The following is a 54,933-nucleotide window of genomic DNA, read 5'->3' as shown; positions in this document are numbered from 1 at the left end:
ACATTGGTACATGAACTCCAGCACATGCTGGTACCTGGCCGCGTCGGGGATCATGTTGTTCATGACGGTAAAGAATTTTTCGCCACCCCACGTCTCCTCATGAAACTGACTGAGCAGTGAGCGTGCACTCCAAGTGGAGGACTTGCCCCAGGTAGTGCTCATGACTACCTCATCCAACAGCAGGCACAGGCTGTAGGAGTAGGCCTTGAGCATGCCAGCGTCGTAGTCGCGCTGACTGACTTCTTCCATGATCGTGGTGATCTGGTTGCTGACGCTTTGGTACAGCGCGGGTACATTGTCGTGATGGTCCAAACGGCGCAGGCGGATGACCAGCCCGATCAGAGGCGTAGCCGCATCACACAGTGGGTTCCAAGCCAGGCCGCGCATGTCGAACTCAGGGTCGGCAAGCAAGGGGAGAGGGCTGGTGTCTGTGGCTTCCGGCTCATGACAGGGCTCGGGCGAAGCAACGGTTTTTGTGTGGTGGGCTGTGTTCGATGGGGCGTCACTCATCGTGTCGTCTACACTCTTGCGGGTTAAGAGGTGCAACGTGAGTTCTGCTTGTTCGTTGCTGGCGTCACTCTAGGCCGACAAGATTTGGCGACTCAATAGCGCGTGGGAGATCAAGAGTGGTCCTACAATTGGGGCGTAAAAGGCTGTCGGTTTTGGCTGTATTTTGTGGGCGAGCGCGCAACGCCTTGCCCCGTGTTGCGTCCGAATGCCTAGAAATGATCCATCGCGTCGCACATGGACAGCTTTCCCGATGGCAACTCGAACGCGCAACTGCGGGACAGGGACGCGCGCACCTGGCCACAGCCGCTGAGGAGTACCAGGAACAGGGCGGGAATTACACGTAAAGTGCTATGGCTGGCGGCAGTTCTGGCTGACCGACAGATGCGGCGCGGGCTCATGGCTGACCATCTGCAAGCCATCGGCGCCCTGGAAGATAAAATACGTGCTGCGACAATCCCTGGACGTCTGCGAATAACCCTCAGCCCGGAATCCCTGCTCTCCATCCATGAGTTGTGAAGGGTTGGTCAGCGCAACGGCGGAAAAGTGCAACATTCATATCTGGCAATGTGACATTGCCCGCAAATCATGGGATTTGCAGGCAACGGCTCACGGCTTGCCCGGATGCGGCTCCGGGTACTCGCTCGTCACTTCCAGTGCCTTTGCATAGGGCCCGTCCCACAGCTGTTCGTGTAAATCTCCCACACGCTTGGCCATCGCTGCACTGCGCATCACCACTTCCAGGTTGCGCGAGTTATCGAAATAGCCGCCCAGCCAGTTACTGGTCCCCACCCAGGCCACTTGCCCATCGATCTCCATGGTCTTGCTATGGATCACCCGCGCATAGGGAATGAATCCCTGCTTGGCCTCAGGCAGCGTCACGATCTTGACCTCGACATTCGGCAGCACCGCCAGGCTTTTCAGGTACGGTAACTCCAGCGCCTCGGTGTTCCAGTTGGACACCATCAACTTGATCGACACCCCGCGCGCCGCCGCTGCACGTACTGCATTGTCGATCACCGCATAGTAAGGTCGGGTTCTGTCAGGTCCATAGGACAGCGGCGCGTAGTCCAGCAGCTGTACACGCACTTCCTTTTTCGCCTCGCCCAGCAGGCGCGGCAGTTCCAGTTGGGAGTCGCCGACACCTGGCGGGTTATAACGCTGGGGACTGGCCACCAGGTAGTTGCCGGTGCGCGCCGGTGTGGCGCCTGTCGCGGGCAGGGCGACTGGCTGGTTGTCGGCCAACGCTGCCTGGGCCTGCCAGTCCTGTTCAAAAATGGCCTGGGTCTGGGCCACGACACTTGCATCACTGATCAACAGCCCGGTTTCGTGGATATGCTCCAGCGAACGCCAGTCGAAGTTCTGGCTACCGATAAACGCCTGCTTGCCGTCCACCACCAGGTATTTCGCGTGGATGATCCCGCCACTCAGCTTGCCGTAGGGCAGGATGCGGAAGGTCAGGTTGGGAATGGCTTTCAGGCGGTCCAGGGTGGAAGCTTCCGACAGTCGCACGCCTTTTTCCTCCAGCAGGAAGCGAATCTTCACCCCGCGTTTGCCGGCGGCTTCCAGGTGTTCAATCACCTTGTCCATCACCGAGCCGGGATGGTCCGCCGCGTAGAACTGGCCGATGTCGATGCGGTTCTTCGCGCCGTCGAACAATTCGATCCACACCGGACCGGGCTGGCGCAGATCGGCGGTGCCAAGTTGGGTATCCACCGGCACGGTGTGCACCAACTCAAACCCTGGAATTGAAAAGTCCGCCTGGGCAAGCGGACTGAGGAGCAGGCCTGCAAGGCCGGCGATACGTAGCTTCAACGATATGGACATAGGCGTCTCATCGGGCAAAAAGAAAGGGCGGGCGCATGAGGCGCCCGCCCCGGGAAGGTCACGCAGTGCGGGTATGCAGCGGTGTCGGCACCAGGTGCGGCACTTCACCCTGTACGCGGGCACCGGTCGCCGCGCGGATCAGCAGGATTTTCAGCTGGTCGTTGATGCGCTCCAGGCTGTCCTGGAAGAAGTTGTGGAACACCACGCAGAACAGCGCGATGGCGATACCCAAACCTGTGGCGAACAGGGCCGTACCGATACCACCGGAAATCTGGCCCGGGTCGGACACGCCGGCAGTGGCCAGTGCCTTGAAGGTGTCGATGATGCCCAGAATGGTGCCCAGCAGGCCGAGCAGCGGCGCGGCGGTGGTGATGGTTTCGATGATCCACAGGCTGCGGGACAGCGGCGCGCGGGTCTTGAGGTACTGGGTTTCGATCTCGTCGTCCAGGTCCTTGCGTGAACCATGGGAAGCCTTCTGCGCCAGGATCGGCAGCACCATACTCAGCGGCAGGCTGTCACGGCGGGTCAGGTTTTCCGGCAGGTCGCGCTCGCTGTGCACATTGGCGCCCAGCACGTCAGTCAACGCACGGGCCTGGCGGCGCACGTAGGCGAAGTAGATGCCACGTTCGATGGTGATGAAGATCGCAATCGCCAGGGCGGCATACATCACATAAAAGGTGATTTGGTGAAGCAGGTTCATGTCCATGATGCTGAGCCTCGCAGTTAGAAATTGGCTTCCAGGGAAACGGTGACGGTACGGTCAAGCCCAACGATGTAGGCCGGGTCGCCGTCGCGGAAACCGCTGTAGCTCGCCGAGTTGGTCTTGGTGGTGTACACGCCGTCCAGGTACTTCTTGTCGAACAGGTTGTCGACGTTCAGGCGCAGGGTTGCGTCCTTGACGACTTTCTTGTCCACCGGCAGGTAGATACCGGCGCCGAGGTTGAAAACGGTGCGGGCGGAGATGGCTTCGTCGTTGGTCAGGTCGCCGTAGAGCTTGCTGGTGAACTTGCCGCCGAAGGTGCCGTAGAAGCGCCCGTCGTCATAGCCGACGTTGGCTGCCAGCATGTTCGTCGGCACGTTGGCGAACTGCTTGCCGCTGGTGGGCAGCACGATCGGCTTGCCGCCGCTGTAGACGGTCAGGTCATCCTGCTGCTTGGAGCTGGTGTAGGTGTAGGAGGTGTAGTAGTTGAAGTTGTGCGGCAGCTTGCCGCTCCACTCCAGTTCCAGGCCTTTGTTGATGACGGTGCCGGCGTTGATGTCGGCGGAATCACCGTTGCTGTCGTTGGAGGTGAGTTGGCGATTCTTGAACTGCATGTAGAACAAGGTGGCGGCGAGGGTGCTGTCTTCGCCGGTGTAGCGCCAGCCCAGTTCCTGGTTCCAGCTGAGTTCCGGCTTGGAGTCGAGGGAGCCGATGCCTTTGTCGTACAGCACGTAGTTCTGCGGAATCCGCATGTTGCGCGACAGGCTGTAGAACAACTGGTCACGCTCGTCGATCTGGTATTTCAGGCCGGCGTTGGGCAGCAATTTGTTGTAGGTCTGGCTGGCCTTGCCCGGTTGCTCGGTGAGGCTGCCGTGGTTGGTGCCGTCACGCTCGACGTTCATGTAGGCGATACCGGCGATCAGTGTCCAGTCCGAGTTGATGTACCAGGTGTCCTGGGTCCAGACCTTCTGCGCCGGGGTCACGGTGTAGCGGTCGCGACCCTGCACGGTGTTGCCGTTGGCGTCGACCACGGAGTTGCCGTCGGGCCAGGTGTCACTCGGCTTGCCGTTGTTCTTCAGGGCAATGAACGGCTGGGTCTGGCTTTGGCGGGCGCGTTCGTACCAGTAGCCGAATTGCAGGCTGTGATCGCCCAGGTCCCAGTTCAGCTTGGTGGTAATGCCCGGGCGCCAGGTCTGGGTGCGCGAAGGGCGGTAGTAGACGCCGGTGGTCGCGGAACCGTCGGCGTTGTATTGAGCCTGTGTCGGCAGGTTGCCGAGGTCGAAAACGCCGCCCTTGTTCGAGCCACTGTTCAGCGCATAGGCCGAGGAGCCCACGCCGCTGCCGTTGCCGTAGTAGTAATACGGGATCACCGAGAGGGACAGGTTGTCGCTCAGTTTGTACTGGGTGTTGAGCACGGCGGTGAAGGTCTGGAACGGGTTCTGCGCCAGGTCGTAGTAGCTGCTGATCTTGCCGTTGGCGCCCACCGCCGGCGTCGCCGGGTACGGGTCGTACTTGCGGCCGTACTGCTGGAACTGTGACTTGGTCAGTTGGCTGTAGCTGTTGTTGTTCTGCTCGTGGTACTTGAGGATCAGGTTGGCGGTGTTACCGTTGCCGGCGTCGAAGAAGCTGTTCCACTCCACCTTGTCCGCGCGCACGGCACCCGAGCCGCGCCACATCTGGCCTTCGGTGTGGGAGGCCGACAGCCAGTTGCTCAGGCCGTTGACTTCGCCGGTGTTGAGGCGGGCGAAGGTCTTCATGGTGCCGTTGCCGCCCACCACTTGCTTGACGAAGGCCCCGGTTTCCTTGGTGGGGCGAATGGTCACGATGCCGATGTTGCCGCCGCTGGAACCGATGTGCGGGCCGTCGGCTTCCGACGAGCCCTGGGTGACGAAGATCTGGTCGATGTTTTCCGGGTCGCCCAACAGGTTGGAGTACAACGCGTAGTTGCCGGAGTCGTTGATCGGCATGCCGTCCACCGACATGCCCACCTGGTCGGAGTTCATGCCGCGCATGGTGAAGCGGAAACCCGAGAGCCCGGTGTTGTCTTCACTGGAGATGTTCAGGCCCGGGGTGTACTTGAGCTTGTCGATGGCATTGCCGGTGGCCGTCTGTTTGTCCAGCGCTTCCTTGGTGATGGTCGAACGGCCCTTGGCGCTCTCTTCCTGGACCATGTAACCGCCCCCCGCGGTTGCCTTGCCCTGTACCCCAATGGTCCCGACGTCACTGTCGCTGGTGTCTGCCATGACCACTCCATGGGTCATGCTCGTCGCGGCAACGAGTGCCAGATGAATCCGGGTGAACTTCATCACTGTCGTCCTGGTGGTGTGTGCTTATTGCACGCTGTAGTTGAAGGTGGCGGTGAAGCGCTGCTCGTTACGTCCACCGAAGGCTTGTTCGGGGAACGGTTTCACCTGCTTGATACGGCGCAGGCTGTTGGTGGCGGCCCGATTGAGCAGCATGCTCGGCGCCGGGGTCTGGATCCCGGCGTCGAGGACGCGGCCTTGGCGGTCCACCATTAACCAGACCACCACCTCGCCACTGGGGCGTTCGAGGGACGCCTGGCGCCCGGTGGGGTATTGCTTGTAGGTGTCCAGCTCGTTGCGCAAACCCTTGAGGTAGCCGCCCTCCAGCGCCTGGCCGTCGACTTTCGGCGGCGCCGGTGGCGCGGCGGGTGCTGGCGTGGGAGCGGGAGCGGCTTGCACCGGCTTGGCGGCAACCGGAGCTGGCGCAGGCACCGGCGTTGGTTTGGCGACCACCGGCTTGGGCACGGGTTTTGGCTTGGGCTCAGGTTTTGGCAGGGGCTTGGGCACCGGTTTGGGTGGCGGAGGCGGCGGGGCGGGTTCGGCCTCTTCGTCTTCGATCACCGGCGGCGGTGGCTCTTGCTCCACCACGGGCTCGGGGACCACTTCCGGCTCGGGCTCCACCAGGGCAAGTTCAACCGCCGACTCGTCGTACTGCGGCTGGATCTTCAGGGGTTGGGACTGGATACCCAGTGCAATCAGCACCAGGGCGATCAGGGCCGGGACACTGCCCAGCAGCCGACGCGCACGAAACAAGGCATACATGATCAGGACTTTTTCGTGGCGATGGAGACAGAGGTAAAGCCACCCACGCGCAGGGTGTCCATCACCTCCACCAGGCGCGACACTTCCACGCCTTTGTCGCTGTTGACGATGATCGTCGACTTGGTGTCAGGCTTCTCGGCGGCCTTGAGCGCAGGCACCAGTGCCTCGACGCTCATGTCCTTGCCATCGAGCTGCAGATGGCCTTCCAGACCCAGGGTCAAGATGAATTTGTTTTGCGGTTTGAGCTGTTGTGAACTGCTGGCGCTCGGCAACTGAGTCTTCATGCCCAGGGCCGGAATCACGTTCAAACTCACCAGTACAAAAAACACCAACAGGAACATCATCACGTCGATCATCGGGATCAGTTCGATGTGTGCCTTGCGCTTTTTGGGTTCATCCCAAGTTCTCATTCCGCTACCCCGCCGTTGATTAGGGGCGACACGCTAGCAACCAAAAATGACCGAATGGTTAACTTTAATTTAAGCTTTTAAGGCTCTAGGACGGGTCTTACAGAAGACTCGTGGGTGTATTTATCTACGTAATGAAACTGACACGACGCGGGTACATTCTTGGAGAATTTATTTCGCGAGCCCCTCTGCATGAGCATTGCACTGCCCCATTTATCCACTGCGCGCCTGCTGTTGAAGCCTCTGCAAAAGGAGCAGGCCGAGACGGTGTCGGTGCTGGCCAACGATCCCGATATTGCGAACAACACGGCTGCGATTCCGTCGCCTTACACCTTGGAAACCGCACATGTCTTTATTGATGGCCAGGCAGAGAATTACCGCTCGGGGCATTCACTGGGGCTGGGTATTCATCTGCGGGAAACCGGCGAATTGATCGGCGTGATCAGCCTCAGGTTGTCTGCGGCTCATAGGAGTGGACACCTCGGGTATTGGGTGGCCGCGCATCGTCGACGTCAGGGTTATGCCGCCGAAGCAGCGACTCAGATCATGGCGTTTGGGTTTAGCGAATTGGCGCTGCAACGTGTGGGCAGCCAGTGCTTTGCCCGTAACAAAGGGTCCGCTCGGGTCATGGAAAAAATCGGCTTGGCTTACGAAGGGTGCATGAAGGGCGCCTTCCTCAAGAACGGGGTCCACGAGGACATGTTGTTGTACGGCCTGGTGCGTGCCGACTGGACGGAGCGCGGTTGATGAGCGTCGATCACGACCGCCGTCGCGTACTGGGCGGGCTTGCAGTTGCCACCGCGTTTTCGATCCTCAGTCCTTTTGCCCGCAGTGCAGGCATCGACTATCCCTTCACCCTCGGCGTGGCTTCGGGCGATCCATTGCCCGATGGTTTCGTGATCTGGACGCGCCTCGCGCCGTTGTTCAAGGCCGCAGACGGTCGCGGCGGATTGAACCGAGCAGTGCCGGTGCGCTGGAGGGTGGCCAGTGATGCGGCGATGACGCGGGTTGTGCGCCAGGGCGAGGTGATGGCCAGCGAGTGTTTCGCCCATTCGGTGCATGTGGAAGTCGCCGGGCTGGAAGCGGGTCGACCGTACTGGTACCAGTTCGAAGGCCTCGGCGCGCAAAGCCCGGTGGGGCAGTCGCGTACGGCTCCGGCGGTGCATGCCATGGCATCGGCGCAGTTGGGTTTTGTTTCCTGCTCCCATTGGGAGCGAGGCTACTTCAGCGCCTATCGTCACTTGGCGGCCGAGCAGCCTGACCTGGTGTTTTTCCTCGGTGATTACATCTATGACAGTTCCTACGCGGCGGACTCCGGCAAGATCATTCGCCCCCACGGCAGCGGCAATGCGCTGAACCTGGTGGATTACCGCAACCGTTACGCCCTGTACAAGACCGATCCGGATTTGCAGGCACTGCATGCCGCGGCGCCCAGTGTGGTCACCTGGGACGATCACGAAGTGCAAAATGACTATGCCAGTCAGTGGTCCCAGGACCCGAACATCCCGGTGGCGAGTTTTCTCAAGCAGCGGGCGGCGGCCTACCAGGCGTTCTACGAGCATATGCCGCTGCGGGCCAGCAGCCTGCCGCGCGGGCCGGACATGCGCATTTATCGGCGTTTGGACTACGGCCGACTGGCGCGTTTCCATGTGCTGGATGGGCGTCAGTACCGCTCCGAGCAGCCGTGCATCCTGGCCAATGGCAGCCACAAGGGGCATGTGGCCGCGAATACCTGTGCCGACCTGCGCGATCCCCGTCGCACCATGCTCGGCTGGGAGCAGGAAGCGTGGCTGGATCAAGGTTTCGCCGAGTCCCGGGCGCAATGGAATGTGATCGCCCAGGACCTGTTGGTCGCGCCGCTCACACAACGAGACCTGACCAATCACAAGCCTGGCCGCTGGACCGATGGCTGGGATGGTTACATGGCCAACCGTGAGCGGATGCTTGCGTCGATGGTGCGCAGGAAGGTGAATAACCCGGTGTTCTGGGGCGGTGATATCCACTCGTTCTGGGCGACGGACCTGCATGCTGACGCAGGGAACCTGGATTCGCCGGTGGTCGCTACCGAGTTTGTCGGCACGTCGGTGACGTCTGACGGGCCGCCGTTTGAGGCGTTCAGTGCGATCCTGCCGCTCAATCCCCATGTGAAGTTTTTCGACAGCCGCCAGCGCGGCTATGTGTCGGTGGCGCTTGAGGAGCAGAGCATGCTGACGCACTTCCGGGTGATTTCCGATCCCAAGGATCCGAATGCCAGTGTCTCGACCCTCAAGTCGTTTGTGGTGGAGCCGGGCAGGGCGGGGGCGATTGCGGTTTAGTCAGTCCAGGGTATAGCGCACTGACAACGCACCCTTTTTCTCGGAGAGGGTCAGGATTGTCACTTGGCCCACGTCACCCAATGCCTGCACATGCGTACCGCCGCAGGCATAGGCCGGCAGCTCGCCAAAACCCACTTCCCGCGTGCCTTCATCCAGTGCCGTATGGCGCGGCAGGTTGGCGGCGATCCATTGGTCGACTTGCCGCTGAATCGCCTCGGCGTCCATGGGGTGAGCCGAAGTGCCGCGAATAAAGGTGATCTTGCCTTCGCCCGGCCAGTGATGGGCCTTGATCGGCATCCAGCCCAGGGTTTCGCCGGCATTGCCGATCAGATGCCCGGCTGAATGCAGGCGCGTGTGCAGGTTACGGCGGTCTTCATCGACGCGTGCCTGTATCGCGCCGGGTGCTACGGGGCGGTCGACGTAATGCACGACATGATCACCTTCCTGCACCACCTTCAACACTTGGCTGTCCCCTAGCCAGCCGGTGTCGGAAGGCTGGCCGCCACCTTGAGGATGGAAGATCGTTGACTGCAGGGTCACTGCAAATTGGTTATCAAAAGGCGTGCATCCCAGCACTTCAAGTTCGGCATTCAGGTGGTCATGGGTAAAAAACAGGCGCTGGGTCATCATCTACATCCGCATCAGGGTTTCTATCCGGCAGTATAAGAAGTGCGCCAATGGGTGATAATCCGTTCAAATCTCAATGGACTTGTGCGTCATGAGCATCAATCTTCCCTTGCCACTGCTCGGCGAAATGGCGATTTTCGTCAAGGTGGTGGAAACCGGCAGCTTTTCCGAGGCCGCACGGCAATTGGGGGCATCGCCGTCATCCGTGAGCCGCAGCATCTCGCGCCTGGAAAAAGCCCTGGCAACTCGCCTGCTGCAACGCACCACGCGCAAGTTGCGCCTCAGCGAAGGGGGCGAAGAGGTGTTCAAGCGCTGCCAGGAGATGGTCAGCGCCGCGCGTTCTGTAATGGAAATCAGCGGGCAGTACACCCATGAAGCCGAAGGGTTGGTGCGGGTCAGCGTGCCCAAGGCGGTGGGGCGTTTTGTGGTGCATCCCCATATGCCGGAATTTCTGCGGCGTTATCCCAAGGTCGATGTGCAATTGATCCTTGAGGACCGGCATGTTGACCTGATTGATGACAATGTCGACCTGAGCATCCGCATCACCGACAGCCCGCCACCGGGCTTGGTGGGGCGCCAATTGCTGCCTATCGAACACTTGATCTGCGCCACGCCGCATTACCTGGCGGAGCACGGTACGCCGCAGCATCCCCATGATTTGCTGGAACACAGTTGCATCTACCTGGGCGAGACACCTGGGGATGCGCGCTGGAAGTTTCGCCAGGGCAGCAAGGCGGTGACGGTCGGGGTGCGCGGGCGGTATGCGGCGAATCACACCGGGGTGCGACTGGATGCGGTGTTGCAGCATGTGGGAATTGGCAGCTTGCCGTATTTCACGGCGCGGCATGCGCTGGAAGCGGGGGAGGTGGTGCAGGTGTTGCCGGGTTGGGATTTTATTGCGTCGTACCACGGGGATGCCTGGCTACTGCATTCGCCGACGCGGTACCTGCCGCCGAAGTTGCGGGTGTTTATTGATTATCTGGTGGCGTGCATGGCTAAAGAGCCGACGCTGAATAAGCGGTAGGAATAAGGTTTAAATGTGGGAGCGGGCTTGCTCGCGAATGCGGTGTGTCAGTCAATATTTAGGTGACTGAACCACCGCATTCGCGAGCAAGTCGAACCGTCGCACCACCGCTCCCACATTGGATTTTCGTTAGCCCTGAAATCAGTGCTTGGGCTGGTCATTGGACATGGCCAACAACTGCTTTTCCTGGTTCCAGTCGAACGGTTCGTCATTCTGTTCAGCTTCGAAGCGACGTTCTTCCAGGGCCTGGTACAGGTCCAGTTCGTCGTCGGGCATGAAGTGCAGGCAGTCGCCACCGAAGAACCACAGCAGGTCGCGCGGCACCAGGTGGGCAATTTGCGGGTAGCGCAGGATGACCTGGCTCATCATGTCCTGGCCCAGGTACTGGCTTTCGATCGGGTCGATGGGCAGCAAGGCACGCAGTTCATCGAAGCGCTCCAGGAACAGGAGGTGGCTTTCCTCGGGCACCTGTTCGGCTTCGCCGACGGCAACCAGGATGCTGCGCAGGTGGTCGAGCAAGACGAGATGATCGGCAACGACATTGGACACGAGATAAGTCCTCAAGAGCAAAACGGGCGCGAGAGTATATAGCTCAAGCGCCCGTTTTTATATGACCGCTGGGATCAGCGGACTTTTCCCTCAGCCTGGCTCAGCTCTTCCTTGCTGAAATCATCCACGTCGATCACCTTGCGTCGCGCTGCTTCGGCGTCACGCAGGGTTTGCGCCTCGGCCGGTTGCAGCACGCCGGCATGCAGCGCGGCGTCGATGGCGTGTTCGCCGGCGGTCGGTTTGACCTGGCCGCTCTTGAGGCCTTCGTGGAGTTTTTTCTGCAACGGATGGCTGTCGGCCAAGAGATCGTAGGCATGTTGCAAGGCACCCACCGGATCTTCGGCGGACTGTGGGCGATAGCAGCCTGCCAGCACCGCTTCCAGGGTCGGGTCACCCTTGGCGCGACCAAGCACTGCGGCCACCTCGGCATCCAGGGCATCGGACGGGCCTTTATGACGGCGGCCGAACGGGAACACGATCACCCGCAACAGACAGCCCAGCACCTTGCTCGGGAAGTTGGTCAGCAATTCATCCAGTGCCCGCTCGGAGTGGCCAAGGCTTTCTTCCATGGCCCAGGCGAACAGCGGTTCCAAATGGTCTGGCGAATCCAGGTCGTGATAACGCTTGAGCGCTGCCGACGCCAGGTACATATGGCTCAGCACATCACCGAGACGTGCCGACAGGCGTTCGCGACGTTTCAACTCGCCGCCCAACAGCATCATGCTCAGGTCCGCCAGCATCGCAAACGCAGCAGCCTGACGGTTGAGTGCGCGGAAGTAGCCTTGGCTCAAGCGGTTGCCCGGAGCCTTTTCGAAGTGGCCGAAACCGAGGTTCAACACCAGGGTGCTGGCGGCGTTGCTCACGGCGAACCCAATGTGTTGCAGCAGCAGGCCGTCGAACTCCTTCAGGGCCTGGTCATGGTCTTCACGGCCGGCCAGGGCCATTTCCTTGAGTACGAACGGATGGCAGCGGATGGCGCCCTGGCCGAAGATCATCAGGTTGCGCGACAGAATGTTTGCGCCTTCCACGGTGATGAAGATCGGCGCGCCTTGCCAGCTGCGGCCCAGGTAATTGTTGGGCCCCATGATGATGCCCTTGCCGCCGTGCACGTCCATCGCATGGCTGATGCACTCGCGGCCGCGTTCGGTCAGGTGATACTTGAGGATCGCCGACAGCACCGAGGGTTTTTCCCCCAGGTCGACGGCGTTGGCGGTGAGCATTCGCGCGCTGTCCATCAGCCACGCGTTGCCGCCGATGCGGGCCAGGGCTTCCTGGATACCTTCAAAGGCCGCCAACGGCACGTTGAACTGCTCGCGCACCTGGGCGTATTGGCCGGTCACCAGGCTGGTGAACTTGGCCGCGCCGGTGCCGACCGCAGGCAGGGAAATCGAACGGCCCACCGACAGGCAGTTCATCAGCATCATCCAGCCCTTGCCGAGCATCTCCTGGCCACCGATCAGGAAGTCCAGAGGAATGAACACGTCCTTGCCGGAGTTGGGGCCGTTCATGAACGCGGCACCCAGTGGCAGGTGACGGCGGCCGATTTCAACGCCCGGTGTGTCGGTGGGGATCAGCGCGAGGCTGATGCCGAGGTCTTCTTTATCGCCCAGCAGATGGTCCGGGTCGTGGGCCTTGAAGGCCAGGCCAAGCAGGGTCGCCACCGGGCCGAGGGTGATGTAGCGTTTTTCCCAGTTCAGGCGCAGGCCGAGGGTTTCCTTGCCTTCCCATTCGCCTTTGCAGATCACCCCGGTGTCGGGCATGGAGCCGGCATCGGAGCCCGCCAGCGGGCCGGTCAGGGCAAAACACGGGATATCGTCGCCACGGGCCAGGCGGGGCAGGTAATGGTTGCGTTGTTCATCGGTGCCATAGTGCAGCAGCAATTCGGCCGGGCCCAGGGAGTTGGGCACCATGACCGTAGAGGCGAGGTCGCCGCTGCGGGTTGCCAGCTTCATCGCGACCTGGGAGTGGGCGTAGGCGGAGAAGCCTTTGCCACCGAATTCCTTGGGGATGATCAGGGCAAAAAAGCCATGCTGCTTGATGTGTTCCCAGGCGGCGGGCGGCAGGTCCATGGCCTGGCCGATTTCCCAGTCGGTGACCATGGCGCACAGTTCTTCGGTGGGGCCGTCGATGAAGGCTTGTTCTTCTTCGGTCAGTTGCGCCTTGGGATAGGCCAGCAACTTGTCCCAGTCGGGGCGGCCGCTGAACAGCTCGCCGTCCCACCACACGGTACCGGCGTCGATGGCGTCGCGCTCGGTCTCGGACATCGGCGGCAGGACTTTCTGGAACCAGTTGAACAGCGGCGCGGTGAAGTACTTGCGGCGCAGGTCCGGCAGCAGCAGCGGGGCGGCCACCACGGCAATCAGCACCCAGAAGATCAGCAGCAACCAGCCTGGAGCATGGCTGAAGGCGCCCATCGCCAACAGGTAGACGGCGACCACGCCGATGGCGGGCAGGGGCGCGATGCGCCGGTGCGCCAGGTAGGCAATGCCCACCACCAGAACCAGTATCCACAACAACAGCATATTCAATCCTCCGTGAAACCAGGTGCGAAATCACCTCTGAGCTTAGTCGGCATCCGAAAAAGCGCGGTGACGAGGGTGTTACGTGGTGTGCCGGCAAAGATCAGCACCAAGCGCCGACATTTGGCCGAATCGTCGTTATCCCAGGTGCAGGCCTGTGGTTAGACTCAAGGCTTGCCTCGGAGATTAACCTCATGAATGCGTACTTGAATCCCGGCCGCTTCATCGATAGTGACCACCCTGCGGTGGTGGAGTTCGCCGAAAAACATCGCGGTCCGAGTGCTGCACTCCGTGACCAGGCAGTCAGTCTTTACTACGCGGTGCGCGAGGCGGTGCGCTACAACCCCTACACCTTCAGCCGCGACCCGCAAACCCTCAGCGGCAGCTTCGCCCTGGCGGCCGGCGAGAGTTATTGCGTACCCAAGGCGACGCTATTGGCGGCGTGCGCAAGGCACTGCGGGATTCCGGCACGCATCGGCCTGGCCGACGTGCGCAACCACCTGTCGACGCCCCGTTTGATCGAACTGCTCAGAAGTGACGTATTTGCCATGCACGGCTACACCGAGCTGTATCTGGATGGCCGTTGGGTGAAAGCCACGCCCGCATTCAACCAGCAACTGTGTGAACTGTTCGACGTGCCACCCCTGGATTTCGACGGCATTCACGACAGTGTTTTCCACGCTTTCAACCGCAAGGGCCAGCGTTCCATGGAGTACGTGGTGGACCATGGGCAATTTGCCGAGGTGCCCGAGGAATTCTTCTTCGCTCACATTCAGAAATGTTACCCGCACCTGTTTGGCGAGCAGATGCCGATTCTTTTGGGGGACATGCAGAGTGATTTAAGCCGGACGTGATCCGGCGTATGCTGCCTCGGCATTCATCCAACCATCTTTTTCAAAATCGGGGCGGTCATGCTGAAAATCTGGGGTCGTAAAAATTCGTCAAACGTCAGGAAAGCACTGTGGTGCGCCGAGGAGCTCGGCCTGGACTATGAGGCAATTGATGCGGGCGGGGCTTTTGGTGTGGTCGACACGCCGCAATACCGTGCGCTGAACCCTAATGGCCGCGTGCCGATGATTGAAGATGGCGACTTTGTGCTGTGGGAATCCAACACCATCGTGCGTTACCTGGCCGCCAGGCATGCGCCGGATTCGAACTGGTACCCAAGCGACCTGCAAGCCCGCGCCAACGCCGAAAAGTGGATGGACTGGACCACCTCGACCCTCGCCGACCCTTTCAGGACCGTGTTCTGGGGCGTCCTTCGCACCCCTGCCGAAAAGCAGAACTGGGACACCATCAACGCCGGTCGCCAGGCTTGCATCGACGTATTGCAGACGGTGGATCAGGCCTTGGCGACGCAACCTTACCTGTCCGGCCGCGAGATCGGCATGGGTGATATTCCCTTGGGCTGTTTCATCTATGCCTGGTTCGAGATGCCTATCGAACGCCCGTCGATGCCGAACCTGGAGGCCTGGTACCAGCGCCTGCGCCAGCGTCCGGCCTATCAAAAAGCGGTCATGACCGCGTTGACCTGATACCCACTATTAATACGGGTGACTGTACTTGTGCGGCGCGGACAAGCACCATGCTTGTCACGCGCAGCCGTTGTATTCCGTGCGGTCCGCCCTCATGTAACAATTCTATTCCTCTTCTTTGGTGCGTAATCCGATATGAGTTCCGCTCTGTCCATCCGGCAGCTAACCAAAACCTACGGCAACGGTTTCCAGGCCCTGAGTGGTATCGATCTGGACGTCGCCGAAGGTGATTTCTTCGCCTTGCTCGGCCCTAACGGCGCCGGCAAATCCACCACCATCGGCATTCTCTCGACCCTGGTCAACAAGACCACTGGTACGGTGAACATCTTTGGCCACGACCTGGACAAATCCCCGGCGGCGCTCAAGCGCAGCATCGGCGTGGTGCCCCAGGAGTTCAACTTCAACCAGTTTGAAAAGACCTTCGACATCGTCGTGACCCAGGCCGGCTACTACGGCATCCCGCCGAAGATCGCCAAGGAGCGCGCCGAGCAATACCTCACCCAACTGGGGTTGTGGGACAAGCGCGACGTGCCTTCGCGCTCCCTGTCCGGCGGCATGAAGCGCCGCCTGATGATCGCTCGCGCCCTGGTTCACGAACCGCGCCTGCTGATCCTCGACGAACCGACGGCGGGCGTGGACATCGAACTGCGTCGCTCGATGTGGACATTCCTCACAGAGCTGAACCAGAAAGGCATCACCATCATCCTCACCACCCACTACCTGGAAGAGGCTGAGCAGCTGTGTCGCAACATCGGCATCATCGACCACGGCACCATCGTCGAAAACACCAGCATGCGTAACTTGCTGAGCCAGTTGCACGTCGAGACCTTCCTGCTCGACCTGAAAAACGACATGACGGTTGCGCCCCAGTTGATCGGTTACCCGAATCGCCTGGTGGACAGCCACACCCTGGAAGTCCAGGTGGATAAAGCCGTGGGCATCACCGCGTTGTTCGGCCAGTTGGCCACCCAGAACATCGAAGTGTTGAGCCTGCGTAACAAAACCAATCGCCTTGAGGAGTTGTTCGTGTCCCTGGTGGAGAAAAATCTGGCGAAGGTGGCGGTATGAGTTCGGAACTGCAACCCAACCTTGTCGCGCTGCAGACCATCGTCTACCGCGAAGTGAAACGCTTCACCCGGATCTGGCCGCAAACCCTGCTGCCCCCGGCGATCACCATGGTTTTGTACTTCGTGATCTTCGGCAACCTGATCGGTCGGCAGATTGGTGATATGGGTGGTTTCACCTATATGGAGTACATCGTGCCGGGGCTGATCATGATGTCGGTGATCACCAACTCCTACGGCAACGTGGTGTCGAGTTTCTTTGGCAGCAAGTTCCAGCGGTCCATCGAGGAATTGATGGTGTCGCCGGTGTCGCCCCATACGATTCTGATCGGCTACACCCTGGGTGGTGTGTTGCGCGGGTTGATGGTTGGGGTGATCGTGACGCTGCTGTCGTTGTTCTTTACCCATTTACAGGTGCATCACCTGGGGATCACCTTGCTGGTGGTGGTGCTGACGGCGACGATCTTTTCGTTGCTGGGGTTCATCAACGCGGTGTTTGCGCGCAACTTTGATGACATTTCGATTATTCCGACCTTTGTGCTGACGCCGTTGACGTACCTGGGTGGGGTGTTTTATTCGATCACCTTGCTGCCGCCGTTCTGGCAGACGGTGTCGTTGGCTAACCCGGTTTTGCACATGGTTAACGCGTTTCGCTATGGGATCTTGGGTGTTTCGGATATCAAGATCAGTGTGGCGATCACGTTTATGTTGGTGGCGACGGTGGTGTTGTATGTGGGGTGTGCGCGGTTGCTGGTGAGTGGGCGTGGGATGCGCACCTAAGCGTTTAGATGTAATGAGAAACGGCCTCCAGATGAGGCCGTTTTTTTTGGATTTTTTTTGGGGGGGTACATATCCGTTATTTAGGTAACGGCTACTTAGGGTTCCGCTCTTACAGCGGGTCACTTTGCAAAAGCGGCAAAGTAACCAAAGCGCTCTGCCCCGCCTGTCGGCACCTCGCTAGGGCTCGGTGTTCCCTCACTCCGGCGATGCTCCGCGGGCCGCCGCGATGGGCCATCCTTGGCCCAGCGCGGCTAAACCGGCGTCCTGCCGGTTTACCCGCTCCGCACCACCTGCGTTCGGCCTCGGGCTTATTGGGGCAGTCAGATCAAAATCAAAAGCAAGAGCACAGCGGCCTACCGGCCGGCTTGAGTGTTAAAAGCAAAAGCAAAGACCAGAGCGAAAGCAAAGCTGAAGCTGATGCAGCTCTGCTTTTCCTGTGGGAGCTGGCTTGCCTGCGATGCAGACACCTCGGTGCATCAGGCACACCCAGTTGATGCCATCGCAGGCAAGCCAGCTCCCACATTTGACCGTGCCCGCTTTGGCTTTTGATTTTGCTCTTCAACACTCAAGCCGGCCGGGAGGCCGCTGTGCTCTTGCTTTTGATCTTGATCTTGATTTTGATCTTAGGCACACCGAGCCTGGGCGAGGTGCCGAGTGGTGGGGCAAGAGCGTTTTGCTTACTTTTGCGCTGTTCAAAAGTGAGCCGCTGTAAGAGCGGAACCGATATCAGCCATCACCTAAATAACGGATATACACCCAAACCCACAAACCCCGCTCACCCCCGCAAAGCCAACTCAATCAACTCATGCAGCTCTTCAACCGGCAACGGCGCAGTAGAAAACAGACTACGAAACACAGTGGGCGCGACGATCAGATTAATCAGCCTATCCACGCTGGGCACAGTTCCCGCTTCAATGGAGTAACGATCCAGGATCGTCTCCAACTGCCCGGTGAGAATCCCCACGCAATACCCCGGCGCCTGACTGCATTGCACATCGCGCATCATCTCCCGGCCAAGATCCGAGCTCATTTCATCGCGATACTGCTCACCCCAGGCCCGCAGGTCGCCACGCAGGCTGCCAGTGTTAGCCGGCTCACTGTCCGGTCGCAGCCGAGCCATGGCGACATCAGCCAGCAGCGCAGCAAGGTCACCCCAACGGCGGTAGATAGTCGAAGGCGTGACCCCGGCGCGCGTCGCTATCTGCGGCACGGTCACGCTGGAGCGGTCCTGCTCTTCGAGCAATTCACGCACCGCCGAATGCACTGATTCCTGAACCCGGGCACTACGGCCCCCCGGGCGGAGGCCTTCTTTTATCGCCATGCGTAAAACCTTAACACAAAGAATTTGCTTTAAGCGCCATCCAGTAGCACACTCCGCAAAAGCAAAATATTAGCTTTAGCGGAGCGTGCCCATGTCCAGCGTTACTTCCCATCGTTCCAGCCTGGTGTTCCTCGCGATCACTTTGCTCACGTTCCTCGCCGCCTCCAGCGCGCCGACGCCGTTGTACCACCTCTATCAGGAAGGCCTGCATTTTTCGGCAGCAATGCTGACCCTGGTATTCGGCATCTACGCCTTGAGCCTGCTGGCTGCCCTGCTGACCGTGGGTTCTCTGTCGGACCATCTGGGGCGCAAGCCGGTGATTTTTGCCGCGCTGCTCCTCGATATGCTGGCGATGCTGCTGTTTATCAATGCCGACAGCGTCGGCTGGCTGATTGCCGCCCGCACGGTACAAGGCTTTGCCACCGGCATGGCCACCGCCGTGTTGGGCGCCGCGCTGCTCGACACTGACCGCCAGCAAGGTCCGTTGATCAACAGCGTAGCGCCTTTGTTGGGCATGGCCTGTGGCGCCATGGGTTGCAGCCTGCTGGTGGAGTTCGCGCCGATGCCGACCACGTTGATTTACTGGACCCTGCTCGTGTTGATGATCCTCCAGGCGTTGTACGTCTGGCGCCTGCCGGAAACAGTCAGCCGGATGCCTGGCGCGCTGGCCTCGCTGTGGCCTACCTTGCATGTGCCACCCCAGGCGCGTCGTGCGTTGTGGATCTCATTGCCGGTGGATGTAGCGGTGTGGGCCATGGGCGGCTTTTACCTGTCCCTGGCGCCCTCGCTGGTACGAGCGGCCACCGGGTCCACCTCGAACCTGATTGGCGGCGGGCTGGTCGCGGTGTTGACGCTGAGCGGTGCGGTGATGATTTTCAGCCTGCGCAACCGCCCGGCGGACAAGGTCCTGCGGTTGGGCGCCGTGCTGCTGACGGTGGGTGTCGCGCTGATCCTCACGGCCGTCCACAGCGCCAGCCTGCCGCTGTTTTTCATTGCCACGCTGATCGCCGGCGGCGGCTTCGGCTCGGGGTTTCTCGGCGCACTGCGCAGCGTTTTACCGTTGGCCTTGCCCCATGAGCGAGCGGGTTTGATGTCAGCGTTCTATGTGCTGAGTTACCTGGCGTTCTGCGTGCCGTCGCTGTTGGCGGGCAACTTGACGCGCAGCTTCGGTTTGATCGCCACCACCGACGGTTATGGCGTGGTGCTGATTGTATTGGCGCTCGGCGCGCTGGTGGCGTTGCTATTGCAGGATTTGGCGCGGAGCAGGGCGACGGCGGGTAATTGATTCGGTAATAATTCGCCACCCGTACGCCTTGGGATTCACACATGAAGATCATCCGCAGCAAGGACTTCACCGGCAGCCGCGCCTGGGAGGCGCTGGACATCGCGAACATGAACGGCATCACCACCCGGTTGCACTGGACCGACCAGCCGTATCGCTGGCACGTGAATGACGGGGAAGAGGTGTTCGTGGTGCTCGACGGCCAGGTGCAGATGCACTATCGCGAGAACGGCACCGAGCAGATCGTCTTGCTGCACGTCGGTGACATCTTCTACGCCAGCGTCGGCACCGAGCATGTGGCCCATCCACAGGGCCCGGCACGGATCCTGGTGATTGAATCCGAAGGCAGCGTTTGACTGTATATCTACAAAACAGATAACAGTTAGAGATATTACCCGTTATATAGATATTCGATTCGGTTCTACCATGGCCTCAACCTCATGCGAGGAAGAGGAATACACCATGACTTGCCCGAATACGCTTCACAGCAGCTTGAAACCCTTCAGTCACCTGACCCGTCCCCGGGAAGTGATTCGCCAGTTCACCCCCAACTGGTTTGCCGCCACCATGGGCACCGGGGTGCTGGCGTTGGCGCTGGCGCAATTGCCGGTCAGCGTGCCGGGGTTGCATGCCGTCGCCGAAGGGCTTTGGCTGTTTACCATCGGCCTGTTTGTGTTGTTCAGCGTGCTGTACGCGGCGCGCTGGGTAATGTTTTTCCACGAGGCGCGGCGTATTTTCGGGCATTCCACGGTGTCGATGTTCTTCGGCACCATTCCCATGGGCCTGGCGACTATTATCAACGGCTTCCTGGTGTTCGGCCTGCCGCGCTGGGGTGATGGCGTGGTGCAGCTGGCCGAAGTGCTGTGGTGGCTGGACGTGGCGATGGCCTTGGCCTGCGGGGTGTTGATCCCGTTCATGATGTTCACCCGCCAGGAACACAGTATCGACCAGATGACCGCCGTGTGGCTGTTGCCGGTGGTGGCCGCGGAAGTCGCCGCTGCCAGTGGTGGCCTGCTGGCGCCGCACCTGGCCGACGCCCATTCGCAACTGGTGATGCTGGTGACCAGCTACGTGCTGTGGGCGTTTTCCCTGCCGGTGGCGTTCAGCATCCTGACCATCCTGATGCTGCGCATGGCCCTGCATAAACTGCCCCACGCCAATATGGCCGCGTCGAGCTGGCTGGCCCTCGGCCCTATCGGTACCGGCGCCCTGGGCATGCTGGTGTTGGGCGGTGATGCTCCAGCGATCTTTGCAGCAAATGGCTTGCCCGGTGTTGGCGAGATGGCCAACGGCATTGGCCTGGTGGCGGGGATCACCCTGTGGGGCTTCGGCTTGTGGTGGATGTTGATCGCGGTGCTGATCACCGTGCGTTACCTGCGGGCCGGCATTCCGTTCAACCTTGGCTGGTGGGGTTTCACCTTCCCGTTGGGTGTGTACTCGCTGGCCACGCTGAAACTGGCGAGCACCTTGCACCTTGGCTTTTTCAGCATCGTCGGCAGTGTGCTGGTGGCGGCGCTGGCGTTGATGTGGCTGATCGTTGCCAAGCGCACGGTGCAAGGTGCCTATAAAGGTGAGCTATTTGTTTCGCCGTGCATTGCAGGACTAGCGAATAAGTAAGCGGGATTAGGTAAAGTCGTGGCCTGGAAAAACCAATAACAGTCTTCAGGCCACGCAGGAACACGGACGATGAGCCACCCCTCGCAATTCACTTTGCTGCGCAAACGGCGCTTCCTGCCGTTCTTCATTACCCAGTCCCTTGGGGCGTTCAACGACAATATCTTCAAACAGTCGTTGATCCTGGCGATTCTCTACAAGTTGACCATCGAGGGCGACCGCTCCATCTGGGTCAACCTCTGCGCCTTGCTGTTTATCCTGCCGTTCTTCCTGTTCTCGGCCCTGGCCGGGCAATTTGGCGAGAAGTTCAACAAGGACGCGCTGATCCGGGTGATCAAGATCGGCGAGATCGTGATCATGTCGGTGGGCGCGGTGGGCTTCATGTTCAACCACCTGGAGCTGATGCTGCTGGCGCTGTTCGCCATGGGCACGCACTCGGCGCTGTTCGGGCCGGTGAAGTACTCGATCATGCCCCAGGCCCTGCACGAAGATGAGCTGGTGGGCGGCAACGGCCTGGTGGAGATGGGCACGTTCCTCGCCATCCTGGCTGGCACCATCGGCGCCGGGATCATGATGTCCTCCACCCATTACGCGCCGGTGGTCTCCACCGCCATCGTCGGCATCGCGGTGCTGGGTTACCTGGCCAGCCGCAGCATTCCCCGCGCGGCGGCGTCCAGCCCCGAGATGCGCCTGAACTGGAATATCTTCAGTCAGTCCTGGGCCACCTTGAAGCTCGGCCTGGGACAGACGCCGGCGGTATCGCGCTCGATTGTCGGCAACTCGTGGTTCTGGTTTGTCGGCGCGATCTACCTGACGCAAATCCCGGCGTACGCCAAGGAGTGGATGTACGGCGACGAGACTGTGGTAACGCTGATCCTCACGGTGTTCTCGGTGGGCATCGCACTGGGTTCGATGCTGTGCGAAAAGCTCTCCGGGCGCAAAGTCGAGATCGGCCTGGTGCCGTTCGGCTCGTTCGGTTTGACCGTGTTCGGCCTGCTGCTGTGGTGGCATTCCGGCGGCTTCCCGCAGAACGTCCAGGCCAACGACTGGATCGCGGTGCTGAGCTACGGCCAGGCGTGGTGGGTGTTGTTCGATATCCTCGGCCTCGGCGTATTTGGCGGTTTCTATATCGTGCCGCTGTACGCACTGATCCAGTCGCGTACCGCCGAGAACGAGCGGGCGCGGGTGATCGCGGCCAACAACATCCTCAACGCGCTGTTCATGGTGGTCTCGGCGATTGTGTCGATCCTGCTGCTGAGCATGGCCAAGCTGTCGATCCCCGAGCTGTTCCTGGTGGTGTCGCTGCTGAACATCGCGGTCAACGCCTACATCTTCAAGATCGTGCCCGAGTTCACCATGCGTTTCATGATCTGGCTGCTCAGCCATTCCATGTACCGGGTCGAGCATAAAAACCTCGAGCTGATCCCGGACGAGGGCGCGGCATTGCTGGTGTGCAATCACGTGTCGTTTGTCGATGCGCTGTTGATTGCCGGTTCGGTGCGTCGGCCGATTCGCTTTGTCATGTACTACAAGATCTACAACTTGCCGGTGCTGAACTTTATCTTCCGCACTGCCGGGGCGATTCCGATTGCCGGGCGGCATGAGGACATCCAAATCTATGAAAAGGCGTTCCAGAGGATTGCGCACTACCTGAAAGACGGCGAGCTGGTGTGCATCTTTCCGGAAGGCAAATTGACCTCCGATGGCGAGATGAACGAGTTCCGTGGCGGTGTGACGCGGATTCTTGAAGAGACACCGGTGCCGGTGATTCCGATGGCGTTGCAGGGGTTGTGGGGAAGTTTCTTCAGTCGTGATCCGAACAAGGGGCTCTTTCACCGAATCTGGTCACGGGTGACGCTGGTGGCTGGCGCGCCAGTGACCGTGGACGCGGCAACGCCCGAGGCGCTGCAGGGGCTGGTTGGCACGTTGAGGGGCGATCTCAAGTAGTCATGTTCGTGTGCTCAGGACCTTCTGCCCAGGAGGGCCTGAGCAACGACTAATTTTGCTGTGGGACAACGCTCACAGTTTGGTGTTTCGGGTAAGAAATCACTCATCCTGCGGAACCATTTCCGTCTAGTTACCACGCAGCCATCGTAGTTATCTAACGCTAAGGATGATTTTCGATGAACATGCAAGTGAGTAGTAACCCTCCTGCTTCACAACCGCCTTTACACACTCTTTCTACAGCACCCTCCGATAAGTTACAGGATAAACAGGGCGAGCCTTCTGCTCCGATAAAAATCATCCCGAATATGCCGTTCAATGAAGATGGGGTCGAGATAGATTTAAGTGTTCGCGGTGGCGGGGGTGGTTTTTTCTCCCCGCCAAAAGACCAGGCGTTAACGATTAGGACGGGTGACAGCGCGGACAAAGTTCATATTAGAAAATCGGCTGATGGAGGATTGACCGCCGAGATTAATGGCAAGACCTACGACATTCCTTTCGATACCAAGAGTAGGGGGCCGCAGCGTCTTGAGATTCACACGGGCGGAGGTGATGACGACATATCTATTGCTCCTGACGTCAATATGCTTACAACCATTCATGCCGGAGACGGTAATGACACGATCAAGGCTGGTGGTGGCTGGACCATGGTATTTGGAGGCAAGGGGAACGACTCCATTACGTTGGGGGCGGGTATAGGGTATGCCGAGGGCAACGACGGGAATGACTCTATTACTGGTGGTACAGGCTACAGCGTAATTTACGGGGGTAATGGCAACGATAAATTACGTGGCGGCAGCGGTGGCAGTTACATGGACGGTGGTTCTGGTGATGATCAGCTGGATGGAGGCAGTGGCCGTAACGTCCTTGTTGGAGGGAAGGACAACGACATATTGAATGGTGGCAGCGGCCAGAATGCGATCTATACCGGCAGTGGGCAGGATGCTGTAAATTCCACATCTGACAAGGATGTTGTTTATGGAAAGAAAGATGACCGTATCAAGCGCTCTAAGGAGTCGAAGTTTGTGGAGGTTGTACCCAGCGAGAGTGGTAGCAAAGCTTTTAATGTGAAAGGGACGGAAGAGTTTAAGCAGCGTTTTGAAGATGACTTGGAATTTTTACGTGGTTCGCCGGTAGGTAAAAAAATGCTTGAGGCATTGGATAAGACAGCCACTCCAATTAGTGTCGATGAGAGAAATCCTGGTACGAATAGTACCTATATTTTTGGCAAAAATTTTGCACAAATAAGACCTGAGCCAGACGCAGAACATGGCTACATAGTTAATGGCAAGCCAGGTAAGCCTGCCGATGAGGCAACAGTTGGCTACAATCGTACATTTGTAGAAGGTAATGAAAAGCGACCACCTGTGATTCCGTTGTTTCATGAAATGGGGCATGCGTACAACGGGGTGACTGGAACCAACTTGCCAGGCGATACGTTGGTCGAGGCCAGCGGTCGGTGGGAGGAGAACAGGGAACTGCAGGTTGTAGGTTTACCCACCAATGCCGAGCCTTTTGATTTCGACAATGATCCGTCGACACCACCTACTGCCATGAACCCCACAGAGTTTACCGAGAACGGGCTTCACGCAGAAATGGGTAGTAACAGACGTGAAGTTTACAATCACTGATAACGGCGTATGGCGAAAATAAACAGCTTTGCATGAGTTGAGCAACGGGTGGGTTATGAGCTCCACCCTGTCACTGCTTGCTATGAAAGGTTTTTGATCGTTCCCACGCTCTGCGTGGGAATGCCGCCGTGGACGCTCTGCGTCCGCTTTTAGAGTCGTGACACGGAGCGTCACAGGATGCGTTCCCACGCAGAGCGTGGGAACGATCTGGTGCCTAAGCGCTGATTTTGAGCCCGATCAGCCCACAGATAATCAACGCCACACTGGCCAGTCGAAACAGCGCCATGGATTCCCCGAACAGGATAATCCCGGCAATCACCGTGCCCACTGCACCGACACCGGTCCAGATGGCATAGGCGGTACCCAGTGGCAGTTCCTTCATGGCCAACCCCAGCAATCCGAGGCTGATGGCCATGGCGGCAATCGTCAGGGCCGTGGGCAGTGGCTTGCTGAAACCGTCGGTGTACTTCAGTCCCACGGCCCAGCCGACTTCAAACAGTCCGGCAAAAAACAGAATGATCCAGGACATGATGACCTCCCTTCTAATTAAGGTGGGGTCGTCCCCTGATTTGATCGCGCGATAGCGTCGCGAGGTCGTCCCCGCGAAGCCCGCTAGAGTGCCGAATATTGATCAGGTGATCAAGTTTCTGACTTGCCCGCCAACAGTTCGCGATCTTCCTTTTCGCTCATCCGCCGGAAGTACGTCGCCAACAACGCCCCGGAAATATTGTGCCAGACGCTGAACAGCGCGCTGGGCACCGCCGCCAGTGGCGAGAAATGCGCGCTTGCCAGGGCAGCGCCCAACCCGGAGTTCTGCATGCCCACTTCCAGCGCCAGGGATTTGCGTTGCGCCAGCGGCAGGCCGAACACACGGCCGGTGAAGTAGCCCAGCAGGAAGCCAAAGGTGTTGTGCAGGATCACCACGGCCATGATCAGCAGGCCCGACTCGGCAATCTTCGCCTGGCTGGCCGCCACCACGGCGGCGACGATCGCCACGATGCTGACCACCGACACCAGCGGCAACACCTCCACCGCATGCCGTACCCGCGCGCCCAGCAACCGCTGCGCCACCACGCCAAGCACGATCGGCAGCAGCACCACTTGCAGGATCGACCAGAACAATTCCATGAACGACACCGGCAACCAGGCCGAGGCCAGCAGCCAGATCAGTGCGGGCGTCAGCAGCGGGGCGAGGAGGGTGGTGACGGCGGCGATGGCCACCGACAGCGCCAGGTCGCCCCGGGCCAGCCAGGTCATGACGTTGGAGGACGTACCGCTCGGGCAGCAGCCGACGAGGATCACACCGACGGCAATTTCCGGTGGCAGGTGAAAGACCTGGCACAGCAGCCAGGCCACGCCGGGCATGATCACGAAGTGCGCGACCACACCCAATGCCACGCGCCACGGGTGGCGCGCGACTTCAGCGAAATCTTCAAGTTTGAGGGTCAGCCCCATGCCGAACATCACCAGGCCCAACAGCGGCACGATGGCGCCTTTCAGACCGATAAACCAGGCCGGTTGCAGGAACGCAACCACGGCAAAAATCAGCACCCAGTAGGCGAAGGTATTGCCGACGAAACGGCTCAAGGCGGCGAGTGCGCGCATGGGGTTGGTCCTTGTTATTAGAATGCTGGAAGTGCTGACCCGATCAACTGTGGGAGCTGGCTTGCCTGCGATAGCATCACCCGGGTTTAACTGATAAACCGAGGTGCCCGCATCGCAGGCAAGCCAGCTCCCACATTGACTGTGCCCAGTTAAGACTTAGATGCCTTGTGGGGTTTCTTCGCCACCCAGTGCTTCCACCAACGCCGGCAGGAAGTCGCCAAACGTCAGCATCATCAGGGTAAAGCTGGCGTCCTGCTGGCCCAGTGCTTCGTCGCCGCCGTCCTGTTCAGCCTGATCCTGCAGCAGGTCTTCGAACTTCAGGCGCTTGACGGTCATTTTGTCGTCCAGCATGAAGGACAGCTTGTCCTGCCAGGCCAGGGACAGTTGGGTCACGACTTTGCCGGTGGTCAGGTGCAGTTGGATCTCTTCGCCGGTCAGGTCCTGGCGCTTGCAGCGCACGATGCCGCCGTCTTCGTGGGTGTCGCGCAGTTCGCATTCGTCGAGGACGAAGAAGTCGTCGGCCGGTTTCTGGGTGGTGACCCAGTCGGTCATGATGGCGGTTGGCGCGGTTTTCACGGTCAGCGGACGTACCGGCAGGGTGCCGATCACTTCACGCAGGGTGGACAGCAGGTCTTCGGCACGTTTCGGGCTGGCGGAGTTCACCAGGATCAGGCCCTGTTTCGGCGCGATGGCGGCGAAGGTCGACGAGCGACGGATAAACGCGCGCGGCAGGAAGGCCTGGATGATTTCATCCTTGATCTGGTCGCGTTCCTTTTTGTAGACCTTGCGCATTTGCTCGGCTTCGATCTCTTCGACCTTTTCCTTCACCGCATCACGCACCACGCTGCCCGGCAGGATACGTTCTTCCTTGCGCGCAGCGATCAGCAGGAAATCACCGCTGACGTGTACCAGTGGCGCGTCTTCGCCTTTACCGAAAGGGGCGACGAAACCGTAAGTGGTCAACTCCTGGCTTGCACAAGGGCGCGCCAGTTTGGTGGCCAGTGCAGTTTCCAACGCCTCGGCATCAACAGGCAGATCTTGGGTCAGGCGATAGATAAGCAGGTTTTTGAACCACATGGGGTGAGTCTCTCCTTATATACAAAGGGGGGCATTATTCTCCTCATGGCGTCATAGGCCAACCCTCGCTAAGCCATTGGAAGGCCTGAAAAAAATTATTTAAGAAAGTGCTTGCCAGACCATGGGTCGCTCCGTAGAATGCGCGCCACACCGAAAGTGAAGGGTGATTAGCTCAGCTGGGAGAGCGTCTGCCTTACAAGCAGAATGTCGGCGGTTCGATCCCGTCATCACCCACCATTCGCTTTATGTGTTACGCGCAGCGGTAGTTCAGTCGGTTAGAATACCGGCCTGTCACGCCGGGGGTCGCGGGTTCGAGTCCCGTCCGCTGCGCCATATTAAGGTCACCTGGAACGCTGAACGCCAGGTACCACGGAAAGCCCGCTCATTGAGCGGGCTTTTTGCTGCCTGGGGTTTGCCAAAACCACCAGTCTGAAAAACGCCCCCGATCATGTGCCGTGATCGGGGGCGTTTTTTATGGGGTTTAGAAATCCCAGCGGGTGGTGACCATGAAGTTACGTGGCTCGCCATAAGCGGCGGAGTTATAGAAGCCGATGTTGGTGTAGTAGGACTTGTCGAAGATGTTGTTGACGTTCAGTGTCGCCGACACGTTCTTGGTGATCTGGTAGCGGGTCATCACGTCCACCAGCCAGTACGCCTCCTGGGAAAACTCTTCATACCCGCGATGGGGAGTGTTGTAGATGTCCTGCCAGCCCACGCTCTGCCAGCGCACGCCACCGCCGACGGTCAGCTTGTCCAGGTCGCCTTTGAGCTTATAAGTGGTGTACAGCTTGACCTGGTCTTCAGGCTCAAACGTTGAAATCTTCTGGTCCTGGTCGTCACGCACCACCTTGTGGGTGTAGCCGGCCTGAATCTGCCAGCCCGGGCTCAGCTCGCCGGACACTTCCAGCTCATAGCCCTTGGTGACGGCCTTGGTGCCTTTGTAGGCGTAGTTCTGCGGTGTCGGTTTCAGGTTGTTGTAGTCATCGTCGGAAACGGCGCGGTTGTTTTCATGGACCTCGAAATACGCCGCGCTGGCGTTCAGGCGCCCGTCGAAGAAGTCCGCCTTCAGCCCCAGCTCGTAGTTCTGGCCCTCGTCGGGCTCAAGCAACTGGTTTTGCCGGTCGCGGTTGTAGTTTTCCTGGGGCATGAAGATATCGGTGTAGCTGGCGTAGACCGAGTAGGTGTCGTTCAGGTCGTAGACCACGCCGACATACGGTACGAAGCGTCCGGTCTCGCGGTAGGACGGGTTGTTGCCGGTCAGGTGGTAATTGACCACGCGGCCACCGAGCAACAGCTTCAGGTCATCGGCCAGGTTCAGGCGTGTCGTCATATAGGCGCCGGTCTGGCGAATGGTGTCGTCGGTATATTGCTGCGGCGCGCCCCAATCGGGTTGGGTGGCGTGGCCGTGCCAGTTATTGAAGTCCACCCTGTTGGGGGTGAGGTTCCAGTAACCCTTGCCGTTCCAGTCCGAAATGCCGATGGAACCGCCCACCACCAGTTCATGCTCGCGGCCGCCCAGGCTGAACGGGCCGCTGGCATACAGGTCGGCGGAATCGCTGACGGTTTCCCCGGTGTATTTGCCCGAGGTGATTTTGGCGGTGCCATCTGCCCGTGGCTCATCGCCCTGGATCGAGCCCATCAGCGCGTGGTAGCCGTTGATCTTGTGGTCCAGTTGCAACTTGGTGACCCAGCCATTACCCAGGTCATGCTCGAGCATGGCGAAGGCGGTGCGGGTGTATTGCTCCCAACTGCTCCAGTTCGCGGCGTTGTTGAAGGAGCGCTTTACGCTGTTGCGGTCGCCATTGGCGTTGATCAGCGGGAAGCTGCCGGACCAGCTCGAGGCGGTGGGCAGGCTGTCCTGATAGTCGCCGCCCACGGTCAGCATCGTGTCGGGGGACAGGTCGAATTCCATGATGCCGTAGTACACCGGGCTTTTGCGCGAGTAACGGTCCATGAACGAGCGCTTATCCTGATACGCCGCCACAGCCCGGCCACGCACGTTGCCGCTTTCGGTCATCGGGCCGCTGACATCCAGCTCGCTGCGGTAGTTGTCCCAGGAGCCCGCGCCGAGGCTGGCATGGCCCTGGAAATCAGCCGTAGGTTTCTTGCGCACCAGGTTGATCGTGGCACCCAGCGAACCGGCACCGGTCAGCAGGCCCGTGGCGCCTTTAAGCACTTCGACCCGATCATAGATCGCCATGTCGCTCAGGGTATTGCCCGCCGAATAGGCGACGTTGCGCGCGGTGGAAGGAATGCCGTCGTACTGGAAGTTGTTGATGGAGAAACCGCGGGCATAGTAGTTGGTGCGATCGGTGTCGAAGGCCGACACGGTAATGCCCGGGGTATGGCGCATCACGTCGTCGACGTTGTTCAGGCCGAAGTCATCCATGTGCTTGCGGGTGACGACGGTCACCGATTGCGGGGTTTCCTTGGGGGTCAACACCAGCCGCGTCGCAGTCGCGATGCTGCCGGGAGTGTAGGAATCAGTGCCTTCAGTGACGTTGCCCAACTGGTTGGTGCTTACCTGGGTCGGGCCCAGCTCCATAGCGTCGGTGGTCGCGGGGTTGGCTTCCAGCGCGTACACCTGATCACCTTTGGTCACGCGGTAGCCGCTGCCTTGCAACAACCTGTCGAACCCTGCGTCCACGCTGTAAGTGCCTTTCAGCCCTGGCCCATTCAGCCCTTGGAGGTTCTGGGACTGGAACACAATGGCCACGCCCGCTTGCTGGGCAAACTGGTTAAGTGTGGCGCCCAGTGGCCCTGCGGGTATGTCGTAGGCTTGGGCGGCAACGTTTACCGTGTCGGCCTGGGCCAGGTGGGTATTGAGCAACGTCGTCGCGAGGAGTGTGAGGGTCAGCGGCGCGCTGCTGAGCAGGCGTCTGCGGGGTTTGGAAGGGAGGGGCATGGCGATGGCAGTCCTTTAGTTATCGATATACCTTCCTTGACGGGTAGCCCGAAACAAAGCGGAAGCGATGCGAACAATTATTTTTTGCTCTCGGTATCCGGGCTGACGATCATCAGCCACGGCGTAAAGGTTTTCAGCCTGATCGGCAGGGTTTGAGCCAGCATCTGCAAGGTGCGGTCGGTGTCATCCAGGGGAAGTACCGCCGAGACCTTGAGACTGGCCAGTGCAGCTCGATCGAACTGCAAGCGGCCCGAACGGTGTCGGGCGATCTCATCCAGCACTTCAGGTAGCGGCCGGTTATCCACCACCAGTTGATGGCGGCGCCAGGCTCCATTGATGCTCGCCGTATCGATGCTGCCGGAGAGGCGCACGGCATCCTTGCTGAGTCGCGCCTGCGAGCCTGCGTCCACTTCCAGCGTTTGCTGCCCGTTCGCGCTTTGGGCGGCAACGCGGGATTCGAGCATGCTCAGCACAGTGACGTCATCCTCGCGCCTGACCACAAACCGCGTGCCCAACGCACGCAGGGTGCCCTGGGCCGTCTGCACCACAAACGGACGGTCGCCATCGTGGGCCACTTCCACCAGGATCTCACCTTGCAGCAATTCGATGCGCCGCTGCCGGCTGTCGAAATGCAGGTTCGCCGCACTGATGCCGTTCAAGGTCAGCGTGGAGCCGTCCGCCAGGCGCAGGGTTTTCCATTCGCCGGGGCCGTTGTGCACATCGGCCATCCACTGTTGCGGGTAAGGGCTGTAGAGCAGCGCCGCGGCGGGAAGGGCCAGGCTGCAGGCCAATACCAGCGCTCGGATGTAGCGTTTGCGCGCTTTCCCGTGCCGAGGAAAGGCTGCACTCAAGGCCGCCCGCGCCGGTACTTTTTGCCCGCGCAGGGCCTGCATCCGCGCAATCACATCTTCCATGCGCGCCGCTGAGGCCGCGTGCTGCGGTCCCTGCTGCTTCCAGCGCTCGAACGCCTGCCGCTGGGCCTCGGTCAATTCGCCTTCGTGCAGGCGAATCATCCATTCGGCGGCCTGTTCGTCGATCTGTTGGCGGGCGTCGGGCATGGGCGACTCAGATGTCCACGCTGTGGCTGCAATGCAGCAGGGCCTGGATCAAATACTTGCGTACCGTACGTTCCGACAATTTCAGTTGGCGGGCGATTTGCTGCTGGGTCAGGTCTTCGAGGTAATACAGCACAAACGCCTGACGCACATTGGCGTGCATGCCTTCAAGAATGAAAGCGATGTGCTCAAGGGCTTCCAGGGTGGTGTGGATCTGTTCCGGCGAATGAAAACCTTCCAGGGTTTCTACCGTCAGCATCAATTCCTGAAGGTAGGCGTGCTCAATCTGCTTGCGCCGGGCCTGGTCGATGATCAGCCGCCTGGCGGTGGTGCTCAAATAGGCGCGGGGTTCGCGGATGCCGGTCACCGACTCCCGTGCGTGCAGAATCCGCGCGAAAGTGTCCTGCGCCACGTCGGCAGCATTGTGGGTACAGCCCAGTTTTCGGCGCAGCCAAGTGAACAGCCAGCCGTGATGCGCGCTGTACAGCTCGGTAATCTCCCGTTGGAACGGCGGTTCACCTACAGACATAAGGCGCGACTCAGGTGTTATTGAGAATAATTGTTAATTGTGGGGCCAAGGCTTGTGCAAACGCAATAGACTCGCGTTTGCGCCCAAAACGCCGGTTTTGCGGGGTTCGCAGGGGCTAAGGCAAAATATTTTGAATAAATTGCATTTAAATCATGACATTACGAAAAATTGCTATAGAATGCGCCCCACACCGAAAGTGAAGGGTGATTAGCTCAGCTGGGAGAGCGTCTGCCTTACAAGCAGAATGTCGGCGGTTCGATCCCGTCATCACCCACCATTCGCTTCTCAGTGTTACGCGCAGCGGTAGTTCAGTCGGTTAGAATACCGGCCTGTCACGCCGGGGGTCGCGGGTTCGAGTCCCGTCCGCTGCGCCATATTAAGGTCACCTGGAACGCTGAACGCCAGGTACCACGGAAAGCCCGCTCATTGAGCGGGCTTTTTTTGTGCCTGGGATTCAGCTCAACGATTGAATGCCCGGTTCGGTTTGTACGGGGGCAATGCCGGTTCGCCCCATGAAGGCCAGGCCCACCAACGCCGTCAGCACGGTGAATCCCGCGAGCAGTTGCAGCAAGGTGTTGAACCCCGCGATGTAGGCGCTGCGCAGTGCTTCCAGCGGAAGGGCGGCCGAGGCCAGTTGCACGTTGCCCATGACCAGGCCTTGGGCAATCACTGAAACGTCGGCCCCTGCGCGCCCCTTCAGGTGGTACGCCACCAGTGCCCCCAGCACAGCCATGGTGATCGCCAGCGCCACCCCTTCACTGGCCACGCGGGTGGTATTGAAAATCCCCGCCGCCATTCCCGCGCGCTCTTTGGGGACCACGCTGATCGCCAAGCCATCCATCAAGCCCCACGGCAGCCCGGTGCCGACCCCGATCACCAGCATCGCGGCCACGGTCTGCCCAGGCTGGTCGGCCAGGCTTAATCCCCACAGGCCCGCCGCTGCGATCAGCAAGCCAATGGCACACAACACACCGGCCGACAGCCAGCGCGTCAGCGCTGCGGCGATCATCGGCACCACCAGCATCGGTGCCGACAGCGCCAGCATCATCAAACCCGCGCCCAGCGCGCTGGCGCCTTCCACGCCGATAAACCGCAGGGGCAGCAACACGATCAGCACGATGTAGCAGTAACAGGTGCCGATCGGCAGGAGCTGCACGCCAATAAAACGCGGGAAGCGAAACAGCCGCAGCTCCAGCATTGGTTGGCTGGAGCGGTTTTCGACGAGGATAAACACCAGCAAAAACACTGCCGCTGCGATCAGCAGGGCATCAACCAGCGGCGATGACCAGCCGTGCTCCGGGGCGAGGATCACCGCCGTGGTCAGGGCCACCAGCATGGCCGAGAACGTCAGCACGCCCGGGGTGTCCAGCCGCAGCGCTTGCGGGTCGCGGCTTTCGCGCATTTTGGGCGCGGCAAACAGCAGCGAAATACCGGCCAATAGCGCGGTGCCGAGAAAAATCGAGCGCCAGCCCCAGTGTTCGATCAGCACCCCCGACAGCAATGGCCCAAACGCCAGGCCTGCACCAAACGTTGTACCGAGCAAGCTGAAGGCGCGGGTGCGAGCATGGCCGTCAAACTCCTGGGCCAGCGCCGCACAGCCACTGGCCAACGCGGTAGCCGCCGCGACGCCCTGCACACCACGCAACACATCCAGCCAGAAAATCCCCGGTGCCACTGCCAGCAGTAAGGAAACCAGGGTAAACAGCGCCATGCCCCACAAGAACAGACGCTTTCTCCCATACAGATCAGCGAGGGTGCCGGCGGCCATCAACAGGCTGCCGAAGCTCAGCATGAACGCATTGGTGATCCACGCCAGCTGGCTTGGCTGGGCGGCAAATGCCTGGCCGATAAAAGGCGTGGCGACGGCGCCGCCGGTGAAGCTCATGGGCAATACCAGGGCCGCCAGGCAAATCGCGGCCAGGATGGAGTATCGGCCATGGGCGGGCACAGGTTCGGTTGTCGTGTTCATGGGGCATTCCCGCAGGTCTGAAGGTTGAAAGACTCTAATCAGGATGCAATTGTGGATAAACGGGCTTACATTCCGTTCATAACGGACAGAATGGATGCAATGACGTGACCGATAACCTGAGCGGCGTGATCGCCTTCGTGAAAACCGCGGAAGCCTTGAGCTTCACCGGCGCGGCCCGGGCAATGGGGATTTCCGCCTCGGCGGTGGGCAAGAATGTCGCCAAGCTTGAGGCGTCACTGAATGTGCGGCTGTTGCACCGCAGCACACGGAAGGTCAGCCTCACCGCCGAAGGGCAACTGTTCTACGAGCGCAGTCGGAAAATTCTCGACGACCTGCAAGACGCCCGCGCCATGCTTTCCCATGCAATGCAGGCGCCTCGGGGTAAGCTGCGGGTCAGCCTGCCCACCATCGGCTATCGCTTTCTCTTTCCTCACATGATGGCGTTCCGCAAAGCCTACCCCGAGATCGAACTGGAGCTGGATTTCAACGACCATCTGGTGGATGTGATCGAAGAGGGCTTCGACGTGGTCATCCGCAGCGGCGGCCTGGCGGATTCGACCCTGATGGCCCGCAAGCTGGGGCCGTTCAGGTTTGTGCTGTGTGCCTCACCCGAGTACCTGCGGGCCAACGGGCGGCCAGAGTCCCTGAGCGACCTGGAGCATCACCCGTGTTTGCGTTACCGCTTCGCCACCACCGGAAAAGTCATGGACTGGACCTTATCCGCCAACCCGGCCATCACCCAATTGCGCCTGCCCACCGCCCTGACCTTGAACAATATGGAAGCCATGCTCAGGGCTGCGATGGACGGCCATGGCATTGCCTACGTGCCGGACTTCCTGGCCCGCGAAGCACTCGCCGAGGGCCAGCTTGAAACCGTGCTCGACGACCACTCCGACGACCAGGGCCAGTTCTGGGCCCTGTGGCCTTCCAGCCGGCACCTCTCGCCGAAGATCCGGGTGTTTGTCGATTTCGCCGCCGCGCATCTGTTCACAAGCCCACCAGTCGGTAGCCCACCTGCAACTCGGTGATGAAGTACTGCGGCTGGGCCGGGTCGGCCTCCAGCTTCTGCCGCAGATGTGCCATGTGCACCCGCAGGTAGTGGGCGCGGTCCACGTAGTCCAATCCCCACACTTCAAGCAATAACTGCCGATGGGTGAGCACCCGGCTCTGCCCGCGAATCATCGCGCACAGCAGGCGGTATTCGATGGGCGTCAGGTGCACCGGCAGGCCTTGGCGCCACACTTCATGGGTCGCCAGGTCCACCTCAATCTCGCCAAACGCCACCTTGCTGGTGGCCGCCACGGTGCCGGTTTGCCCGTGCCGACGCAGTTGCGCCCGGATGCGCGCCAGCAACTCGGGCACGCCGAAGGGTTTGGTCAGGTAGTCATCGGCGCCGGCGTCCAGGGCGGCGACTTTTTCCTCTTCGCGATCCCGCGCCGACAACACCAGGATCGGCACCGCCAGCCATCCCCGCAGTTCGCTGATCAACTGTTTGCCGTCGCCGTCCGGCAGGCCGAGGTCGACGATCACCAGGTCCGGCTGGCGGCTGGAGGCATGGATCAACGCGCGCTTGACGCTGTCGGCCTCGAACACTTGGAAGCCCTCGTCCTGCAGGGCGATGCCGACAAAACGGCGGATATTGGCCTCGTCTTCAACAATCAGAATGCGTGCAGTGCTCATAGGGCGTCCATTGGGGGCGGAGTACCCGCCGGTAAAGTGATGACGAAATGCATGCCGCGCTCTCTGCCGGGCATGGCTTCGATGCGCCCGCCGTGGGCTTCGACGATGCGTTTGGCCAGGGCCAGCCCCAGGCCGATCCCGGCGACCGAGGATTCCTGCTGGCCACGGGCAAACGGTTCGAACAGATTGGCCGGCGCGCTGCCCGGGCCGGTGTCGCTGACTTCCAGCAGGATGCTGTCCGACACAGTGCGGGCGGCCACGGTAATGACCGTGCCCGGCGGGGTGTATTTGGCGGCGTTGTCCAGCAGGTTGACCAGCACCCGTTCGATCAGCAGCGCATCGACTTCCACCAGCGGTAATTGCGGGTCCAGCGTCGTATGCAGCACATGCCGGGCCAGTGGTTCACGCAACTGGCGCAGGGCGCTGCCGACGATTTCCTCCAGCAAATGCCATTGCCGGTTGAGCCTTACGCCGCGCTCTTGCATGCGGGCCATGTCCAGCAGGTTTTCGATCAGGCGTTGCATTGAGGTCGCCTGCTCATGGATGCCGTGCAGCAACTCGGTCAGCGGCCCTGGCGGTGCATGGGGCAGGGCGGTGTCGGCGGCGCCGATCAGGGTGGTCAAGGGCGTGCGCAAGTCGTGGGAAATCGCCGCGAGCAAGGTGTTGCGCATTTTCTCGCCTTCCATCTGCACCAACGTGCTTTGCGCCACTTCGACGAAGTGCACGCGCTCCAGGGCAATCGCCAACTGGCTCATGCAGGCTTCCAGCAGGCGACGTTCTTCGGGCTCGTTGAGGCGTTCGCTTTGCGCCAGTTCCAGCACCAGCACGCCGCGCACCCGCATGGGCGCCTTGAGCGGCAGGTAGCAACCCTTGGCCGCGGACAAGGTGTCGGTGCCCTGGCCGGCGGATTGGCCGTGGTCGTAGGTCCATTGGGCGATGCTGTCGTCGATCGGCAGCCCGCCTGGGCTCACGCTGTGCACGCCGTCGGCGGCGTCCGGCAAGGCCAGGCCGACCCGTGCCTCGAACACGCCGCTGAAGGTGCGCAATGCCACTTCGCTGATCTGCTCCACGGTCAACGCGGCCGACAGGTCCCGGGCCAGGCGTGCCAGGGATGTGGCGCGGCGTTCTCGAGCGGCGGCGGTGCGCGCTTCGTGGCGCAGGCGTGCGGTGAGCTGCCCGGTGATCAGGGCGATGCCGAGCATCAACGCGAAGGTGAAGAAATACTGGGTGTCGTTGACGGTAAACGAGTAGCGCGGCTGGACGAAAAAGAAGTCGAAACACAGCACCGCGAGCATCGCCGCCCATACGCCGGGGCCGCGTCCAAACCGCAGGGCCACCAGCACCACGGTGAGCAGGAACAGCATCACCACGTTGGCCAGGTCGAACACCTGAAGCAGCAGCGCGGCGATGGCGCTGGCGGTGAAACAGGCGAGGGTGGCCCAGAGGTAGGCGAGGGTCCGGCCGGGGGCGGGCGCGGTTTTTTCAATGACCGGGACAGTGCCCGGCAGTACGCCATGGGCGATCACGATCTGGTCGATCTGCGGATGGTGGCGGCTGATCCGGTCGCCCACCGACTGGTGCCAGAACCGCCATGCCCGGCGTGGATGATGGCCGAGTACCAGGCGATTGGCGTTGTGTTCCCGGGCACAGGCGGCCAGTGCTTCGGCGACGTCCATGCCCGGCAATGTTGCGGTGTCGGCGCCAAACTCGCTGGCCAGGGCCAGGGTTTTCATCGCCGTGAGATAACGCTTGGCGCCGCGCCCCTGGGCGGAGGCGACGTGCACCACGATCCAGTCTGCCTCGAGCTTTTGCGCCAGGCGCGCGGCTTCACGTACCAGGCGCTCATCACCGGCGTCACCGGCCACGCCTACCAGCAAGCGCTCGCGGGCAGGCCACAGGGTCTTGATCGACTGTTCGCGGCGGTACACGCGCATTTGCGTGTCGACTCGGTCGGCGGTGCGGCGCAGGGCCAGTTCCCGCAGGGCCAACAGGTTGCCCTTGCGAAAAAAGTGCCGCGAAGCGCGCTCGGCTTGGGGACCCAGGTACACCTTGCCGTCCTTCAAGCGTTGCAGCAGATCATCCGGCGGCAGGTCCACCACGACCACTTCGTGGGCGTTGTCGAACACGTGGTCCGGTACGGTTTCCCGCACGCGAATGCCGATGATCCCACTCACCAGATCGTTAAGGCTTTCCAGGTGCTGGACGTTGAGGGTGGTCCACACATCGATGCCGGCGCTGAGCAGTTCTTCCACGTCTTGCCAACGTTTCGGGTGGCGTGAGCCGGGCACATTGCTGTGGGCCAGTTCATCCACCAGCAGCACGGCGGGATGGCGTTGCAGGGCGGCGTCGAGGTCGAATTCGGTGAGGGCAAAGTCGCGGTGAAGACGGTGGGCCCGGGGCAGTTGTTCGAGGCCGTCGAGCAGGTCGGCGGTTTCCTGGCGGCCGTGGGTTTCCACCACGCCGGCGAGTACGTCGCGCCCCAGGCTGACTTCCCGTTGCGCCGCGTCGAGCATGGCGCAGGTCTTGCCCACCCCGGCGTTGGAGCCGAAGTAGATACGCAATTTGCCGCGCAAGGCGGCCTGTTCTTCCTGCTGGACCCGGGCGAGGAGGGCGTCGGGGTCGGGGCGTTCTTCGTTTAATGCGGGCATGTCATTCCTGGTCAATGCGGTTCAATTGTGGGAGCGGGCTTGCTCGCGAAGGCGCTGTATCAGTGACAGATGAGTTGGCTGACACGGCGCATTCGCGAGCAAGCCCGCTCCCACATTGGGTTTGCGGCGCTACACGAGACCCAGCCCGGTCAGCACCATGTCAATCAGCTTGATCCCGGCAAACGGCACCAGCACCCCGCCCAGGCCATAGATCAGCAGGTTGCGATTGAGCAACGCCGCCGCGCCAATCGCCCGATACGTCACGCCGCGCAGTGCCAGCGGAATCAGCGCCACAATGATCAACGCGTTGAAAATCACTGCGCTGAGAATCGCCGAGTTGGGGCTGGTCAGGTGCATCACGTTCAGCGCGCCGAGCTGCGGATAGGTCGCGACAAACGCCGCCGGGATGATCGCGAAATACTTCGCCACGTCATTCGCCACGCTGAAGGTGGTCAGCGCGCCACGGGTCATCAGCATCTGCTTGCCCACCTCGACCACTTCGATCAGCTTGGTCGGGTTGCTGTCGAGGTCGACCATGTTGCCGGCCTCTTTCGCTGCCTGGGTGCCGCTGTTCATCGCCACCGCCACGTCGGCCTGGGCCAGGGCCGGGGCGTCGTTGGTGCCGTCGCCGGTCATGGCCACGAGCTTGCCCTGGGCCTGGTAGTCGCGGATCAGTTGCAGCTTGTCTTCCGGGCGGGCCTCGGCGAGGAAGTCATCCACGCCGGCTTCCACGGCAATCGCGGCGGCGGTCAGGCGGTTGTCGCCGGTGATCATCACGGTCTTGATGCCCATGCGCCGCAGTTCGGCGAAGCGCTCCTTGATGCCGCCCTTGACCACGTCCTTGAGCTCCACCACGCCGAGTGCTTTCGCCCCGTCCGAGACCACCAGCGGAGTGCTGCCGCGTCGCGATACTTCGTCGACCTTGGCCTGCAAGGCGGCTGGAAAACTTCCACCCAGTGCTTCGATATGACTGCGGATGGCATCCGCCGCGCCCTTGCGAATACCGCGGCCCTCGGGCAGGTCAACGCCGCTCATGCGGGTCTGTGCGGTGAAGTGCACAAAGCTTGCGCCGAGGGCGTTGATGTCCCGCGCACGGATGTCGAACTTTTGCTTGGCCAGCACCACAATGCTGCGGCCTTCCGGGGTTTCGTCGGCCAGGGACGCCAGTTGCGCCGCATCGGCCAACTCGGCTTCCTTGACTCCTGGTGCCGGCAGGAAGCTGCTGGCCTGGCGATTGCCCAGGGTGATGGTGCCGGTCTTGTCCAGCAGCAACACGTCGATGTCACCGGCCGCCTCTACGGCGCGGCCAGAGGTGGCGATCACATTGGCCGACATCATGCGGCTCATGCCCGCCACGCCGATGGCCGAGAGCAGGCCGCCGATGGTGGTGGGGATCAGGCACACCAGCAGCGCCACCAATACCGTGGCGCTGACCACGCTGCCGCTGCCACTCATGGCCACGGCGAAGATCGAGTACGGGCTCAGCGTGGCGATCACCAGCAGGAACAACAGGGTCAGGCCCACCAGCAAAATCGTCAGGGCGACTTCGTTGGGCGTCTTCTGGCGCTTGGCGGATTCGACCATGGAAATCATACGGTCGAGGAACGACTCCCCCGGGTTGACGCTGATGCGCACCACCAGCCAGTCCGAGAGCACCCGCGTGCCGCCGGTGACCGAGGAAAAGTCGCCGCCGGCTTCGCGGATCACCGGGGCCGATTCACCGGTGATCGCGCTTTCATCCACCGAGGCCACGCCTTCGATCACCACGCCATCGAGCGGCACCAGGTCGCCGGCTTCGATCAGCACCACCTGGTCCTTGCGCAACAACGTGGCTTCGGTCGGCAGCCATGCGGCGCCGTGCTTGGGTTGTTGCAGCAGCTTGGCCAGGGTCTGGCGTTTCATCCCCCGCAGGCTGGCGGCCTGGGCGCGGCTGCGACCCTCGGCCAGGGCCTCGGCGAAGTTGGCAAACAGCACGGTGAACCACAGCCACAAGCTGATGCTGAGGATAAAGCCGCTGGGGGCTTCACCCTGGCCGCCGAGGGACTGGAACCACAGCAGCGTGGTGAGGAGGCTGCCCAGGTACACCACGAACATCACCGGGTTTTTCCACTGCGCCTGGGGCAGCAGTTTCTTGAACGCGTCCCCGCAGGCGGTGAGCACGATGGCGCGATCAAACAGAGGTAAACGAGCATTCTTGATCATGGGGGAATCTCTTACTCACTGGCCGCAATGGGGGGCTGGCGCACAGGCAGGCGGGCGTCCAGCGCGAGGTTGAGTTGCAGCACATTGACTCGTGGTTCGCCGAGCAAACCGAGGGTGCGGGCGGCGGTGTTTTCGTTCACCCGTTGCAGCAGTTCGGCTTCGGGGATCTGCCGCAGGCGGGCGACCCGGGCCAGTTGGATGCGCGCGTTGGCCACGGAGATATGCGGGTCCAGGCCGGAGGCGGAAGCGGTGACCGCATCCACCGGCACCTGGGCGTCGGCGGCGAGGCCGTTGTCCTGGCGGTAGGCTTTAACTCGGGCTGCGACCTGATCCACCAGTTTCTGGCTGGTCGGGCCAAGGTTGCTGGCGCCGCTGGAGCCGGCGTTGTAAGGCTGCGACACGCTTTTGCTCGGGTCTTGCGGGTCTGCGCCGAGGGTCATGCTCGGGCGGCCATGGAAGTACCCGGGCTGGGTGAAATCCTGGCCGATCAACGCCGAGCCGATCACCAGTCCGTCGCGTTCAATCAGCGAACCCTGGGCCTGGAACGGGAACAGCAACTGCGCGGCAAAGGTGGTGAAGATCGGGTAGGCGAGGCCGGTCAGGGCCATGAAAAACACGGCCGAAACCAGCACCGGGCGCAACAGCCCTTTGAATATCGATTGAGTCGTCATCAACGTGTCCTTAGTTGTACGTCTGGCCGGACAGCAACTGCAGTTGCTCCACCAGCGGGCCGAGCGCGAGCGCCGGCAGGAAAGTCAGGCCACCCACCACCAGCACCACAAACACCACCAGCACCATGAACAGCGGGGTTGCGGTGGGGATGGTGCCAGCACCGGCAGGCACGGTCTTTTTCATCGCCAGGGAACCGGCCACAGCGAGCATCGGCAGCATCGTGAAGAAGCGCCCGATCAGCATCGCGAGGCCAATGGTGGTGTTGAAAAACGGCGTGTTGGCATTCAGCCCGGCGAATGCCGAACCGTTGTTGGCGGTGCCCGAGGTGTAGGCGTAGAGCACCTCGCTGAAACCGTGGGGGCCGAGGTTATTCAGGCTGGCCATGGTGTCGGGCCACAGGGCGGCGAGGGCGGTGAAACCGAGGATGCTGATGGGGTGCGCGAGCACCGAGAGCATCACCAGTTTCATCTCCCGGGCCTCGATCTTCTTGCCGAGGAATTCCGGGCTGCGGCCGATCATCATGCCCACCAGGAACACCGTCAGCAGCGCGTACTGGATCAGGTTGATAAAGCCCACGCCGTCGCCGCCGAACACGCAGTTGAGCATCATCTGCGCCAGGGGCACGAAGCCGCCCATGGGGGTCAATGAGTCATGCATCGCGTTGACCGAGCCGGTGGTGGCCGCGGTGGTGGTGGCGATAAACAGGCTGCTGTCGGCGATGCCGAAACGCAGTTCCTTGCCTTCCATATTGCCGCCGCTTTGCTCGATGGACAGCGTCTGGTTGGCACCGGCCTGGGTCAGCAACGGGTTGCCGTTTTGCTCGGCGCCATACACCAGTGCGAGGAAGCCAATGAACATCACCAGGAAGGTGCCGAAAAACACCCAGCCCTGACGGCGTTGCAGCAGCATGCTGCCGAAGGTGTAGGTCAGCGCCGACGGGATCAGCAACATGCTGAGGATGTGCAGGGCGTTGGTCAGCGGCGTCGGGTTTTCGAACGGGTGCGCGGCGTTCATGCTGAAGAAGCCACCGCCGTTGGTGCCGATATGCTTGATCGATTCAAAGCTCGCCACGGCGCCGACAATCAACTGTTGCTGCGCGCCTTCAAGGGTTGTGGCCAGGGCCTGGGAGGCAAAGGTCTGGGGCATGCCTTGCCACACATACACCAGGGCCATGCCCACGCACAGCGGCAGCATCACGCGGTACAGGGTGCGGGTGAAGTCGACCCAGAAGTTGCCGATATCCGCCGAGCTTGAACGGCTCAAGCCACGGATAAAACCCGCTGCGGCGACCACGCCCGAGGTGGCGCCGATAAACATCAGGAACGTAATCACCGCCATCTGGCTGAAGTTCGACAGGCTGGTCTCGCCCGAGTACGCCTGCCAGTTGGTGTTGGTGATAAAGGACGCGGCGGTATTGAACGCCAGGTCCGGGGTTTGCGCGGCCAGCCCGAGCGGGTTGATCGGCATGACGGCTTGCAGCCGCAGGATGATATAGCCGAGCAGCATCATCGCCGCGTTCGACAGCAGCAGGGCCAAACCGTAGCGGGCCCAGCCCATGGTTTCCAGCGGGTCGATGCCCAGCAGGCGATAGGTATAACGTTCCGGCAGGGCGTGGCGGGTTCCGGTAAAGACCCGGGTCAGCCACTTGCCCATCAGCACGGCGAGCCCGGTCATCAACCCCAGGACCAGCGCAAATTCCAGCAAAGTGCTTAGCATGTCGAGGCTCCGTTCAAATCTTGCCCATGGCGACAATGGCCATGGCTGTCGTGGTGAAAAACACCAGGGAGAGGCCTACAAAAATCACGTCGTACATGGCGGGCTCCCTAGAACTTTTCGGCGCGAATGAGGGCATAGCCCAGATAAGCGAACAGCCCGACGGCGCATAAGCCGCTGGCGATATAGATGAACTTGAGTGTGAGCACGGTGGAACTCCCCTGATTAATAAGCCGCGATTGCGGACGCGGGGAGGTTAAGAGGTTGGGTATCAAGTTCGGGCACTGATTACTGGGGCGGGTATTAAGACGGTGTATAGAGGGGGCTAGGGTGGGCGAACGAAAAAAAGGGATAGCCCGGGGGTGGGGTATCCCTTGAAACACTGGGGTTCTGCTGCTTTTGATGATCAGCTTATTTGGCTTTCTTTTTCTTTGAATCACGGGTGGCGAGTTGTTCGAAGCAAAAGGCGGCGGCGCCGAACAGGGCGATCATTGAGAGGACGATCATGCCTAAAGTTGAACTTTCCACGATGACTTCCTACGGGGGTGATTGGTGTGGAGTTCACAGTAGTGGAGGGGGATTAGTTGCTCAATAGAGACGACGTAAACGTTATGGCGTGGGTTGAATCTATACGGAATCTTTACGTGGCTGTTGTGTGTATATCCGTTTTTTAGGTAACGGCTACTTATGGTTTCGCTCTTACAGCGACTCACTTTGGAAAAGCCCCAAAGTAAGCAAAGGGCTCTGCCCCGCCTGTCGGCACCTCGCTTAGGCGCCCCGTTAAACCACGCTGGCCGGAGTGAGGGCACTCCGAGCCTAGGCGAGGAGCCGAGTGGTGGGGCAAGAGCGTTTTGCTTACTTTTGCGCTTTTCAAAAGTGAGCCGCTGTAAGAGCGGAACCAATAGCGGCCGTTACCGCAGCAACGGATATGCCCCCCACACCGCAGAGCTACAAATTCCGGCTATGCCGATAATCACTGACCGCCTCATACACCGCCTTACGCAACCGATTAATCCCCCCAATCGGCCGATGCGCCTCCACCCCAAACCACGGATTAAACGACTGATTATCACAAGCCAGGTTCAACGCCGGCGTATCAAAATCCTGCGCCGGAATCACCACCTTGGCCACCGTCTCAAACGGCGCATCACTCTCTTTCCACTCAACGCTGGTGTCCTCGATCGGCATAAACTTCTGCGGATTCTGCCGCTGAATCTGCAACACAAAACACGCCGCCACCCGGTCAGTCGACAGTTGCTGATTCAACGCACTGCGCAAAAAGTTCGGCAGGTCCTGATTCTGTTCAGGCAGCACATACGCAGGACACCCCTGGGGATCCGGCGCCACCCGAAACTTCGCATTCGCCGCCCCAAACTTATACGGCGACACCGAGAAATAAGTTGTCTGCGTAGGACTCACCGGCGGCGGCGCCAACGTCGCCAGGGCGATAAACAAATGCCGCACCTGCCAACTGCGCGGATCCACCCCGGGGAAGAACGCCAGGACCTTCTTGCCATCGGCCTGAGCCGAAATGTTCTGCGCATACTCCGCCACATCACTGACGAAAAAGTTCGGATGGCTGAACATCACAAAGTCCTGCTCACCGCGCGCCTGCTGATCCGCCAGCAACTGCTTGCCCGGCACGTCCAAGAGCTTGATCGCCATGCCCCGTGCATCCCGGATGCTGTCGAACTGCGGATACGCATTGCCGTTGGACAAACGCATCATCGCCTGCCAGGTCTTGCCCGGCTCGGCGAACACGCCCTGGCGCAAGGCCGGGTCGAGGTCCGGCAGCACGCTGACCTCGGCTTTCACGCAACCATGGGCCTTGGCATGCGCATCTCGCAGGTAGCGCGTGCCTTCGCGGTGTTGATCGACGATGCGCACGGCGGTCTGGATGATGCCTTGGGTCATGGCCGCTTCCCCCGGCGGGATCTGTTCATCCGTCGACACCGGGCCGCTGTGTTGCCAGGCGAACCATAGGGTGGACAGCAACCAACCCAGCAGGCCCAGGCCCACCAGCCATAACAGGGTCTTGCCGAGAAACGCGCCGAGGCGCAGCCAAAGTCGAGCGAGCATTTAAAAATCCTTTTCTGCGAAGTCGGTTGGGTCAGGGCAGTTGCTGTTCCAGCGGGCCGCCCAGCACTTTCAAATATTCCAGCAGCGCCCAGCGTTCCTGGGGCAGCAAGCCTCGACCGATCACCCCGTTGCCACGCTGGCCGGCACGGAATTCATGGCCGCTGTTGTGGTTGCCGGTGATGCGCGTATCGAACAGGAAGGCATTGGGGAACGCTGCCGTTTGATAACCCAGGTGGCGCGGGTCGTATTCGAAGGTGCCTTTATAGAAGGTCGGGCTGCGCTCGTCCTGGGGCGAGAGCAATTGGTAGATCGTCGGCACCGAGCCGTTGTGCAGGAACGGCGGCGTCGCCCACACCCCGGCCAGGGGCCGAGCTTTGTAGGCGCGCAGTTCGCGCACGCCGATGGGCAGGCCGAAACCGTCCAGCTGAGGACGTTCGGCGGGTGTCACGCCGGCGGCGCGGTAGGCGTGCTCTTCGACAAAGGCAGTGATGTAGGCCAGGCCTTTGGCTGAAGAGAGGCTGCGCAAGTCCAGCGGCTCGGTGGGCGTGGGGTGCAGTTTGACGTTCATTTTCGCCAACTCCGCCGGGTCCCATTGCAGGGCGCTGAGGTCGAAGCGGTGGTCAGCGATATTGTTGGCGGTAGTAGGGTCGGTACCGATGACGTCCACCGGGAGCATTTTCAACTGGCGCACCGGACGGCCATCGACCTGGGACACCGCCGACACGTGGCAGCCGGCGCAGTTCTCGGTGAATAGCGCGCGGCCCTGGGCGGCCAGTGGTTTGTCGATCGCGCCGAACAGGTCTTCGGGCCAGGTGGGTGGCTTGAGCCGTTGCAGGGTTTCTTCGATGGTATTCAGGTCGCGCACCCGCACGCTGGAGGCGTAGCGTGCATCGCCCTTGAGCGGCTGGCCGGCGCTGTCGAAGAAGTCCAGGGTGGCGCCAACGCCCAGGGCTTCGCCGATATTGCGGGCCATGGGTTGCTGGGCCGAGCCGTTCCATTGCACCCAGTCGAAGGTCCAGATGTCCCACAGTTGCGGGTAGTCCACTGGTGCATTGGCGATGCGGTAGTTGTCGGGGGAAATGGCGTCGCCGAAGCTGGCGTTGGCGATACGGCCAAAGGCGTCGGTACGACCCGGGCCTTCTTCGGTGGGGTAGAGGCCACGGTGGGTGTCGTTCCAGGCAACTTTCAGGAAGTTGTTCAGGGACTTCTTGAAGTCCTGGCGCAGTTGCGCGGCGTTCTGGTCGTCGTAGTCATGGCCCAGCACGGTGCGGGCAAAGCGCTCGAATTTCCACGGGTTGTAGTAGGTCGAGGCAAGGCTGGCGACCAGTGCCTGGCCGAAGCTGCCGCCGCGCAGGGTCGGTACGCTGGACGGCAGCACATGTTGCGCCGGGCCACCGTCGATACGCAGGCCCTGGCCTTTGAAGTTCAACTGGCCGGTGTGGCACGCGGCGCAGGTGATGTCGAGAAACTCATCATTGCTGCCAGCGTTTTTATGCCGGGCAAAACCCACCGGCAGGTTGCCGGGGTTTTGCGCGGTGGGTACCTGCCTGGGGTCTACCAGGAAACCGAAGCGCGCCAGGTACTCGGGCGTGGCGAAACGCTGCTCGGAGAACGGCAGTTCCAGTGCAGTAAACCAGTCATAGCGCAGCCCCTTGACCTGGGTGCCCTGGGGCGTGAAGTAATACGTCTGGCGATCTGCGGCGCTCCATTGGTCCTGGTAGTGCACCTGTTCCACCGGCACATAAACCGGCAGTTTCGGGTTGACCACGTAATAGAGCACCACCGCCAGGACCAGGCCCAGCAGTATGAAAATCATCAGCAAAACACGGGAAAAAATGCGCAAGATAACTATCCTTGTCGAGTTGTAGCGTTCTTATGCCATCAGGCCAGCAGTGCGGCAAGTGGCCATGAGTCTCGTTCCAGCGCTGCTGCTGTCCGTCGCAGGGCCCTGGATTGAATGAAAATGCTTTTAAACACGTGAACTTATCAGAAGTTTCCTGCTCACATGCCGGTAGCCATTGGTCGTGGCCGCCTGATAAGCTCGCGACTTTACTCGAATGCCCTTTTGGCACACGAACAAGGAAATAGCATGAAACAGCATCGGTTGGCGGCGGCGGTGGCCCTGGTTAGCCTGGTACTTGCGGGTTGTGATTCGCAAACCAGCGTAGAGCTGAAAACCCCGGCGCAAAAAGCTTCCTACGGTATCGGCCTGAACATGGGCAAAAGCCTTGCTCAAGAAGGCATGGATGACCTGGACTCCAAAGCGGTAGCCCAAGGCATCGAAGATGCCGTCGGCAAGAAAGAACAGAAGCTGAAAGACGACGAGCTGGTCGAAGCCTTCGCCGCACTGCAAAAACGTGCTGAAGAGCGTATGGCCAAGATGAGCGAAGAGTCGGCAGCCGCCGGCAAGAAATTCCTCGAAGAAAACGCCAAGAAAGACGGCGTTGTCACCACTGCTTCCGGTCTGCAATACAAGATCGTGAAGAAAGCGGACGGTGCTCAACCCAAGCCTACCGACGTAGTGACGGTTCACTACACCGGCAAGCTCACCAACGGCACCACCTTCGACAGCTCCGTGGATCGCGGCAGCCCGATTGACCTGCCGGTCAGCGGCGTGATTCCAGGTTGGGTCGAAGGCCTGCAACTGATGCACGTTGGCGAGAAGGTCGAGTTGTACATCCCGTCCGACCTGGCCTACGGCGCGCAGAGCCCGAGCCCGGCGATTCCAGCCAACTCCGTGCTGGTATTCGACCTGGAACTGCTGGCCATCAAGGACCCGTCCAAGGCTGAAGCGCCTGACGCACCGGCTGCTCCGGCTGCCAAGAAGTAATCAGCACCTGAACACACAACGCCCCGTCTCGACGGGGCGTTGTTGTTTCTGGCCTGTGCGATCGTTCCCGCGCTCTGCGATCGTTCCCACGCTCTGCGTGGGAATGCATCCCGTGACGCTCTGCGTCACCATTGCGCATTGCTCAAGCCTTGCGCTAACTGCAAGCGCGGAGCGCCACAGGCGGCATTCCCACGCAGAGCGTGGGAACGATCAGTTGAATCCAGGCCAAATTCAACCGAACCCATGCGGGCTAGAGCAGTCTGATAAAAGACCCGAGCACGGCTAGACGCAGATAATCTCCAAGTCAATGAATTCTTGGGTTTTTTTTATGTGCGCAAAAAACGCCCGATCTGACTGTAGCCCTTGTATTACGTGGCTTTCAGCCTGGAAAATAGGCTCTGTTCACAAGGTTATCCACAATTTGTGTGGATAACCTTTTCTGTCCCCTGGAACTGGAGTGATGATGAAAGCGCCGTTTAATTTCACCCGCTTCCTGCCCATGGCTGCTCGCCTGCTGGGCCGTGGGCGCTTGCCTACGTTGCTGTTCGCGGTGGCCGCCAAAGGCTCGAGCCAGGGCAACCGGCTGGGCAAGCTCAAGGACGACCTCAAGCTGCTCCAGGCCTTGTGCCTGGCCTACTGGCGCGGCGAATACCGGGCCATCAGCCCCAAGGCACTGATTTCGGTGGTAGCGGGGCTGATGTACTTCCTGAGCCCGATTGACGCGATCCCGGACTTTATCCCGGTATTTGGCATGCTCGACGACATTGCCGTGCTGGCATGGGTCATGAAGACCCTGGACGGCGAACTGAGCGCTTTTCGTGCCTGGCGCGAGCGTCAGGCCCCCGAGAAGCTCGCGGTGGTTGAGCGCCTGCCAGCGACGCCTCTGTTGCTGACGCAGGAACACCTGAAAAAAAACTGAACCTTGCGAATATCCCCCTGCGCTCTTTGTGGCTGTTAGGATTACACTCCTAAGGAAAGTACTTACGAAGTAAGTGTTGTGATCCTACGGGGCAGTCATGGATATTCAGATAATTACAAAGGATGGCGAACCCGAATATGCGGTTCTGCCTTGGGCTCAGTATCAGGCGCTGTTAAAAGCCGCCGGTCAGCAGCAGCCGACATCTCCTGCTTCGAACCTTCGCCAAGCCACTGCCGAACCGGATCTGCGCCCCCTGGAGCAGCTGCGAAGCCTGCGCGAAGCCAAGGGCCTGGCCATCGAAGCTCTGGCGCGCACGGTGGGCATCAGCCCGTCTTACCTTGGCTTGATCGAAAGTGGTGAACGCCAGCCGGACGCAGCCATCCGCCGCAGTCTGGCTTGGGAACTGGGCGTCGCAGGTTGGAGGGACGAAACGTGAGCGTACGCATCAGCCGTCAGCATTGGGATGGGTTAATCAACGAGCTGGACCAGGCGCGCCGACAGCGCCACCTCTTGACCTACCGCGCGTTGCTGGAGCGCCTGCAATTTCCCACGCCGGCGATGCAGACCCTGACGGCCGCGCTGGAACACCTGGCGGCGCTGGATGCCAAGGCCGACCAGCCGCTGCGCAGTTCCCTGGTGATCAGCCAGGGCGCCAGCCGCCTGCCACGTACCGGCTTCTTTGAATGTGTGGAGCGTCTTGGACGTTTCTGCGGGCCGTCCGATGGCGTGGCCGCAGCGTCGTGGCACGCATCGGAAGTGGTGCGGGTGTTTGAGTACGATTATCCCGAGTCAGCGGAGGCTTAGTGTTTTGGAAGCTTAAGGCGTATGTCAGTTATTGGCTGGCGCGCAAATTGTTTCATTGGTCCTGGTTCATGCGACAGCCGCGTGGCTGGCAATGGCTTGAAGGCCAGTTCGCACGCATGGCCAATCTGGGGGACGTAGGGGCCCAGAGTTTCTACGGACATATCCTGACGTTTCGCGGCAAGGGCCTTGGCGCCCGTGAAGAGGGCGTGCGGCTGTTGCGGCTGGCGGCCCAGGCCGGAGATGGCAAGGCTGCCTACCAGATTGGGGTCTTAAGCCTCGCGGGCAGCCTTGGCAAGGCGCCGGATCCGCGGGAAGCGGCACGCTGGTGGAAAGTCGCCGCCCGGGCCGGGCACCCGTTGGCGCAGATTCGTCTGGAACAACTCTGATCTAGAGCGGCTCCGGTTCTGCCTGGCCCAACTCCAGACTGTCGATCACATGAATGCTATAGCCGGCCACGTTCTTCGCGTGGTGCTTGGCTTGCGAGGCCAGTTCTGCCAACTGGCTGGCATCGAGTTGTCCACAGGCCTGTGGATACAAATGCACCACGCCGATGGACAGCGACAGCAGCGCAAACTCCTGGCGCACGCCCTGGCGGTTCAGTGCAACGAAACAGCCCGCGTCCAGATGCTCGCTGCGATAGAAGCGCCGGCATTGGGTGTGGAAGTCGTCCAGCAGCTGGTTGAGTCGCTTGCGCCAATCCTGCGGCCCCAGCACCAGTAAAAAGTCATCACCGCCGATATGCCCGACAAAGTCGCGGCTGGGGTCTACCCGGTCGTTCAGGCATTGCGCCAGGCACAGCAGCACTTCATCGCCCCGGCCATAGCCGTAGATATCGTTGAATGGCTTGAAACTGTCGATATCCACGTAACAGATCACTGACTCGCGTTGTTGCTGCAACAGCCGCGTCAGGCACTGCTGGATCGGCACGTTGCCCGGCAGCAAGGTCAGCGGGTTGGCATAGCGTGCCTGCTGGATCTTCAGCTCGGTAATCAACTTGAGCACGTCGATCACCCGCCCCAGCCCCAGGTAATCGCCGTTGAGGGTGATGATGAAATCTTCCTCGATCCGCTGGCGTGCGCGGCTGGTGAGCAGTCGGCTGACTTGCTGCAAGGACTGGCTCAGTTCCACCGCGAGGAAGTCATCACTCATCAAGCGGCTGATGGGCTTGCGGGCGAACAGGTCGGTGGCGAACGGCTTGAGCAAGGCGTCCGACAGCGAGTGCCGGTGCACGATGCCGATTGGATGGCCACGCTCGTCCAGCACCGCCAGGGAATTGAGGTTGGCCTGGCGGCGGAAGGCTTCCAGCACCTGCGCCGTGGCGGTGTGCTGGCCCACGGCCGGTTGTTCGTTGAGCAGGGCGCTGAGGTCGCTGCCTTCGTCGTTCAGTGTGACGTTGGCGCTGTCAGGCTTGGGCAACATCAAGCGCGCTTCCTGCGGCGGGTGTTCCTGGGGGCGACAGAGCAGATAACCCTGCACCAGGTCGACGCCCATTTCCGTGAGCACCGCCAACTCTTCCGGCAGCTCGATGCCTTCAGCGATCACCTGGGCCCGGGAGGCCTTGGCGATTTGCAGGATGGAGCCGACAAACTCGCGCTTGAGGGCGTCCTGGTGGATGCCGTCGATAAAGTGCCGGTCGATCTTCACATAGTCCGGACGCAATTCTGACCACAGCCGCAGGCTGGAGTAGCCGGCACCCAGGTCATCCAGGGCAATCGAAAACCCCATGGCGCGGTAGTGATGCAGCGCGGTTTGCAGCAGTTGAAAATCGTCGGTCGGGGTTTGCTCGGTCAGTTCGATCACCACCTGGCTGGGCGGGATGCCGAAATCGCTGAGCAGTTGCAGGGTGCGGCCGGGCTGGTGCGCGGTTTCCAGCAGGGACTCGGGCGAGACGTTAAGGAACAGCTTGCCCGGCAGTTTCTGTTCGCTGAACCGCCGGCAGGCGCTTTCCCGGCAGACCATCTCCAGCTCGCTGAGGCGCCCGGCGTGGCGGGCCACGGAGAACAGCGCGATAGGGGAGTGCAACGGGCTGTTGGACGGGCCACGAGTGAGGGCCTCGTAACCGACCACGCGCCGCTCGGACAGAGAAATAATCGGTTGGAACAGGCTGTGCAAACTGCCTTGAGCCAGAATTGAGCCCAATGCATTCAGCTGTTCGGTCATGGTCATGATTTTCTCGGGTCGAAAAAAAAGGACCTGCTTGGGCAGGTCCTTCATTTCACGACAGAATGATGTCTATTTGATGACACTCCGGAGAGCGTTCACATTAAATTGCCATCATTTACTGCTTGGCCACCGTCTTACTGATTTTCAAGTAGTCCAGCAGGATGCGCCCGGTCTCGCTCAGGTAGGCATCATCTTCCGGCTTGGTTTTATCAGGCTCGGCGGCGATCGCATCTTCGTCTTCTTTCTTCAGTTCCTTGAGTGGGGCTTCGCCTTTGGCCTTGCGGCGGGCGTTCTCCAGCACCAGTTGCTGATTCTCGATGTCGGTGTGCTGCGCACGACGGTCGGCTTCGTTGAGGCTGACGGTTTTCTCTTCCATCAACTTCTTGGCCAGGGCCAGCTTGTCGCGGATAAAGATGAACTCGGCATCCTTGGCGGAGCGGGCTTCGTGATCAGCTTTCAGCTGTGCGATGTACGGTTTGAACGGGTCTACCGCAGGCTTGATCGCAGGGCGGATGGTGTCCCACGGCATGGCCTCAGGCAGTGCACTCTCGCCGATTTCCTTGGTATCGATGATCGACGGGAAATCGACATCCGGCAGTACGCCCTGATGCTGGGTGCTCTGCCCGGAAACCCGGTAGAACTTGGCCAAGGTCAGTTTCAGCTCGCCATGGTTCAGCGGCTGGATGGTCTGCACGGTGCCTTTGCCGAAGGTCTGGCCGCCGATGATCAGCGCACGGTGGTAGTCCTGCATCGCGCCGGCAAAAATCTCCGAAGCGGATGCCGAGAGGCGGTTGACCAGCAACGCCATCGGCCCTTTGTAGAAGGCACCCGGGTTTTCGTCTTCCAGCACGTCCACACGGCCGTCAGCGTTACGCACCAGCACGGTCGGACCCTTGTCGATAAACAGACTGGTCAGCTCGGTGGCTTCCTGCAGGGAACCGCCGCCGTTGTTGCGCAGGTCGATGACCACGCCGTCGACTTTTTCTTTCTGCAATTCTGTCAGGATTTTCTTAACGTCGCGGGTGGTGCTCTTGTAGTCCGGATCACCGGCACGGAACGCTTTGAAGTCCAGGTAGAACGCCGGGATCACAACCACGCCCAGCTTGTAGTCCTTGCCATCCTGCTTGAGGTTGAGGACTTGCTTCTGGACGGCCTGGTCTTCGAGCTTCACCGCTTCACGGGTGATGGACACGATCTTGCTGGTCTGGTCGTTCGGCGCGTTGGTGTGGGGAATCACTTCCAGGCGCACCACGCTGCCTTTCGGACCGCGGATCAGCTTGACCACTTCATCCAGACGCCAGCCGACCACATCAACCATCTCTTTGTCGGCCTGGGCCACACCGATGATCTTGTCGGCCGGAGCAACCTGCTTGGTCTTGTCGGCCGGACCTGCCGGCACCAGACGCACGATTTTCACCTGGTCGTTATCGCTTTGCAGGACGGCACCGATGCCTTCCAGCGACAGACTCATGTTGATATCGAAATTTTCCGCGTTATCTGGCGACAGATAATTGGTGTGCGGGTCGTAGGACATCGCGAAGGTGTTGATGTAGGCCTGGAAGATATCTTCGGCACGGGTCTGGTCCAGACGTGCCAGCTGATTCTTGTAGCGCTTGGTCAACAGTTCCTGAATGGCCTTCGGGTCTTTGCCTGAGATCTTGTAGCGCAGGACCTCATCCTTGACGCGTTTGCGCCACAGGTCGTCCAGTTCGGCTTCGGTGGTCAGCCAAGGAGCGTCCTTGCGGTCAACCAGCAAGGTCTCTTTCTTGGTGAAGTCGAACTGGTCGACGCCCTTGTTCAGCTCACCAATGGCGAAGTCCAGACGCGCTTTGACGCGGTCCAGGTAACGCTTGTAGATGGTGAAGCCGGGCTGCAGGTCACCGCTCTTGAGGAAGTCGTCGAACTGCGTCTTCCACTTGTCGAACTCGGTGATGTCGCTGGCCAGGAAATAGCTGCGCGAGGGATCCAACAGCTTGAGGTAGCTGTCGTAAATGATCACCGAGCGAGCGTCGTCCAGCGGCGGCTTGCTGTAATGGTGGCGCTTGAGCAACTCAACGACGTTAAGGCTGGCAATCACCTCATCGCGATCAGGCTGAAGATTGTCCCAGCTGTTGGCTGCGAACGTATTGCTCGATAGCGGCAGAAGGCCGATACCAATAAAAAGAGCGAGGGCGGTGCTGGGGAACAGATGCTTCATGCTGATTCGACGCGGGGGCAATTGATAACGCATATTAGGCCGTCTTTGAAGTCGCCGGTTCCATATGGGCCGGTCGCATAATGCAAAAAGCCCGGCGCTACAGCAACGGGCTCAGTCCAGACTCACTATGGAGGCACTGTGAAAGCATTGCAAGGCGTTGAAGGTCATGTGGAGTGGCAAGACGAGCCGAGTCCTACATGTGATGTAGGCCAAGTTCGCATTCGTGTGGCGGCTGCGGGCCTGAATCGGGCCGATTTATTACAGCGTTCAGGGCTCTATCCACCGCCTCCGGGCGCCAGTCAGGTGCTGGGCCTGGAGTGTTCCGGGGTGATCAGCGAAGTCGGTGCGGGTTCGTCGTGGCAGGTGGGTGATCGCGTTTGCGCGCTGCTGGCTGGTGGCGGGATGGCCGAGGAAGTGGTGGTGGACGCGCGTCATGTGCTGCCGGTGCCGGAGGGTGTGTCCCTGGTGGAAGCGGCCGGGTTGCCCGAGGTGTACAGCACTGCGTGGCTGAATCTGTTCCAGTTGGCGGGCCTCAAGCCTGGGGAGAAGGTGCTGTTGCATGCTGGCGCCAGTGGCGTGGGGTCGGCGGCGATTCAACTGTGCAAGGCGTTTGGTAGCCCGTGTTGGGTCAGTGTGGGGTCGGCGGATCGCTTGGCGTACTGTGAAGCGCTGGGGGCTCAGGGGGGAGTGGTACGTACTGATGGCATCGAGGGTTTGAGTGATTTTGGGCCGTTCGATGTGATTCTTGACCCGGTGGGGGGGAATTACGCGGCGCTGAATCTCAAGCTGGCGGCGCGTGATGGGCGCTGGGTGTTGATTGGCTTGATGGGGGGGCGTGAGGCGCAGATCGATCTGGCGCAGGTGTTGGCCAAGCGTGTGCAGGTGTTGGGGTCGACGTTGCGCAGCCGGGATGATCAGTTCAAGGCTGACCTGTTCAGTGACTTGAGCCAGCAGGTTTGGCCGTTGTTTGCCGAGGGCCGTTTGAGTCCGCAATTGGCCAAGACGTTTCCGATCAAGGATGCCGAGGCTGCGTTTGCTGAGCTGGCGACTAATCAGATTTCCGGGAAGCTGGTGTTGGTGATTGACGAAAGCCTGGCCTGATTTCAGAGGTGACATTTGTGTTGGGGGTGAGTTGGGCTGGGTGTATATCCGTTATTTAGGTAACGGCCGCCTAG

The 54,933-nt window shown here is 60.6% G+C and carries 46 protein-coding genes and 4 tRNA genes; 23 read left to right on the top strand and 27 right to left on the bottom strand.

What is annotated here, in order from left to right; genetic code table 11:
- From icmH to LIY45_RS26940, 6 genes are all read right to left on the bottom strand, one after another.
- A partial coding sequence (gene icmH, locus LIY45_RS26965) for a type IVB secretion system protein IcmH/DotU (RefSeq protein WP_226478191.1) occupies nt 1–387 on the bottom strand: 387 nt, incomplete at its 3' end.
- A gap of 729 nt (nt 388–1,116) precedes the next feature.
- Entirely contained in the window at nt 1,117–2,334 is a 1,218-nt protein-coding gene (locus LIY45_RS26960) for a phospholipase D-like domain-containing protein (protein ID WP_226478190.1), read from the bottom strand.
- A gap of 58 nt (nt 2,335–2,392) precedes the next feature.
- Complete coding sequence (locus LIY45_RS26955) at nt 2,393–3,040, bottom strand: MotA/TolQ/ExbB proton channel family protein (RefSeq protein WP_017480228.1); 648 nt, start codon at nt 3,038–3,040, stop codon at nt 2,393–2,395.
- Between the two features lie 17 nt (nt 3,041–3,057).
- Nucleotides 3,058–5,340 (bottom strand): TonB-dependent receptor, encoded by a 2,283-nt coding sequence (locus LIY45_RS26950; protein ID WP_226478189.1) that lies wholly within the window; start codon nt 5,338–5,340, stop codon nt 3,058–3,060.
- A 24-nt stretch (nt 5,341–5,364) separates the two neighbouring features.
- Entirely contained in the window at nt 5,365–6,099 is a 735-nt protein-coding gene (locus LIY45_RS26945) for an energy transducer TonB (protein WP_017480230.1), read from the bottom strand.
- Nucleotides 6,100–6,101: 2 nt separating this feature from the next.
- Nucleotides 6,102–6,509 (bottom strand): biopolymer transporter ExbD, encoded by a 408-nt coding sequence (locus tag LIY45_RS26940; RefSeq protein ID WP_226478188.1) that lies wholly within the window; start codon nt 6,507–6,509, stop codon nt 6,102–6,104.
- Nucleotides 6,510–6,698: 189 nt separating this feature from the next.
- On the opposite strand from LIY45_RS26940, the gene LIY45_RS26935 reads away from it, so the two are divergent.
- Nucleotides 6,699–7,253, top strand: a complete 555-nt coding sequence (locus LIY45_RS26935) for a GNAT family protein (protein ID WP_226478187.1) — start codon at nt 6,699–6,701, stop codon at nt 7,251–7,253.
- Nucleotides 7,253–8,821: an alkaline phosphatase D family protein gene (locus tag LIY45_RS26930; RefSeq protein WP_226478186.1), complete on the top strand. Its 1,569-nt coding sequence runs from the start codon at nt 7,253–7,255 to the stop codon at nt 8,819–8,821. The genes LIY45_RS26935 and LIY45_RS26930 overlap by 1 nt, the downstream gene beginning before the upstream one ends.
- Here LIY45_RS26930 and LIY45_RS26925 read toward each other — a convergent pair whose 3' ends face one another.
- Nucleotides 8,822–9,448: an alanyl-tRNA editing protein gene (locus LIY45_RS26925; protein ID WP_226478185.1), complete on the bottom strand. Its 627-nt coding sequence runs from the start codon at nt 9,446–9,448 to the stop codon at nt 8,822–8,824. It lies immediately after the preceding gene.
- Nucleotides 9,449–9,539: 91 nt separating this feature from the next.
- Here LIY45_RS26925 and LIY45_RS26920 point away from each other — a divergent pair, with 91 nt between their 5' ends.
- A complete protein-coding gene (locus tag LIY45_RS26920; RefSeq protein ID WP_226478184.1) occupies nt 9,540–10,472 on the top strand; it encodes a LysR family transcriptional regulator in 933 nt (310 codons plus the stop codon).
- A gap of 141 nt (nt 10,473–10,613) precedes the next feature.
- On the opposite strand, the gene LIY45_RS26915 is transcribed toward LIY45_RS26920, so the two are convergent.
- Entirely contained in the window at nt 10,614–11,021 is a 408-nt protein-coding gene (locus LIY45_RS26915) for a PA2817 family protein (RefSeq protein WP_003217220.1), read from the bottom strand.
- Nucleotides 11,022–11,095: 74 nt separating this feature from the next.
- Entirely contained in the window at nt 11,096–13,543 is a 2,448-nt protein-coding gene (locus LIY45_RS26910; RefSeq protein WP_226478183.1) for an acyl-CoA dehydrogenase, read from the bottom strand.
- Between the two features lie 191 nt (nt 13,544–13,734).
- On the opposite strand from LIY45_RS26910, the gene LIY45_RS26905 reads away from it, so the two are divergent.
- The 4 genes from LIY45_RS26905 (at nt 13,735) to LIY45_RS26890 (ending at nt 16,919) form a co-directional block, all read left to right on the top strand.
- The gene (locus tag LIY45_RS26905) at nt 13,735–14,394 is read left to right on the top strand and encodes a transglutaminase family protein (protein WP_226478182.1); all 660 of its coding nucleotides are present in this window, start codon (nt 13,735–13,737) and stop codon (nt 14,392–14,394) included.
- 57 nt (nt 14,395–14,451) lie between these two features.
- Nucleotides 14,452–15,075, top strand: coding sequence for a glutathione S-transferase (locus LIY45_RS26900; RefSeq protein WP_226478181.1), 624 nt, complete (start codon nt 14,452–14,454; stop codon nt 15,073–15,075).
- Nucleotides 15,076–15,210: 135 nt separating this feature from the next.
- Nucleotides 15,211–16,143 carry an ABC transporter ATP-binding protein gene (locus tag LIY45_RS26895; RefSeq protein WP_017480239.1) on the top strand — a complete coding sequence of 311 codons (933 nt, stop codon included), beginning with the start codon at nt 15,211–15,213 and terminating at the stop codon, nt 16,141–16,143.
- The gene (locus tag LIY45_RS26890) at nt 16,140–16,919 is read left to right on the top strand and encodes an ABC transporter permease (protein WP_003217229.1); all 780 of its coding nucleotides are present in this window, start codon (nt 16,140–16,142) and stop codon (nt 16,917–16,919) included. The genes LIY45_RS26895 and LIY45_RS26890 overlap by 4 nt, the downstream gene beginning before the upstream one ends.
- Before the next feature lie 775 nt (nt 16,920–17,694).
- Here the strand turns inward: LIY45_RS26890 and LIY45_RS26885 are convergent.
- The gene (locus LIY45_RS26885; RefSeq protein ID WP_226478180.1) at nt 17,695–18,240 is read right to left on the bottom strand and encodes a TetR/AcrR family transcriptional regulator; all 546 of its coding nucleotides are present in this window, start codon (nt 18,238–18,240) and stop codon (nt 17,695–17,697) included.
- A 91-nt stretch (nt 18,241–18,331) separates the two neighbouring features.
- Here LIY45_RS26885 and LIY45_RS26880 point away from each other — a divergent pair, with 91 nt between their 5' ends.
- The 5 genes from LIY45_RS26880 (at nt 18,332) to LIY45_RS26860 (ending at nt 24,711) form a co-directional block, all read left to right on the top strand.
- A complete protein-coding gene (locus tag LIY45_RS26880; RefSeq protein WP_226478179.1) occupies nt 18,332–19,525 on the top strand; it encodes an MFS transporter in 1,194 nt (397 codons plus the stop codon).
- A gap of 41 nt (nt 19,526–19,566) precedes the next feature.
- A complete protein-coding gene (locus tag LIY45_RS26875; protein ID WP_076015276.1) occupies nt 19,567–19,878 on the top strand; it encodes a cupin domain-containing protein in 312 nt (103 codons plus the stop codon).
- Between the two features lie 106 nt (nt 19,879–19,984).
- Nucleotides 19,985–21,139 (top strand): TDT family transporter, encoded by a 1,155-nt coding sequence (locus tag LIY45_RS26870; RefSeq protein WP_076015277.1) that lies wholly within the window; start codon nt 19,985–19,987, stop codon nt 21,137–21,139.
- Between the two features lie 69 nt (nt 21,140–21,208).
- Nucleotides 21,209–23,083, top strand: coding sequence for an MFS transporter (locus LIY45_RS26865; RefSeq protein ID WP_226478178.1), 1,875 nt, complete (start codon nt 21,209–21,211; stop codon nt 23,081–23,083).
- Between the two features lie 176 nt (nt 23,084–23,259).
- Nucleotides 23,260–24,711 carry a M91 family zinc metallopeptidase gene (locus LIY45_RS26860; protein ID WP_226478177.1) on the top strand — a complete coding sequence of 484 codons (1,452 nt, stop codon included), beginning with the start codon at nt 23,260–23,262 and terminating at the stop codon, nt 24,709–24,711.
- Between the two features lie 214 nt (nt 24,712–24,925).
- Here LIY45_RS26860 and sugE read toward each other — a convergent pair whose 3' ends face one another.
- The 3 genes from sugE to rdgC all read right to left on the bottom strand — a co-directional run bounded on the left by sugE (nt 24,926) and on the right by rdgC (nt 27,393).
- Nucleotides 24,926–25,240 (bottom strand): quaternary ammonium compound efflux SMR transporter SugE, encoded by a 315-nt coding sequence (gene sugE, locus LIY45_RS26855; protein WP_010166396.1) that lies wholly within the window; start codon nt 25,238–25,240, stop codon nt 24,926–24,928.
- Between the two features lie 110 nt (nt 25,241–25,350).
- Nucleotides 25,351–26,316 carry a bile acid:sodium symporter family protein gene (locus LIY45_RS26850; protein WP_226478176.1) on the bottom strand — a complete coding sequence of 322 codons (966 nt, stop codon included), beginning with the start codon at nt 26,314–26,316 and terminating at the stop codon, nt 25,351–25,353.
- Nucleotides 26,317–26,472: 156 nt separating this feature from the next.
- Complete coding sequence (rdgC, locus tag LIY45_RS26845; RefSeq protein ID WP_008430455.1) at nt 26,473–27,393, bottom strand: recombination-associated protein RdgC; 921 nt, start codon at nt 27,391–27,393, stop codon at nt 26,473–26,475.
- Nucleotides 27,394–27,554: 161 nt separating this feature from the next.
- Between rdgC and LIY45_RS26840 the strand changes: the two genes are divergently transcribed.
- Nucleotides 27,555–27,630, top strand: a tRNA-Val gene (locus LIY45_RS26840).
- A 19-nt stretch (nt 27,631–27,649) separates the two neighbouring features.
- Nucleotides 27,650–27,726, top strand: a tRNA-Asp gene (locus tag LIY45_RS26835).
- A 148-nt stretch (nt 27,727–27,874) separates the two neighbouring features.
- Here LIY45_RS26835 and LIY45_RS26830 read toward each other — a convergent pair.
- From LIY45_RS26830 to LIY45_RS26820, 3 genes are all read right to left on the bottom strand, one after another.
- The gene (locus LIY45_RS26830; RefSeq protein ID WP_226478175.1) at nt 27,875–30,298 is read right to left on the bottom strand and encodes a TonB-dependent siderophore receptor; all 2,424 of its coding nucleotides are present in this window, start codon (nt 30,296–30,298) and stop codon (nt 27,875–27,877) included.
- A gap of 77 nt (nt 30,299–30,375) precedes the next feature.
- Nucleotides 30,376–31,356 carry a FecR family protein gene (locus LIY45_RS26825; RefSeq protein ID WP_226478174.1) on the bottom strand — a complete coding sequence of 327 codons (981 nt, stop codon included), beginning with the start codon at nt 31,354–31,356 and terminating at the stop codon, nt 30,376–30,378.
- A gap of 7 nt (nt 31,357–31,363) precedes the next feature.
- Nucleotides 31,364–31,882 (bottom strand): sigma-70 family RNA polymerase sigma factor, encoded by a 519-nt coding sequence (locus LIY45_RS26820; protein WP_226478173.1) that lies wholly within the window; start codon nt 31,880–31,882, stop codon nt 31,364–31,366.
- Nucleotides 31,883–32,083: 201 nt separating this feature from the next.
- Here LIY45_RS26820 and LIY45_RS26815 point away from each other — a divergent pair.
- Both LIY45_RS26815 and LIY45_RS26810 read left to right on the top strand, forming a co-directional pair.
- Nucleotides 32,084–32,159 (top strand) — tRNA-Val (locus LIY45_RS26815).
- Between the two features lie 20 nt (nt 32,160–32,179).
- Nucleotides 32,180–32,256: transfer RNA gene (locus tag LIY45_RS26810), tRNA-Asp, on the top strand.
- An 80-nt stretch (nt 32,257–32,336) separates the two neighbouring features.
- Here LIY45_RS26810 and LIY45_RS26805 read toward each other — a convergent pair.
- Nucleotides 32,337–33,851, bottom strand: a complete 1,515-nt coding sequence (locus tag LIY45_RS26805; RefSeq protein WP_226478172.1) for an MFS transporter — start codon at nt 33,849–33,851, stop codon at nt 32,337–32,339.
- 104 nt (nt 33,852–33,955) lie between these two features.
- Here LIY45_RS26805 and LIY45_RS26800 point away from each other — a divergent pair, with 104 nt between their 5' ends.
- Nucleotides 33,956–34,879 (top strand): LysR family transcriptional regulator, encoded by a 924-nt coding sequence (locus tag LIY45_RS26800; protein ID WP_226478171.1) that lies wholly within the window; start codon nt 33,956–33,958, stop codon nt 34,877–34,879.
- Here LIY45_RS26800 and LIY45_RS26795 read toward each other — a convergent pair.
- The 8 genes from LIY45_RS26795 to LIY45_RS26760 all read right to left on the bottom strand — a co-directional run bounded on the left by LIY45_RS26795 (nt 34,839) and on the right by LIY45_RS26760 (nt 46,688).
- Nucleotides 34,839–35,531, bottom strand: a complete 693-nt coding sequence (locus LIY45_RS26795; RefSeq protein ID WP_010166411.1) for a response regulator — start codon at nt 35,529–35,531, stop codon at nt 34,839–34,841. The two genes, LIY45_RS26800 and LIY45_RS26795, sit on opposite strands and share 41 nt — an antisense overlap.
- Complete coding sequence (locus LIY45_RS26790; RefSeq protein WP_226478170.1) at nt 35,528–38,179, bottom strand: sensor histidine kinase KdpD; 2,652 nt, start codon at nt 38,177–38,179, stop codon at nt 35,528–35,530. Before LIY45_RS26790 ends, LIY45_RS26795 begins: the two co-directional genes overlap by 4 nt.
- A 129-nt stretch (nt 38,180–38,308) precedes the next feature.
- Nucleotides 38,309–40,381 carry a potassium-transporting ATPase subunit KdpB gene (kdpB, locus tag LIY45_RS26785; protein ID WP_226478169.1) on the bottom strand — a complete coding sequence of 691 codons (2,073 nt, stop codon included), beginning with the start codon at nt 40,379–40,381 and terminating at the stop codon, nt 38,309–38,311.
- Nucleotides 40,382–40,392: 11 nt separating this feature from the next.
- Nucleotides 40,393–41,052 carry a K(+)-transporting ATPase subunit C gene (kdpC, locus tag LIY45_RS26780; protein WP_226478168.1) on the bottom strand — a complete coding sequence of 220 codons (660 nt, stop codon included), beginning with the start codon at nt 41,050–41,052 and terminating at the stop codon, nt 40,393–40,395.
- A gap of 10 nt (nt 41,053–41,062) precedes the next feature.
- The gene (gene kdpA / locus LIY45_RS26775) at nt 41,063–42,769 is read right to left on the bottom strand and encodes a potassium-transporting ATPase subunit KdpA (RefSeq protein WP_226478167.1); all 1,707 of its coding nucleotides are present in this window, start codon (nt 42,767–42,769) and stop codon (nt 41,063–41,065) included.
- 107 nt (nt 42,770–42,876) lie between these two features.
- The gene (gene kdpF, locus LIY45_RS30800; protein WP_003219423.1) at nt 42,877–42,975 is read right to left on the bottom strand and encodes a K(+)-transporting ATPase subunit F; all 99 of its coding nucleotides are present in this window, start codon (nt 42,973–42,975) and stop codon (nt 42,877–42,879) included.
- A gap of 739 nt (nt 42,976–43,714) precedes the next feature.
- The gene (locus tag LIY45_RS26765; RefSeq protein ID WP_226478166.1) at nt 43,715–44,845 is read right to left on the bottom strand and encodes a catalase family protein; all 1,131 of its coding nucleotides are present in this window, start codon (nt 44,843–44,845) and stop codon (nt 43,715–43,717) included.
- A 31-nt stretch (nt 44,846–44,876) separates the two neighbouring features.
- The gene (locus tag LIY45_RS26760; RefSeq protein ID WP_226478165.1) at nt 44,877–46,688 is read right to left on the bottom strand and encodes a di-heme-cytochrome C peroxidase; all 1,812 of its coding nucleotides are present in this window, start codon (nt 46,686–46,688) and stop codon (nt 44,877–44,879) included.
- A 246-nt stretch (nt 46,689–46,934) separates the two neighbouring features.
- Between LIY45_RS26760 and LIY45_RS26755 the strand changes: the two genes are divergently transcribed.
- The 5 genes from LIY45_RS26755 to LIY45_RS26735 all read left to right on the top strand — a co-directional run bounded on the left by LIY45_RS26755 (nt 46,935) and on the right by LIY45_RS26735 (nt 49,784).
- Complete coding sequence (locus LIY45_RS26755; protein ID WP_226478164.1) at nt 46,935–47,675, top strand: FKBP-type peptidyl-prolyl cis-trans isomerase; 741 nt, start codon at nt 46,935–46,937, stop codon at nt 47,673–47,675.
- A 463-nt stretch (nt 47,676–48,138) separates the two neighbouring features.
- A complete protein-coding gene (locus LIY45_RS26750; protein WP_026078323.1) occupies nt 48,139–48,594 on the top strand; it encodes a YkvA family protein in 456 nt (151 codons plus the stop codon).
- Nucleotides 48,595–48,691: 97 nt separating this feature from the next.
- On the top strand, nt 48,692–49,030 hold the full coding sequence (locus LIY45_RS26745; RefSeq protein WP_017480261.1) for a helix-turn-helix transcriptional regulator: 339 nt from the start codon (nt 48,692–48,694) through the stop codon (nt 49,028–49,030).
- A complete protein-coding gene (locus LIY45_RS26740; RefSeq protein ID WP_010166435.1) occupies nt 49,027–49,398 on the top strand; it encodes a hypothetical protein in 372 nt (123 codons plus the stop codon). Before LIY45_RS26745 ends, LIY45_RS26740 begins: the two co-directional genes overlap by 4 nt.
- Nucleotides 49,398–49,784, top strand: a complete 387-nt coding sequence (locus LIY45_RS26735; protein WP_226478163.1) for a sel1 repeat family protein — start codon at nt 49,398–49,400, stop codon at nt 49,782–49,784. Before LIY45_RS26740 ends, LIY45_RS26735 begins: the two co-directional genes overlap by 1 nt.
- 1 nt (nt 49,785) lies before the next feature.
- Here the strand turns inward: LIY45_RS26735 and LIY45_RS26730 are convergent, their stop codons facing one another.
- A complete protein-coding gene (locus LIY45_RS26730; protein ID WP_226478162.1) occupies nt 49,786–51,564 on the bottom strand; it encodes a bifunctional diguanylate cyclase/phosphodiesterase in 1,779 nt (592 codons plus the stop codon).
- 112 nt (nt 51,565–51,676) lie between these two features.
- A complete protein-coding gene (locus LIY45_RS26725; RefSeq protein ID WP_172834552.1) occupies nt 51,677–53,758 on the bottom strand; it encodes a carboxy terminal-processing peptidase in 2,082 nt (693 codons plus the stop codon).
- A gap of 138 nt (nt 53,759–53,896) precedes the next feature.
- Here LIY45_RS26725 and LIY45_RS26720 point away from each other — a divergent pair, with 138 nt between their 5' ends.
- Nucleotides 53,897–54,859: a zinc-binding dehydrogenase gene (locus LIY45_RS26720; RefSeq protein ID WP_226478161.1), complete on the top strand. Its 963-nt coding sequence runs from the start codon at nt 53,897–53,899 to the stop codon at nt 54,857–54,859.
- The last annotated feature ends 74 nt before the right edge of the window (nt 54,860–54,933 follow it).

It is taken from the genome of Pseudomonas sp. MWU16-30323 (genome assembly GCF_020515595.1).
Classification (GTDB): Bacteria; Pseudomonadota; Gammaproteobacteria; order Pseudomonadales; family Pseudomonadaceae; genus Aquipseudomonas; species Aquipseudomonas yamanorum.
Note: the sequence above shows the minus strand (reverse complement) of the source record. Positions and strands in the feature narration are given on the sequence as shown.

Excerpts from the sequence above, each read along its gene's own strand:
- LIY45_RS26960 (WP_226478190.1), bottom strand. The coding sequence starts at position 2,334 with ATGTCCATATCGTTGAAGCTACGTATCGCCGGCCTTGCAGGCCTGCTC.
- LIY45_RS26955 (WP_017480228.1), bottom strand. The coding sequence starts at position 3,040 with ATGGACATGAACCTGCTTCACCAAATCACCTTTTATGTGATGTATGCC.
- LIY45_RS26950 (WP_226478189.1), bottom strand. The coding sequence starts at position 5,340 with ATGAAGTTCACCCGGATTCATCTGGCACTCGTTGCCGCGACGAGCATG.
- LIY45_RS26945 (WP_017480230.1), bottom strand. The coding sequence starts at position 6,099 with ATGTATGCCTTGTTTCGTGCGCGTCGGCTGCTGGGCAGTGTCCCGGCC.
- LIY45_RS26940 (WP_226478188.1), bottom strand. The coding sequence starts at position 6,509 with ATGAGAACTTGGGATGAACCCAAAAAGCGCAAGGCACACATCGAACTG.
- LIY45_RS26935 (WP_226478187.1), top strand. The coding sequence starts at position 6,699 with ATGAGCATTGCACTGCCCCATTTATCCACTGCGCGCCTGCTGTTGAAG.
- LIY45_RS26930 (WP_226478186.1), top strand. The coding sequence starts at position 7,253 with ATGAGCGTCGATCACGACCGCCGTCGCGTACTGGGCGGGCTTGCAGTT.
- LIY45_RS26925 (WP_226478185.1), bottom strand. The coding sequence starts at position 9,448 with ATGACCCAGCGCCTGTTTTTTACCCATGACCACCTGAATGCCGAACTT.
- LIY45_RS26920 (WP_226478184.1), top strand. The coding sequence starts at position 9,540 with ATGAGCATCAATCTTCCCTTGCCACTGCTCGGCGAAATGGCGATTTTC.
- LIY45_RS26910 (WP_226478183.1), bottom strand. The coding sequence starts at position 13,543 with ATGCTGTTGTTGTGGATACTGGTTCTGGTGGTGGGCATTGCCTACCTG.
- LIY45_RS26905 (WP_226478182.1), top strand. The coding sequence starts at position 13,735 with ATGAATGCGTACTTGAATCCCGGCCGCTTCATCGATAGTGACCACCCT.
- LIY45_RS26900 (WP_226478181.1), top strand. The coding sequence starts at position 14,452 with ATGCTGAAAATCTGGGGTCGTAAAAATTCGTCAAACGTCAGGAAAGCA.
- LIY45_RS26895 (WP_017480239.1), top strand. The coding sequence starts at position 15,211 with ATGAGTTCCGCTCTGTCCATCCGGCAGCTAACCAAAACCTACGGCAAC.
- LIY45_RS26890 (WP_003217229.1), top strand. The coding sequence starts at position 16,140 with ATGAGTTCGGAACTGCAACCCAACCTTGTCGCGCTGCAGACCATCGTC.
- LIY45_RS26885 (WP_226478180.1), bottom strand. The coding sequence starts at position 18,240 with ATGGCGATAAAAGAAGGCCTCCGCCCGGGGGGCCGTAGTGCCCGGGTT.
- LIY45_RS26880 (WP_226478179.1), top strand. The coding sequence starts at position 18,332 with ATGTCCAGCGTTACTTCCCATCGTTCCAGCCTGGTGTTCCTCGCGATC.
- LIY45_RS26875 (WP_076015276.1), top strand. The coding sequence starts at position 19,567 with ATGAAGATCATCCGCAGCAAGGACTTCACCGGCAGCCGCGCCTGGGAG.
- LIY45_RS26870 (WP_076015277.1), top strand. The coding sequence starts at position 19,985 with ATGACTTGCCCGAATACGCTTCACAGCAGCTTGAAACCCTTCAGTCAC.
- LIY45_RS26865 (WP_226478178.1), top strand. The coding sequence starts at position 21,209 with ATGAGCCACCCCTCGCAATTCACTTTGCTGCGCAAACGGCGCTTCCTG.
- LIY45_RS26860 (WP_226478177.1), top strand. The coding sequence starts at position 23,260 with ATGAACATGCAAGTGAGTAGTAACCCTCCTGCTTCACAACCGCCTTTA.
- sugE (WP_010166396.1), bottom strand. The coding sequence starts at position 25,240 with ATGTCCTGGATCATTCTGTTTTTTGCCGGACTGTTTGAAGTCGGCTGG.
- LIY45_RS26850 (WP_226478176.1), bottom strand. The coding sequence starts at position 26,316 with ATGCGCGCACTCGCCGCCTTGAGCCGTTTCGTCGGCAATACCTTCGCC.
- rdgC (WP_008430455.1), bottom strand. The coding sequence starts at position 27,393 with ATGTGGTTCAAAAACCTGCTTATCTATCGCCTGACCCAAGATCTGCCT.
- LIY45_RS26830 (WP_226478175.1), bottom strand. The coding sequence starts at position 30,298 with ATGCCCCTCCCTTCCAAACCCCGCAGACGCCTGCTCAGCAGCGCGCCG.
- LIY45_RS26825 (WP_226478174.1), bottom strand. The coding sequence starts at position 31,356 with ATGCCCGACGCCCGCCAACAGATCGACGAACAGGCCGCCGAATGGATG.
- LIY45_RS26820 (WP_226478173.1), bottom strand. The coding sequence starts at position 31,882 with ATGTCTGTAGGTGAACCGCCGTTCCAACGGGAGATTACCGAGCTGTAC.
- LIY45_RS26805 (WP_226478172.1), bottom strand. The coding sequence starts at position 33,851 with ATGAACACGACAACCGAACCTGTGCCCGCCCATGGCCGATACTCCATC.
- LIY45_RS26795 (WP_010166411.1), bottom strand. The coding sequence starts at position 35,531 with ATGAGCACTGCACGCATTCTGATTGTTGAAGACGAGGCCAATATCCGC.
- LIY45_RS26790 (WP_226478170.1), bottom strand. The coding sequence starts at position 38,179 with ATGCCCGCATTAAACGAAGAACGCCCCGACCCCGACGCCCTCCTCGCC.
- kdpB (WP_226478169.1), bottom strand. The coding sequence starts at position 40,381 with ATGATCAAGAATGCTCGTTTACCTCTGTTTGATCGCGCCATCGTGCTC.
- kdpC (WP_226478168.1), bottom strand. The coding sequence starts at position 41,052 with ATGACGACTCAATCGATATTCAAAGGGCTGTTGCGCCCGGTGCTGGTT.
- kdpA (WP_226478167.1), bottom strand. The coding sequence starts at position 42,769 with ATGCTAAGCACTTTGCTGGAATTTGCGCTGGTCCTGGGGTTGATGACC.
- LIY45_RS26765 (WP_226478166.1), bottom strand. The coding sequence starts at position 44,845 with ATGCTCGCTCGACTTTGGCTGCGCCTCGGCGCGTTTCTCGGCAAGACC.
- LIY45_RS26755 (WP_226478164.1), top strand. The coding sequence starts at position 46,935 with ATGAAACAGCATCGGTTGGCGGCGGCGGTGGCCCTGGTTAGCCTGGTA.
- LIY45_RS26750 (WP_026078323.1), top strand. The coding sequence starts at position 48,139 with ATGAAAGCGCCGTTTAATTTCACCCGCTTCCTGCCCATGGCTGCTCGC.
- LIY45_RS26745 (WP_017480261.1), top strand. The coding sequence starts at position 48,692 with ATGGATATTCAGATAATTACAAAGGATGGCGAACCCGAATATGCGGTT.
- LIY45_RS26730 (WP_226478162.1), bottom strand. The coding sequence starts at position 51,564 with ATGACCATGACCGAACAGCTGAATGCATTGGGCTCAATTCTGGCTCAA.
- LIY45_RS26725 (WP_172834552.1), bottom strand. The coding sequence starts at position 53,758 with ATGAAGCATCTGTTCCCCAGCACCGCCCTCGCTCTTTTTATTGGTATC.